The sequence below is a fragment of the Candidatus Bathyarchaeota archaeon genome (assembly GCA_026014735.1).
Lineage (GTDB): Archaea > Thermoproteota > Bathyarchaeia > Bathyarchaeales > Bathycorpusculaceae > Bathycorpusculum.
This window is the reverse complement of sequence record JAOZHT010000002.1, coordinates 687,000-742,584: the sequence shown is the minus strand read 5'-3', so window position 1 is coordinate 742,584 and position 55,585 is coordinate 687,000. Positions and strand designations below refer to the sequence as shown.

Below are 55,585 nucleotides of genomic sequence, written 5' to 3'. Positions count from 1 at the left end.
AACCTTAGCCTGCGGCACCGGAACCTGCGCAGCGGTGGCGGCGGCCCATCGTCTCGGTAAGGTAGGCGATAAGGTTACCGTGCATGTGTTGGGCGGCGATTTGCAGGTTGAAGTCGGCGACACCCTGTATCTGTGCGGAGCAGCCGAAAAAGTCTATCAGGCAACACTATTCGAGGAACACATATGAGCTTTGAGTATGCAGAACGAATCAAGCGGTTACCGCCTTATCTGTTTGCGGAAATCGAAAAAATCCAAAAAGAAAAGAAAGCCCAGGGCATAGACCTCATCTCTTTAAGCATCGGCGACCCCGATTTGCCGCCGCCCGCCTTCGTGGTGGATGCCCTAAAACAGGAAGCCGCTGACCCCAAAAACCACAATTACAGCTTCAGCCAAGGCGAACCTGACTTTCGCACCGCCGTTTCCGGCTGGTATAAAACCCGCTTCGGCGTCGACGTCGCCAACGATCAGGTGGTGGCGCTGTTGGGTTCCAAGGAGGGATTGGCAAACATCGCCCGCGCCTTCGTCGACATCGGCGACCGCGTCTTGGTGCCGGACCCCGCTTACCCCGTCTACGCCAACGGCAGCGCCATCCTCTGCGACGGCGTCTCGGTTCCGTTGCCGCTGCTGGAGCAGAACGGTTTCCGCCCCGACTTCGAATCAGTTGATGCCAGACGCATCAAGATGATGTACCTAAACTACCCTAACAACCCCACCGCCGCCACCGCGGATCATCGCTGCCTCAAAGAAGCCGTTGAGTTTGCTAAAGAAAACAACATTATCCTCTGCTACGACAACGCCTACTCCGAAATTACCTACGACGGCTACCGCGCACCCAGCATATTGGAAATCGAGGGCGCCATGGATGTGGCAATCGAGTTTCATTCGCTTTCCAAAACCTTCAATGTAACCGGCGACCGCATCGGCTTTGCAGTGGGCAATCGGCAGTTGGTGGCGGGTTTAGCGAAGGTGAAGTCGCAGATTGATTCGGGTCCGCCAGTCTACACCCAAAAAGTCGCCGTTAAGGCCCTTGGCAGCTACAGAAGCAGCGAACCCCCCGAGTTCCTCAGACAAAACAACCAGATAATGCAGCAACGCCGCGACTTGCTCGTAGAAACCCTGACCCGGCTAGGCTACCCATGCGAGAAGCCTAAAGCCACCTTCTATGTCTGGGTAAACTGCAAAGGCAACTCCATGGAGTTCACCACCAAACTGCTCGATGCAGGCGTCGCGGTGACTCCGGGCGTGGGCTTTGGGCAGCATGGCGAGGGCTATGTGCGGATAACTTTTACGCAGCCTAAAGAACGCATAGCCGAGGCTTGCCGCAGAATTGAGGCTGCCTTCAAGTAGGCGCATAAAACAGAAGGGTTCTTTCCCTATTCTTTTTTGAGGTAGATGGTGTTTGTTGGGAAGGCCATCTCTATTCCTTCGCGCTCAAAAGCTTCTTTGATGCCCAGGTTCAGTTGCTGCTGTATGTTAAGGTACTCAACGTAGTCTGAGGAGTTCACGTAGTAGACAATGACGAATTTTAAGCTAAAATCCCCGTATTCTGTGAAGTGAACCCGAACAAGCTCGGCGCGGTCAATAGTTTCGATTATGTCTTTGATTAAGAAGGGAATCTGCTTAAGCTTCACAACCTTCGTGGCGTAGGTTACTCCGATGGTGAAAGTTACCCTTCGTTTTTCCAGCTTTCTGAAGTTACGGACTTTCTCGCTGGTAAGTTCCTTGTTTGAAATAACTAATTCTTCTCCCTGCAACAGCTTGACACGGGTGGATTTCACGCCGATATTCGTAACGGTGCCGCTGTAGTCGCCGACGGTTATAAAATCCCCAATTTCGAAGGGGCGGTCAAAGTAGATTGAGAATGCGCTGAAGAAGTCGCTAAGCGTGCTCTGTAGAGCAAACGCGATGGCGATGCCTCCGACGCCTAAGCCGACTATAGCAGCTGAAAGGTCAACATTGAAGACGTAGAGTATGATGAGGATTGCGAAGACGAAAACAACTATCTGCAGGATTTTTTTAAGCAGAAAGAACAGGTGATTGTTGTTTTTTCCATTGGTACTCACGGCTCGGCTGGCGGAATAGTCGATTATAATGTTTGAGACACGTGTAACGGCGAACGCGGTCATCATGATTTGGATGACTAGAAAGACTCCGTTCAGGGTCGCGCTGTATGGATTAAGGAACGAGAGGGGCGTGAGGGCATATTCGATGCCTAAAACCACAATCATGATGATTATGAAGGCTTTGACTGCGGCGAGTATGTCGTCGTCAAGTGTGGTTTCTGTCTTCAACGTTAAGCGGCTTACGTATCTGCTGACAACCAAGTATGCCGCCCAGCCCACAACAGCGACGACTGCAAAAATTACTAGGGAAGCCATGATTTCGCCGTTAGATAGGCTTGTCTGGAATGTCTGCTGGAATATTTGGGGTAAAGTAGCCATTGGAGGTCTTGCGTTTCCTTTATTCAGTAAAGGTATTTAAATTTCTTGGCTGAATCCAAAAAGTTTTGCAGCCTGTAAATTGGAGGAGTAGGAGCTTAAAGGTCTGGCGCGAACTGTCTTGTATAGTTGTTGTGGGACCCCTCTTTACACAACCGTAACATCCCGCGGCTTATGGTAAACAAAGCATTTCAGAAACGGGCGTTAAGGGGCATTGCAGGCGGGTTGTGCAGTCTGCCACAAGCAGAACAACAAAAGTTTAGTCGCAAATACAGATCGTGCGCAAACGTCTGTTGCTCAGCCAGCTCTACCCCCCCTCTATTTATAGGCTCAACAAAAGCAGCTTAGGCAACCAAAAAACCCAGCAGATGTTAAGAACCCCATTGACAGGTTAGGCAGCTGCAGCGTTTTAAGTACAGGAACTGTGCAGTTGCCCCTAAACTAAGACGATGCATAGATTCAGCTGACGCTTCCCCATACCCCAAACGTCTGTTTGTTCAACCACCACCTCCCTCCCCCCTATAAATAGACAAAACGGGCAGGACACATATGACCGGTTTCCGATTCACCTGTTTTTCTGCGGAATCGACCTCACCGCCCCAACAAGCCCCGCGCCCGCTGGGTCGCTGCTTATCTGCTGCAAAATCAAATCCACAAACGGCTGCTGCTTAGTCCGCGAAGGCGTCATATACATCCCGCCCCGCCCCGTCTTGGCAACGTAGAGGAAATCCTCGATGGGCAACCCAAAATGCGCTCCCTTATCCTGAAGCGTCTGGATGTAAATTAACATGGGGCTGCGTTTAGGCGGCTCCAGTCGGTAACGGTGTCCCTGCTTGGGATTAACAAGAACAAGATTCCGCGCAGCAAGAGCCTTCACTGCCTCCCAAAGTGCAAAACAAGGTGCACCGGGGGCGGCGCAGAGGCGGCAATGCTTGCTTTTTCGGTCACCAATCCAGTTGCGGCAGAAATCCGTGTCCATTTCAGGTTTAGGTTTAGAATCCACTAAAACACCCAGGGGTAACGTTTCCGCACGGTTTCCAGCACGCCCTGCGGGGGAATGATGCCTTCTTCACAGATTAACCCGTGGATGTAGCGGTTAGGCGTCACGTCAAACGCGGGGTTCTTGACTTTCAGCTGCGGCGGAGCTTCTGCCCAGACCTCGCTGGGGCTGCGCTGCTCGATTTCTTCGCATCCGCCACCCAACGTTTCCGCATCGAACTTTAGCAACTCGGAAACCACATAAAACGGCGCCCGAGCCTCACTGGCGATAACCGCGATGCCCCCCGTGCCGATTTTGTTCACCACGTTGCCCTCGCTGGTTATCGCGTCCGCGCCCACAAAAACCACGTCGACGTCACTCATGAAGGTTCGTGCGGCGCTATCCACGATGAAGGTGGTGTCTATACCGAGGCCGACGAGTTCTTTGGCGGTTATTCTGCCCTGATATGCTGGGCGTGTTTCGGTGCAGACCACCCGGAAATCCACGCCGTCCTCTTTGGCTTTGGCGAGCAGGCGGGTGACAGTGGAGCTGTGGCAGTGGGTAAAAACGACTGAGCCCTCGCCGATGCGTTTAGCACCGATTTCGGCGGCGCGTTCCCTTGAGGCAGACAGGTCCCGCAGAAAGATGCTGGCGCTCTGGGAAACCACGCCGCGCAGGGTTCCGATGTCTTGGGCGGGTTCGTTTTGGGTTTGGGTGATTATGTAGCGTAGTGCGTTTCTCATCAGTGGCTCGGTGGGGCGGGTGCTGTAGAGTAGAGTCTGTGCCTTTTTGAGTTCAACGAGGAACTCCGGTTTGGTGGCAGCCTGGGTTTGCTTCGCCAATGTTTGCAGGGCCTGTACGGCTGCGATGGCGACGTTTCTGGCGCCCTGAACTTGGAGCTTGATGATTTTTTCGGCGATTACTTCGATGGAGTCCACCATGGCATAACCCTAAATGCTGTGTTATGCTAGTAATTTGTGGAGAAACATATAAGCAGATTCGTAGAATCAAGTCTGTGAGTGCTATGTTGCCGGATCCAGACGCTATAAACAACATTCTTTCGCCGTATGTGCAGCCTTGGTACGATTCCCTCGCGGACCCCCAGAAGGCGCAGATGCAGGTTCTCTCGGATTTGCTGCCTAAGTACGCGCAGACCGACTATGGCGCTAAACTGGGCGCAGAAAAAATCGGCGGCATAGCTGATTACCAGAAACGATTCCCCATTCTCAACTATGAGGCGATGGCGCCTTATCTTACGCAGGTACGCCAAAGCAGCTACAAAGCATTCCTCAGTGAGCCGCCACAGTGCTGGGTGATGACCCGCGGCTCCACAGGCCACAGCAAAGTCATTCCCGCCACCCAAACCCACCTCAAACAGATTTACAGCTGCGGCGCAAGAGCCATCATCAACTATGCCGTACGCAAAAAGCAGTACGAGGTTTTCTTAGGGGTAATTTTGAACCTCAATTTTCCCTCAGCGGTGCATACGATGACGGTGGATGGGAAAGAGCAGACCTACGGTTACAGCAGCGGCACCTACGCGCGGCTAAACCCCATGTTTGACCGCGTCAGCCTGCTGCCCCGCCAAGAAGAAATCGATAAACTCGGCAGCGGCATCGGGCGGCATGATTGGGAACGCCGATTCGACCTCGTCTACGAGATGGCGAAAGACCAGAACGTCACCGCCACCATGGGCGTCACCCCCGTCATTTTGTCCTTTGCCCGATACATCAAGCGCCGATACGGCAAACTGCCATGTGACATCTGGAAGCCGAAGGCGCTGTTCTGCACCAGCGTACGCAAAATCCAGTTCAAATACGGCCCCATCCTCAAAAAATACTTCGGCGACGCCCCCATCGTGGAGATGTACACGGCGACGGAGGGCGTGTTTGGGCAGCAACTCGACGATTACCCCTACATCGGCCCCAACTATGACGCTTACCTCTTTGAGGTCGCCACTGGAAGAGGCGTCAAGCTGCTGCATGAACTGGAGCGGGGCGAATGGGGCAGCCTCATTATTTCCTCATGTATGCTGCCTCGCTACGAAATCGGCGACTTAATTGAAGCTGCAGGAAAAAACCATTTCCGCGTTTTCGGAAGAAAAAACGCGTTGACGCTTCTTGAGCACAGGCTCTATCGGATGTTTATGGGTCGGCTGCTTTAGCGGGGCACAGGATGGCGGCGGCGTGCAATCATCGCCATGTACACTGCGCCGACGATTATGATTACGCCGATGATGAGAAGCATAATTGCCCAGGTCTGCGCTGAATTGTTAAAGTAGCCGCTTAGCTGCAGAACAGAGAATAAGCCGAAGGTTATCAGAACCAAGCCGCCGATGAGGTAACCCACGAATCCCCGTTCGCCCTTCTCCTGTTTCTCGCGGTTTTCCTCTTTTTCTTTCTTTTCGTTTTTCTCTTCTTTCTCGTTGCGTTTCTGTGCAGTGTAGGGTGGTGGCGTCGCCTGAGCAGACGCTTCTGCACCCTTCAGTGATGCTCCACATCGTGGACAAAACGCCATTTGGTCTTCCACTGGATTGCCACATTTCGGACAATAAGACATACGATTTTCCCAACTACTCTTTATTGCTCAGAGTATTTAAAACATGCACCAAGAGGCTTTAAGAGAAAGGTATATCTGACAAATAACGCATTTTCGGATGGAGTAAAAGTGGTTGATTAACGCCAGAAGCGGTCATGCGTTAACCGAAAAAAGGAAAGAAAACCTGTTTTCTGCCATCTACATCGGCGGCATCTTTATCGCGATAGCAGTCATATACATCGTTCATCTGCCAAGCAGCCTGTGGGATCGAATCGTCGATTTCTTTCTGTCCCTCACATTAGCCCCCGTCCCCGGCACAGGCATCACGCTCCCCGCGCCTCTTGACCCCGCCGCCCACATAGAACTCTACACAGCAGGTTTCCAGATAGCAATAGCCATAGGCATTCTGGAGATTTTCGTGTTACTCATGAGGGTCTTTATGCATTCGCCCCTGCAGCGGACAGCGGAAACCATAGAGAACATCGTGTTCTGGCTGGGCGCAAGCTACCTGGTCACTGCATACCTGGTTAACATGTCGATTGCCAGCGAATGGTTCGTCTTCTGGGCCGGCGTCATCTTAATCTTCGGGTTAGCTCTCGTCGCAAGAGCCTTTGTGCTGCTGTCGAAACGATAGCTATTTCTTCTTAACTTTTAGCGTCCACCACAAGTTAACTATCTGCCAGAACATGTTCCAGCTGTCCTTGGCAAGATTCACTTTGGTGCCTTTGCCGCTATGCCACTCAACCGCGATCTCTTTGATGCGGTAGCCATGCGCGTAGCCCCGAACCATCACTTCGGTATCCCAAAACCAATGCGTCGCATCCACTTCGCCAAGCAAAGACAGCAGTTTGTCGCGTCGAAATGACTTAAAACCGCATTGATGGTCACGGAGCTTGGAGCCCAGCATGTGGCGGACAAGGAAGTTGTAGCTTTTGCTGCTCAGTCCCCTGCTGAAGCTGCGTTCAGCGAGGCTCTGAGGCATCATACGTGACCCCGTCGCGAAATCATATCCCTCAACGGAGAGGGCTTCTACCAGCGGCTTCAGAAAACGCAGGTCAGTAGCTAAATCCAAATCCATGTAAACCAGAAATGTGCCCTGGCACTGACGAAAAGCATTGTTAAGCGCTGTGCCTCGTCCCAGCCTGGCTTCGCGGTGGATATGCCGCACGCAGCCGTATTTCTCCGCGAGTTCTTTGGAGCGTTCTGCGGTGCCGTCGGTGCTGCCGTCCTCGGCGATCACTATTTCATAGGAACCTGTGAAGGCATCAAGCGCCGCCATAACCTTCTCTACCGCCGTCTGCAGATAGGTGACTTCGTTGTAGGCAGGCAGCACCACTGAAACTTCGACTGCAGATGGGGCTTGGTGTTTGGGTGTCATGGCGCAAAGAACCAGCTGGGGAACCATTTCAAGTTATGGATGTATTCGGATGTTGTGGGGGCCCCTGAAATCACAGGGTAGAAGAGCACAAACATTGCCACAGTCGCCGCGAAGATGGCTATGGCCGCGGCTTTGCCTTCGGGTTTATGCCAGTACTTGTTGATGAAATACGTTAGGGCTAAGCATAGCAGGGGCACAGAGAGGTAGAAGTGGTAGATGTAGGTGGCTCTGCCGATTAAAACGTAGGGCAGCCAAGAGAACAGAAACACCACCACAATGAAGAGTGCGCTTGCATCCCAGCCCTGCCCCCGAATGCTAACTTGTGCAGCGCCTTTTTTGATGCGGCTCCACAGATTCGACAGCAACGCCTCCACATGGAAGGCTTCAACCGCGAGGAAAACCATGGCGCCAAAGCCCACCCACCAAACCACGGGGTTGCCGAAGGCCGAGATGGTTGAGAGGGTACCGTTGGGTAAATTGTAGGTTATGTCAAACCATTTGGGCACGGTGACGCCGTCGAGGCGGAACATGAAGGGCCAGCTCCACCAGGGCGCCGCGGAGGAATCCACAACGCTGCCCGAGTGGAAGCCAAACATGGCGTTCTGCAGGTTATAGATGGTGACTGGCGAGTTGCCCATAAGCATCTCGGGGATGTAGGTGGCGAAGTATATGGCGGCAAAGACGCCGGCAAACGCGATCATAAGCAGGAAGGGATGGTCAAAGAACGCCACGTACCTTTCGCGGAGGCTGGCTTTGAGTTTAGCCACGTCTTTTAGGCGCAGAGCCAAAAGCAGCGCAATCATACCTACGACTCCGTAGAGCGAAAACCACTTGGTGGAGAACGCCAACGCAGCGCATACAGAGGCCAAAAACAGCGGAATAACCGAGGTTTTCCAGCCGTCCTTGATGACCCGTGCAAAATAGATCAGGAAGAACAGTTGGGTAAGCAGCGAAAAGAACACCACGTAGGTGTCCACGGTGCCTATCCTGGCCATGGTGAAGTGCATGAAGTCAAAGGTGAAGAGGAACGCCGCGGAGAAGCCGCCTATCCAGGTGCCGAAGAGCTTCTTGGCTATGAGAAACATCAGGGGAACCATCAGCGTGCCGAATATGACGCCCATGATGCGCCATCCAAACGGGGTCTCACCTGCCAGAGCAACACCCACGGCCTGGATGAGTTTGCCAAGCGGCGGATGCGTCCGCTCATGGGGTATCATGTGGTTCACATAGTTTTCCGCGGACCGCGCAAAGTACACTTCGTCAAAGTACATTTTGGACATGTAGGTGGGCGGTATCTCAAGCGAGTTCTGCTCATCCGCAAGGGCGGAGAGGGCTGCGTCTGTGCCGTTTATGCCCGTGACGCCCACGATTGGTATCTGCTGGAGGTCGGGGTTGTCTAGGCCGATTTCTGAGAGCTGCGCGTAGGGCGAGGGCTCCTGGTCAGTGGGGTTGGTTACGCCCCAGTTCGCGAACATCGGCTGCGAATCATAGGTAACGGGATTAACGTTGAATTCCAGATACTGCGTTTCCACGTTAAGCGAGAATGAGTTCTGAACCGAGTAATCCGTGCCCCGGTCAGTTAACGAGTAGTTGCCCACAAAACTCCAGTTCCCCGGGGACCCACTGTAGACGCTAACTGAGGCATTGCCGGATTTAACCCAGAAAAACGCGTCATGCACCTGCTGAAGCGAACCTAAATCCACATAGAAACTCTGCGGCGTAGTGCTCTCCCAATTCGATAACGGATACTGAGTCTCGCCTAGATTCCAAACTGCCAAGCCGAAGAAGACCACGGAGAGCAAAACCATGGTTAAGATGTCGGTTTTGGTTATTTTCAATTGAAAGTTCACTTTGGCGGGTCACCTCTCGGTTGGTTTTGGCTGGGCGAATCTGACTCGGGTTTAGAGGGGGATAGCCAGCTTCGTCCTTTCAGCTCATTCCACATGAGCAATGTGCCATAGAAGAATAGAGCTAAATTAATAATGCTTACCGCCACAACCACGGGGTCGCCGGAGAGGCTAGGTGAAGCATTAGGGTAGGAAACGTTAAGCCAGTAGAGTATGTAGGCTTCGTTGACCAGCAGCGTCGCAGTTAACCCGATGTAAAGCGGCCGAGTTTTCTTGTAGAGCATAAACAGCAGCACCAAAACGCTTAGCACCGGGAATAGGTAGCGTTCATGGATGCGGGTGGGTAACATGAAGAAGGCAAAAAACATCATCGCCGCCGAAAACAGGATAATCGAGTCGCCGTCCACCTTAAACCGCTTGTAGGCGACGTACAAGAAGAATGCGGCGAATAAACCGAACAGCACCCAACCGACTATGAAGAGGTTACCGTCAGGCACCCACATGCCAAACATCCCCCAAATGTTAAACGCGTTAATCGAAGTGAACTGGTAGCCGCTGTAAGCGCCAAAGTAGATGTTGCTAAGGAAAGTCACTGGGTTACCTGCCCAGTCAAAGGGCAGAATCAGCAGGAAAAGGGCTGCAGCAAACGCGCCGATGGAGGTTAACAGGCGCTTGGCGCCGTCTTTAAGGAAAATTACCAATGCAACCAGAGGCAGCAGCGCGATGCCCTGTGGCTTAGTGAGCAAAGCAACCGCGAAGATGACTGCAGCGAGTTCTGGTTTCTTTTTTAGGGCAAGCATGAGGCTGAGAAGCATAAAGAAGGTGTAGATGGCATCGAATTGGCCCCACCACGCAACATTGAAGATTATGGCGGGGTTGAATGCGTATAGCGCCGTGGCTATGAGGGTTTGTTTGGCGCCGAGCTGTTTACGCATAAACACGTAGATCAGGATGGCTGTGGCGAGGTCAAAGAGGGTTGGGACAAGCTTAACGATGTTTACGGCGTTTATCCCTGCGTTTGATGCCGCGTTGGCTATGGAGCCGAAGAACCAGAAGATGTAGACGTTGAAGGGCGGGTAATCAGACCAGGTTACCTGATAGAAGGAGTGGATGCCGCTGGTGGCAGCGGTGTTAAACCATGAGGTGAAACAGTTCGTGTCAATCGGGTAACCCTGCTGAGGATACAACAGAACCCTAACTAAGGCGGCGAGGGCAAGCAATACAGCTAAGCCTATGACTTCACGTTGCTTAACTGCTGGGAAACTAACCATCGTCCCCTCTCAGAAAAGAATACTCGCATCCTTAACATAAGAAGGTTTTTCCAAAACCCCACACAGCAGACCTGTTGTTCATCAAACAAGAAGCAGGGTTTGTTCATGAAGAGCCCTCAAAAGCAAACACATTTAATATATTTTAAATCGGAATTTTTAATCTGCAAAGTATTTTACAGATGACTACAACATAATCGGGTAAACGGTAGGTAGATAGGTCGATACTGATGGGTACTTGTCCAACATGCGGCGCAAGCTCCTTCTTTAGCGTTTCCACCAAGCAATGCTCGTGGTGCGGAAGAACAGTCTGCAACAAATGCGTCCCCCAATGGGGTGGCACCTTAACATACAAAACCCAGATGGAGGACCCTACAAAACCAGCAGCATATGACAATGCAGGTTTCTGTTCAATTGTATGCTTTAACAATTTTTGGTTAACCGTGCAAGCCTACCCCACAGATGATGTCGGAACGGATATTTCCGGCTTCACTGGCAAAGTTCTATGGCTATGGAACCAAGCTGTCTCAAATGCAGCATCACGAAGCAGCCCCGCTATCTCTCGAGGGCTAACTCAAAAACTCAACAATTCCATACAAATTCAATCGCCCAAGTATCCTGCTTTTCCATACTGGGACTCCACTGGAAAACCCTACTGGATGTACGAGGGATTCCGGAACAAAGCCAAGTTAACCCTAGCGCAGAACCTTGAAAGATGCGGCAGAACCCAAGATGCCGCTAAAATCTTTGAGGAACTGCGAATGTATGATAAAGCCAGAGAACTACGGGAGAGAGACCGCCATATCTTCATTAAAAAAACCGATGTCTCCATAAACCTAAACGCGTTGCTACAGCAAGTTAAGGATGGCGGGATAGTGGCGATTTTCCGTTGCCCCCACTGCGGAGGTAAACTAAAGATAAGCGACAAAACCACAATGAATTCACTTCGGATATGCGAGCACTGTGGCTCGGAGATTGAAGCGGTGGATTTGGCGGATTTCCTCAAAAGCGCCCTAAGCTAAGCGTCGAGTCCTTCCTGGAAAAGCTCAAGATACTTGCCAATGTGGTATGCGTCGAGTAAACCATGGTTTGCGTTAATCGAAATCGGCAGCAGCTTGCGCCCGTTTGACTCAAAGTATTTTCCGAAGGCAATCTTGGGGATGCTCTCCTGGCAGCGTATGCTTTTCTCATGTTTAAAGCCGCTGAAGCTAAACCATGGAAGCGCAGTGTAATGGACAACATCTACTCGTTTAGCATCTGGGTCAACACGTAAGCCCGGGTACTCTTGAACCTGCGCGATTCTTTGCTCGGCAGTGGCTCTGAACTGCATAAAGTCCTCTGTGTAGTCAAAGAGGGCAAACCCGAATGTTCCGTCTTTGCGCCCAACCGTGCTGCTGGCATGCACCTTATCGAAAAGCCACACTTCACCGTCGATGATGCGGAGGCGGAAATTCTCCACCTGATTAATCGCCCTGATCGAAGCGTATAGGTAGTAGACAAAAAAGGACCAATCCTGTTTTTTGCAGCGTTCGTATGCGCGGGTGCAGTCAACGTTCACTACGACGCCGAAGAAGGGGTCATCGAAGCTGCCGAAGTAGCGGTAATAGTCGCGTCTGGGCCAGCTGTCGAGGTCAATTTTGGTTTTCATATCGGGTACTTCTGGTTTGGCTGTTTAAGAGGGTTTAGGCAGCCGCCATGAAGGCGCAATCGAGGCTGCGCTATATTTTTCTAAAGCCAGCCAGCTCTTTTTCGAGGTCCATCGCTGCGTTGAAGGATAAATCGTCGCTGTTATACTCGATTCTTTTGAGTCCCTGAAGATTAGGCGGCAACTCGACTTTTTTTTCAACCAGCAAAATCACCTGCGTATTATACTTCAGGTAAGCCGCGTTGATTTCGGAGACGACGTTAGAGTTAAGGAGATAGAGTCCACTGTAGCGTCTCTCCTGCTCAGCGGCTGCGATGGTGACTATGGCGCAGTCACATTCCTTCATTATGCTGAATTTGCTCTCGGAAAGCGGCACAGCGGTTTCTTCTTTGTCGCCCATGACGTAGTCGTAGTGGATGAAATCCAGCATCCTCTTCACTTGGTCAGCGACCTTACTGTTGCTGTTAGATATGAAGACCCGTGGTTTAGCCCCCAAGTTCTGAGGCGCAGTGTTGTGGGGCGGCTCAGGCAGCTTTACGAAGGCGCGGGTTTGCGGCTGCGGCTCTAATACCTTTTCATCGGGCGCCTTATACATGGCGGGGGAAGCCGCTGCAAAGGCAACTTGCTCGCTGGCCATGGTTTTTATTCGGGCGTCAAAGCGTTTATTCAACAGTTCACTTATCCGCATCGTCTGAAGCTCAATTCCCTTATCCATAGCCTCCATTCGGCCTTCCAGCGTGTCAGTATCAAAATTGAAGGCAACAATGATGCCTTTTTCAGCTTTGCCACTTGCCAGCGCCCGGGCGAATTCTTGAACTTCAGCTAGGCTGACATTGTCGGACTGTACAATCAAAATTGGCTGGCCGCCCTCCGTGAACCCGTTTATACCCGTCGAGGGGTCGCCTAGTTTCCCGTTGAATTTGCTAATAACCCACTCTTCGAAGGCAGGGGGTGAAAATTTCCTGAGGCTTTTCTCGTCAACCCGCTTCTTTAGGAGATTCATTTTTGCATCCTCGCTGTCGGGAAGTTCAGCTTCCGATTATCTGTAACAGCTTAAAGGTAAATAGAGAGTTATTGTTGCGTCTCCTTAAAAAACTATTGAAAAAAAATCTGGCTCAACCTCGGAATTCAAGTGGCCCACCATGCTTTTCTTACTGTGCGGTGGAGCGAAGCGTTTTGCAGCGCTGCCTGTGATGCTGTGCATAAACCCTTAAGCTTATTTTCTGTCCAATAAACGGCATTTATATCAATTAGTTCAGTGTTTAAATCACATAGCACTCAAACGCGCGGTCTGGTATGTCAGGTAACCAAAACAAGGAGCCGTCACTTGCATTCGGCGGACAAGCATTAATCGAGGGCGTAATGATACGTTCACGAGAGCACGTTGTTTCCTGCGTAAGAAAACCTGACCATGAAATCTTAACGGATATACAGCCGATAACGCCTTTCTCGGAGAAAAACAGAATCTTAGGCTGGCCCATCATCAGAGGCGTAGTCAACATGGTTGAGAGCCTCTACATAGGCTTTAAGGCTTTGATGTTCTCTGCAAGCAACGCCTTTGAAATCGAGGGCGAAGAAGGCAAACCAGAGAAAATAGAGTTCGGCGCCGGAGAAATCGCGATAGTCGTCGCTGGCGTCGCGGGGATGATGGCGGTGTTCTTTTTGGTGCCGTTTCTGCTGTCCACTTGGCTGGGGTTAAAAGCGGGGGTTTTATTTAACATAACCGAAGCCGTTATCCGCTTAGCCATGTTTGTCGCGTATCTCTCGATTATTTCGCTTTGGGGACAGTACAAGCGGGTTCTGATGTACCATGGCGCCGAGCATAAAGCCATACATACCCATGAAGCAGGCGCCCCCATGGATGTGGAGCACGCAAAGAAATTCTCGCGTCTGCACCCCCGATGCGGAACCAGCTTCCTGTTTATCGTGCTGATAATCAGCATTGTCCTCTTCAGCGTTATGCCTAACCTGGGCTTTGCAGTAAACCTGGCTTATCGGCTGCTTCTGATTCCCGTCATCGCCGGCATATCCTATGAGCTGCTCCGGTTAAGCGGCAGATACAAGGATTCGCCGGTTACAAAGGTTCTGGTTGCGCCGGGGCTGGCATTCCAGTATCTAACCACCAAAGAACCCACTGACGACATGCTTGAGGTTTCCCTTAAGGCAGTAACACAAACAGTAAAGCTGCTTTGCCCCACCGCGCAGCCCATCCCACCCGTACCTGCCGCTTTAATCACTACCCCCCTCCCTCATAGATAGCAGCAGGGATTGTTTGATGCTTCTCTCTGACCCGGCCAGGGTCAACCAGCAATGCCCACTCATTCTGCAGCAGACAGGGGTTTCTCTTTCGGCGACTCAGTTTGTTTGTTTCCCACGACGCCTATTAGCCGCGAAATAAAGATGGCGATAAACAGTGTTCCGATGATGGGTTCCAGCATCACAAGCGACTGCGCCTGCAACGTGTTAGGCGTCATAAGTCCCCCTATCGTCGTTAAAGAGTAGTAGCTGAAGTAGATGAAACTGGAAAAATCGTACCTGGGCGGAACCGAGGCGCTCAGAAAAGACCCCGGAGTAGAAATTTCAACTAACCGGTAAACAGAAGCGAAACTCAACCCGATCAAAAGATACGTTGCGACGCCGCCCCATATGAAATCGGTTTCAAGCGCTCTTTTGCGTGCCGTATTGATTATGTTAATGAAAATCAAGGCCCCGATAAGCGAGAAAGAAACCGTGGTGAAAAACCGTGCGAGTTCCTCGCTGCGTAGGCTGCCTTGGATGGTAAATATCCAAACAATAACTAGCGTCGCAGAAACTATCAGCAGGGTGATTGGGCCGATTATTCTCTCTTGTTTGATGGAAACTCCGGCGACTATCAGCACCGCCGACACGATGACGGAGAGCAGAACTTGGCCGAGGTAGCCTTGGCTGTAGGGGATAAAAAGCAGGTAAATAACAATGAATAGTACCAGAACAAAATATTTCGAGCGATAAAGAACACTCTTTAATGCTGCATTAAACCGCGCTGATATTTGGATTCACCTAAAAGTAGAAGGGCTTTACAATAGATTCCAATAAGCGATGACCCATTTAAGCATTAACGCTCAGCACCAAGCAGACGGAGCTAACCGTGATAGGTAGGGTCATCTAGTAGGTTGGCCACAGTATACCTGAGGATTCAAGCCCTTAAGAGGTGTATGTGCCCGTTCCAGTCATGGTCGTTGGAAGAGTTGGGTCTTAAGGCTTAAGTCATGTTAGTGGTGACATATTTCGTAATTGGAAATATGCCTTTTAAGCAAAAACTCACATATCTATTCTTGTAAGAAAGGAGCACCACAATCACACACGGGATAGCCAAGAGTTAAGCGGATCTGGCTGTTAGCGGAAAAGAAGGCGAGCCACACCACTACTTTTACGCCTCTTATCTGCCAACGCAAGGCTAAATCCGCTTATCCAAACCTTCTACCCTTCTGGCACAAGTCTGGTTAGGGAGAGAAGGGGCTGAATTTGTTAAGTCAGGGCTTACTTAACCATTGCCCGTTTGCGAAACAATTGGAGAATCCGCGATTTTTCATTAATCCCTTACCTATCGCTTCGCAGGTATGATTATCGATGAATCTCCAGTATCATTTTAGCGGTAACAGGCAGTTGCTGCTGCCCCACCCACCACACTTACCCCTTGCAGATAGACCATCATGCGAGGTTTTTTCGGAACCCGCAAAAAACCAAACTCAACCACCAGTGATTCTTAGCCTAACTTGGCCCCGAAAGCTCTTTGGAAAGCGCGGCCGCCAAAAGCCGCCATGCCGCATGGTCCTCTTGGCAGAGCTTATCCGCAAGCGCCCCCACGTCGCCTCTGCAATCGTACTCCAGATGCAGCGCCCAAAAATCCAGATAGGAGCCGCCTTTTCCGTCGGGGGATATCTGGTAGAGGAACTGGGAGTACCTGTTTGGACCCGTCAGATGCGTAGACACCCAGCTGTGCAATTCGGGGTAGAGCGACACGAGCTTTTGCTTCTCCACAATGCCCTCCGAAGTATGAAAAGTGTCCCGCAGGACTACGGTGCCCTCAGACAGCTTGGTTACCGCGCGTTCAGAGTCTTTGCAGTCCATTAGCATCTGGTCCTCTGGGCTAAAATCGGTGCACCACTCAAAGGCTGCCTTGGGCGGTGCCTGAAGGTGCTGGCGGAAATGGTACCTAACAGTCGTCGGCATAGAGTCACCGACTGGCAAGTTGTAAGGGTGAGCTATAAAACATTTGGGTACCCGTTGAATGTCAGCGCCCTTTTCGGCGCCTTAGAAACACAGCGGCAAAAAGCACCCCAGTCAACACAAGAATAACTGCTATCCAAGGAGCAGTTGCACTCCAAGTTATCTCTAAAGCTGCCGGGGTAGGTGTGGGCGTCTGCGTCGGCACCGGCGTGGGTAATGGTGCCTGGCTGGGAGCAGGCAGAAAAGCGTTGGTTTTAACTAGGCAGATGGGGCCACGGGGAATAGAAGTGTAAGAAAAACCGATTCCTAATCCTGCGACTGCACCGTCTGAGGTTTCCACCAACGAATCTATTGAGAACGGTAAAACGTCATAGTCAACGGTGGTGGGACCGGTGGGAAAATATTCTTCGAATGTTGTAGTTTCTGACAATATGACTTGGTTGTTGCTATCGGTTACAACGAGTTGGCTTGAGTTAACGTAGGCGTATCCGCCGTTGCTTGTGGAAATCTGCGTAAGGGAAAGCTCAGTAGGGAAATTACCTATCATGGAAGAGTTAACGCTCCATTGGACGTTTCCTTGCGTATCCAGTTTAAGTAATGTATGGTGTTCGGAGTAAGAACCTTGCCCATAAACTTCGTAGCCTTCGTCGCTGGTCTGTATGACCATTGATGCCGTGAAATCATCTAAGTCCTTTGTCCACTCCACCTCGCCTGCAGAATCAAGCTTATACAAGGTCGATGTAAAGGTAAATGGGCTGTGCCAGCCTGAGCCTAAAAAGGCGAATCCTCCATCACTAGTCTGGATAAGATTCGATATGAACATTGTTCCTCCGCCATACTGCTTCTGCCAGGCTATGGCAGGTGTGGAGGTTTTAGCCAAGACATTTGGAAGCAAGCTGACAGATGTTATTAGAATCAATATGGTTATTGCGGCTTTGGTAGTTTTCTGCATATTTTGAGAAGGGCACGGTATCTGTTTAAAAGGTTTTTTGTTCAGGTCTTTGAACTAGCCCTTGTCAAGTTTTCTTGACTAAATTATTTGGGTGTGACCAGCTGCATCTCTTGAAAAGATTTTCTTGGAGGAAATTTCTTGCTCGCAGGTTTTTGCGGGAGAATTCGAATTCATGAACCTCTGCAGAATCAGGTAGCCTCAGTCTATTGTCGTGGCTAAGTTGGGTTTCAGGGTAATTCTTAAATCCATAATTATAGTTATAGTGTATGGTGGTTGGTTTGGCAACAACAGTCCAAGTAGACGAAAAAACCCTTCAAATGCTCAATAAAGCAAAAAAAGAAATGAAAGCAAAAAGCCACAATGAAGTCATCAAAAAATTACTCGCCGAACACGGAAAAACCCCACAATCTATGTTTGGCTCAAACCGCAAACTAACATCCTTCAAAGAAGAAGACCGAGCGGAATTCCATGAGCTTTAACTTCATAATCGATACGTACGCTTGGATTGAATATTTTAAGGCTTCAAAAATGGGAGAAACCGCAAAAGAATACATAGAAAGCGAACATGCAGTGACGCCGACGATTGTGGTGTCAGAAATCAGCCGAAAACTGCTAAAGGACATTGAGCTTGGCAATGAGACACGTGAGGGGCGACTTAGAAGACTTGAGTTCATAAGGGCAACAAGCAGAATAGTTGAGCTTGACTTTGATACCGCAGTTGAAGCTGGAGAATTAAATGAAGAACTTAATGAGAAAGCAAATGGCTGGGGCTTAGCAGATTCCATTATTCTCTGTGTCGCTAAGAGTCTAGGCGGGAAAGTCGTGACGGGAGACGAGCACTTCCGCAAATTAAAAGAGGTAGTTTTCATTAAAACCGAGACGCCGACGCAGTGACCCCTAGCCGATTAAAGAGATGTTGGCAGCGGCGTAGGTAATTGTGCTTGGCTGGGGGCAGGAAGCGGCTGGTTTTATTGGCGGATGGAGCCCGGAGAATGGCTGCTCACCGAGGAGCCGGGAATGTATTAGTTTCTGATGGCTCGGAAATACAGCACCGAGAATAATAAGCCGATAACTGCCAGAACAGCAAACAGGGGCACCACAGCCATAGAAACGACAGTTGAGTTGGGATTGGCTAAGCTTCCGAAGTACTGGTCGCTAGCTATACTTACACATTCGATAGTTAACAAAACCAGAACGCTTCCACCCACCCAATTTCCATGCGGTTTATGCTGCCACATCCACACCGCTGAAAGCGTGACAAGCGGCAGTATGAAAGCTAAATCCAAAACATGCGAGGGATTAGTTAAAAATCCGGTGCCCTCGTAGGTGGCTGGAACCGCGTTGCTGAAGAGAACGGGAAGATACTGGCCTAGCTCCTGGAAATAGAAGAAGACCGCAATTATCAGAAGGTAAACCGAGACTGCGCGGAGAGTCTTCGAGGGCGAGGCAGGGGCAAAGTTGGCTGTTTTAAATTTTGGCAGAAGGGTAAAGATTGCCCAGAACGCTGAAGAAAACATTGCCACGTAGACGAGAAACAGTGAATTGTAAGGTATAGCGAACAGGAACATCACTGAATTGTAGAGTATAAAGATAAGTGACCCCAACCAAAGAACCTTAGCCACGTTTGATTCGCTGTGTTTAGCCAATATCAGCGCCGAAATCAACAATGGAACCGCTATGACTAGGATTACTAAGGCAGTGCCCCTGGCCGAGCCAACCATCACTGCAAGGCCGTTAAGAGCGCGGGGTACAAAAAAGCTTACCCCTGAAGCCACCGCGGATACGATCACAACCACCCAGGATAATGCATAAGCAAGTGAGGAAAACCGTTTAGGAGCAGACTGCTCAGTTAGTTGCCCATCAGCCATTTTGCCACCCAGAAGCTATTGCTTTTTTATGCTTATAAATTTGCGTTAAACGGTAAGAATTTTTACGTTTGTCTCTTTAAAAAAATAGAAATTAACATTTTGACTAGCAAGGCAGTGGCTGGCGGGGAATTTGGATCTCAAATATCCGCAGGCTAGAGCCCAACGTTAGTAGCTGTGGTTTTACAGTCACAAATCGATAAGTGATTATATGCCAGTTATACGAGGTGGTGTTAAATGATGAGCTTTTTATATATAAGAAACGGTAGTTTAACTGAGTGGCTTTGGTGTGCTGTTTTTGCATTAGTATCACGCTCGGGCTGCAAATCAGCTATACAAGCAGTGAATAGACAAACCGGTTTTTGGCGTAATACAAGGGGCGGCTTAGCTGGTTTGCTTTGGTATGCCATCATAATAGTGGTATTAATAATACTTCTAATTCTGGCACTACGATTCCTATTCGGCATAATCTAGGCAAGCACTTTACGCAAAAATTAGAAGCACCAGAGTTGACCGTTGCTCAGGATGCTACATGCAAACAACGAATAATCAAAGAACAGCCTAAACCTAAGCTGGGAATTTGGTAAGCGAGGGTAAAGCAGGGTGAAATGTAACACCGAGAACCTGATGGAAGTCCACCATCCTTCAAAACCGAGTGCAAGTGGTGCGGAGGGTGGGATTTGAACCCACGAACCCCTGCGGGATAAGAGCCTCAGTCTTACGCCTTTGGCCATGCTGGGCGACCTCCGCATACGTGTGCGGAATATAGAAACACCCAGCCCATTTAAAGGCTTTACCGTGCAAACCACGCGGTAACCCCCCAAACAAGAGGCAGCCTAAGGCTTACAGAGCAGAAAATAGCCGAACTCCGCAAACAAGTTGGGCACAAAACGCACCGCATGGTTACCCGATGCAAAGAAGCTGCGTTGGATCCGTATGCCCCTTTTCTGGCAGAAACCCTCAAAGTCCGCTAGGCTCAGAAAATGCAGGTTGGGGCTGTCATACCACTGGTAGGGCAAAGCCGCCGTCACCGGCACCCTGCCCCGGAGAAGGATGGAGGCGCGGGCTTTGTAGTAGGCGAAGTTGGGGATGCCCACCACTGCTTTTTTGCCTACCCGCAGCGCCTCCGCTAAGGCGAAGTCGGGTTTTTTGACTTGCTGGAGCGTCTGGTTTAAGATGACGTAGTCGAAGGTGTTGTCGGCGTATTCGGAGAGCCCCGTGTCTATGTCCTGCTGGTAGACGCTTAGGCCCTCTGCGACGCAGCGGTGAGTGGCTTGCTCGTCGAGTTCTATGCCCTGCGCTCGAACATGATTTTCACGGGTTAGATACGCCAAGAGTTCCCCGTCGCCGCAGCCTAAATCCAGCACCGAAGCGCCCTGCCCAACCCACTTGGCGATGACCTCAAATTCGATTTTACTTGCCGTTGGCACCAACTCCCTTTCCGTTGCCATTGAATACGCCTTTGAGGAAGCCGCTGATTAGCCGCCCCTCCTGCTCGGTCTCCAGCAGAAACGCATCGTGCCCATAGGTACTGTTGACTTCACAGTAGCTGGCATCCACACCTGAGAGTTTGCAGGCTTTAACGATTTCCTGCGACTGGTAGGTTGGGTAAAGCCAGTCGGATTTGAAGGCGATGACTAGCACTTTGGCGCTTAAGCCCCCAAATATGCTGCTGAGGCTGTGTCCGTTGAGGATGTTGAAGTAGTCGATAGCTTTGGTGATGTAGAGGTAACTGTTAGCGTCAAATCGCCGCACAAAGGTGTCGCCTCTATTATGCAGATAGCCTTCGACTTCGAAGTCTGCGCCAAACTTGAACGGCGCCCTATCGGAACGAAATTTGCGCCCAAACTTCTCAGTCATCGAAACGTCACTCATGTAGGTGATGTGCCCAATCATGCGTGCGATTGCTAGCCCCTTGGCAGGGATGGCTTTGCCGTAGTAGTTGCCGCTGTGCCAGTCGGGGTCAGCCATGATTGCTTGGCGTCCAACCTCGTTGAATGCGATCTGTTGGGGGGTGTGCTTGAGTGTGGTTGCGATGGGGATGGCTGAGCGGATGCGATTGGGGTAGGCAACCACCCATTGGAGGACTTGCATGCCGCCCATGGAGCCGCCTACAACCGCCAGTAGCTTGTCGATGCCTAAGTAGTCTATGAGGTGGCATTGGGCGTTTACGATGTCGCCGATGGTGATGAGGGGGAAATCGATGCCGTATGGTTTACCTGTTTTGGGGTTAACTGAAGAGGGACCTGTGGAGCCTCGGCAGCCCCCCAGCACGTTGCTGCAGACCACAAAGTACCGCTCCGTATCTACGGCTTTGCCCGGACCCACAAGGTTACTCCACCAGCCTCCCTCGCCTGCTACATGCGAGTCCCCGCTGAGCGCATGGCAAACCAGAACCGCGTTGGATTTGTCTCCGTTGAGGCTGCCGAAGGTTTCGTAGGCAAGGCTAACTGGACCTAGTTTCTCGCCTGACTCCAGCGGCAACTCCTCGAAGACAAATGTTTGAGGTGGGGGGGTGCTCAATTGGGTTTCCTCCGTGTGGGTTTACTGCTGGGATGCTTTGAGTGCTTGGTCTAAGTCTTCGATGATGTCGTCTGGGTCCTCGATGCCCACGGAGAGGCGGATGAAGTCTGCGGTGACGCCGGTTGCCTGCTGCTCCTCGGGGGTGAGTTGCTGATGGGTTGTGGATGCGGGGTGAATGATGAGGCTTTTTGCGTCTCCAATGTTAGCAAGGTGGGAGAAGAGTTTTACGTTCGCGATGACTTTTTTGCCTGCTTCCAAGCCGCCCACCACGCCGAAGCCGACTAGGCCGCCGTAGTAGCCGCCGAGGTATTTGGCTGCAACTTTATGGTTGGGGTTGCTCTTTAAACCGGGGTAGGTAACCCATTTCACGAGCGGGTGTCTACTGAGGAATTCGGCGACTTTAAGGGCGTTTTCGCTGTGTTTATGTTGACGCAACGTAAGAGTCTCAAGGCCCTGTATGAAGAGCCAAGCGTTAAATGGACTTAGAGCTGGCCCAACATCCCGCAGAAGGGTGACGCGTGCCTTGAAAACCAAAGCCACATTCCCTAACCCGGGGAAATCTCCGAAGGCATCCCAGTATTTCACTCCATGATAAGCCGGGTCAGGCTCAGTGAACTCGGGGAATTTGCCGTTGTTCCATTTAAATTTGCCCCCGTCAACAATGACGCCGCCTAGGCTGCTGCCGTTTCCACTGACATATTTTGTGGCTGAAAGCACAACTATGTCTGCACCGACCTCAAGGGGCGCAACTATGCCTATGCCCACGGTGTTGTCAACCACCAAGGGGATTCCTGCGTCATGGGCGATTTTTGCCAGCGCCTCAAAGTCGGGGACGTCAAGTTTGGGGTTGCCGATGGTTTCAGCGTAGATTGCGCGGGTTTTGGAGGTGATGGCTTTTTTGAATTCTTCGGGTTTCTGTGAATCCACAAATACGACTTTTCTTCCGAATTTGGGGAAGGTGTAGTGGAAGAGCTCGTAGGTGCCGCCGTAGAGGTTGTTGGCGGAAACGATTTCGTCGCCGACGCGTGTGATGGTTAACAGCGCCAGCGAGATGGCTGCTTGGCCTGACGCGGTGGCTAATGCGCCGGTGCCGCCTTCGATGGCTGCGACGCGTTTTTCGAAGACGTCGGTGGTTGGGTTCATTAGCCTTGTGTAGATGTTTCCGAGTTCTTTGAGTCCGAACAGGTTTACGGCGTGTTCGGGGCTTTTGAAGACGTAGGAGGCGGTTTGGTAGATGGGGACCGCTCGTGCGCCGGTTGTGGGGTCAGGTGTTTCCTGGCCTGCGTGGACGGCGATAGTGTCTATTCTTTTTTTTGTCAATTTGATTTGCTCCTTGTTGGAACAACACATTCCATAACGGCGTTATATCCCTTGTTGACAGAAATATTCCAAAACGAATATGCGGCCCCCAAAGGTTATGGTTGCAGAATAATAAGCTGGTGAAGCCAATACGTTTTTTAAGCTACAAAAACAAGAGCACATAACATCGTTATAGATTGAGGGCGGAAAATGAAGGCACTAGGACTACTATCAGGCGGATTAGACAGCACAATCGCAGTAAAACTCATCATCCAACAAGGCATCCAAGTTGAAGCCATAAACTTCTACACACCCTTCTGCCAATGCAGAAAAGGAGGCTGCGGCGCCACCGAAGCAGCAAAAACCTTCAACATCCCCCTCAAAAGAGTAAACGCAGGACTAGACTACCTAAAAATCGTCCGCCACCCAAAATATGGCTACGGGAAAAACCTAAACCCCTGCATCGATTGCCGCATCTTCATGCTTAAAAAAGCAAAAAAATACGCCAAACAAATCGGCGCCAAATTCATTTTTACCGGCGAAGTCCTCGGTCAACGTCCCATGTCTCAGCATAGAGGCGCCCTTGACCTCATCGAGAGAGAAGCCGGGTTGGAAGGAAAAATCCTGCGTCCCTTATCCGCGACTCTTTTGCCTGAAACTGAAGCCCAAAAAGAAGGCTATGTGCCTCAGGAGGCGCTCCGAGACATAAAGGGGCGATCAAGGAAACGCCAGCTTGAGATGGTGAAGGAGTTCAACATCACCAATTATCCTTGTGCTGGCGGCGGCTGCTTGCTAACTGACAAAGCATTCGCAGACAAACTTCGCGATCTTTTCACGCATAAAAAACATGTAACGATAAGAGAAGTTAATCAGCTTAAGGTCGGCCGCCATTTCAGAGTGGGCAAAAACAAAATCGTCGTGGGCAGAAACCAAGCAGAAAACGGTATCCTGCAAAGAACCAAACAGAAAGGCGATTTGGTTTTTGAAGTCCCAATCATCGGCAGCCCAATAACAATTCTGTCGGGACCCAAAACCCAGAGGGCAATTCGGTCGGCTGCTGGTTTGACGGCTTTTTTCTCAGATCAAAAAACGGGAACAGCCCAGGTGCATTTTGGCGCTTTAGGGTTTGATAGGCAAATTGCCGTGGAGGTTCCCTGCAGAGAAACCGTTGAAGCATCAAAAATCTAGGGGCTTATATGTAGTAGTCGGGTTTTGGGGCGCCATCGTTTTCGGCATGTCTACAGAAGGTAGAGCAGAGCCCGCAGAAGTTAACTGTAATGTCCTCGGCGCTGATTTCTTTAGAAACAAGTTTCTGGGCAGTATTCTCCGCCATCGCCTGCAGCTTCGGCATGAACTCTTGAACCTGATCAACACCCTTGTAGGCGCGTTTGGAGCTAAGGTATTGGCTTATGGCGGCTTGGGTGGTTCCGAGTTTTTTGGCGGCGTCGGTTTGGGATAGATGGTATTTTTGCACTAGTTCTTTTGCGAGCATTGAGCGGTAGAGGGGTAAGACGTATTTGCCGATTACTTCGCATTGAGGATCCATATGCATCACCTGCCATAACGGCTTTATAATTATTAATTCTTTTCTGAAAGCACACGCATTGGTGGTTTATTTAGGCCGAAATTAAGCGGATATTCCAAAAGTAATATTACCGCCACCCCGCATTACTGAATTATGTTTCCAACCCTTGAAGACATCGCTAAACGCCGCCGACAACTAGGTCTCAAACAGAGCGAACTCGCCAAAGCCGCAGGCGTCAGCCAATCCCTCATCGCTAAACTCGAAGCAGGCACCATAGATTCCTCTTACAGCAAAGTAAAAACCATCTTTGATGTACTGGAGCGGCTGGAATTTAAAACCAAGATCCAAGCCGAAAAAATCCTCCACCATGAAGTCATCAGCGTACAGAGGACCGCCCCCGTCTCAGAGGTCGTTAAAGTCATGAAGGAGCATGGAATCTCTCAGATGCCGGTGTTTGATGGTAAACAATCCGTGGGCAGCATATCGGAGAAGGCTATTATGCATCAGATTTTGGCGGGGCAGGATTTAGAGGAGATTTCTCGGCAGCCCACGGAGAGAATCATGGAGGAGGCTTTTCCCCAGATTAATGAGGAGGCTCCGCTTTCGCTGATTTCTAGTTTGCTTCAGACGTATTCGGCTGTGTTGGTTTCTCGGAGGGGTGAAATCATGGGTATTATTACGAAGGCGGATTTGCTGCGGATGCTTTGAGCGCTTTTTTTAAGTATTGGTTTGTTGTTCTGGGTTTATGGTGTTTTGGTGGTGTTGTTTGGTTATGGTTGTTGTTGAGGTAAAGCTTTTAAGGTACGCAGCAGAGGATTATAACAGTGTTATAGGAAGATGGGTAAAATGAAAATAAACAATAACATCCTAGAAACCATAGGCAAAACCCCACTAATCCGCCTAAACAAACTCACCAAAGAACTAAACGCCACAATCGTCGCCAAACAGGAATCAAGAAACCCCGGCGGCAGCGTCAAAGACCGCATATGCCAAAGCATGATAGAGGAAGCCGAAAAACAGGGCATCCTAAAACCCGGCGCCACCCTCATCGAACCCACCAGCGGCAACACCGGCATCGGCTTAGCCATGGTCGCCGCCGTCAAAGGCTACAAACTCATCCTAACCATGCCTGAAACCATGAGCCAGGAACGCCGCAGCCTACTGCAAGCCTACGGAGCCCAACTGGTCCTCACCCCCGGCCCTGAAGGCATGGGCGGCGCCATCAAAAAAGCCGAGGAACTCCAAGCGGAAACCCCCGGCAGCTTCATGCCTCAACAATTCAAAAACCTCGCCAACCCCAACGTGCACCAGAAAACCACGGGACCCGAAATCTGGGCGGACACCGACGGCAAAGTCGACATCCTCGTCGCGGGTGTAGGCACAGGCGGAACCATAACGGGCGTAGCCCAATACATCAAACCCCTAAAGCCCCAATTCAAAGCCATAGCAGTGGAGCCGCAGGGTTCACCGGTGCTTAGCGGCGGCAAAAAGGGCCCCCATAAAATCCAAGGGATAGGCGCTGGCTTTAAGCCTGATGTACTGCAGATGGAGCTGGTGGATGAGGTGGTGCAAGTTTCGGATGGCGATGCCTTCGAGACGGCGCGGCAGCTAGCGGAGCAGGAGGGGTTGCTGGTCGGCATCTCGTCGGGTGCAGCAGTCTACGCGGCGCTGCAGGTGGCTAAGCGAGCGGAGAACGCGGGCAAATTAATCGTGGTTGTACTTCCCGATACGGGTGAACGCTACCTTAGCACGTCGCTGTTCCAGAAAGCCTAACTTGAGCGCCCCCCGCGACGCTTCTCTTATATTCCCCCGCCTGTAATATTTGGGGAAAGGGACACAACATGACTGTAAATGCAGACCAGCCTAGCCCAAAAGACTGCAAAGAATGCAGAGAAAGAAACCGCAACATTGACTGCTGGAACCCAGACCACATGATAGAAACGCTCATGCACCACAACTCCGAAGTGGAGCAGGACTGGGTTATCCGAGGGCTACCGGATATAGTGGACGAAATCATGGTTACCTACAAGAAATTCGGCGGCATGGACCACCTGGAAGGACGCGATTTACCCTCCAAACAAGCCGTCGTCGAAGTCCTCGAGGACCTCTTCACCGTGCTTTTCCCCGGCTACCTTGGAGAGCCAGAACTCACCAGAGCCAACATCAAATATCATCTGGGCAGCAAACTCACCAGCGTCTACACGCGCCTCACCGGCGAAGTCGAGAAGAGCCTTAAGTATATTTGCCGAAAAATCAGCGAGTGCCCCCAGGACATCTGCCAGAAACGGGCGCATGTTGTGGTACGTGAATTACTCGAGGAGCTGCCGCGTATCCGCGCGGAACTCAGCGGCGACATCCAAGCTGCCTACAGCGGCGACCCCGCGGCGGTCAGCAACGAGGAAGTGATCCTCAGCTACCCCTGTGTGCTGGCGATAGCTACTTACCGCTTAGCTCATGAGCTTTACCTAAGCGGTGTACCGATGATTCCAAGGATAATGAGTGAGCATATGCATTCCTTAACGGGCATCGACATTCATCCGGGCGCTAAAATCGGCAAGAACTTCTTCATCGACCACGGCACAGGCGTGGTGATTGGTGAAACCGCGGAGATCGGCGACAACGTTAAACTCTATCAGGGCGTCACTTTGGGCGCGCTGAGTTTCCCCAAGGACGAGAAAGGCAACATCATAAAGGGACGCAAACGTCACCCCACGGTAGGAAACAACGTCGTCATTTACTCTGGCGCAACGCTTCTGGGCGCGGAGACGGTGATTGGCGACAACGTGGTTATCGGCGGAAACGTTTGGCTAACAGGACCTGTGGCGTCGGGAACCAAAATCACCATCGCGGAACCCGAGCAGAAGTACAAGATGGAGAACCATCAGGCAACAAAACCGAAAGCTTAAGCGTCAAACCTTTCCTTTTTTGCGCCGCGCTTTAGGGCGTTTTGGGCATATTGAAGAAGCTCTGGTTTAAGGAGCATTGCCAAAAAAAGCAGCAGAGACACACTCACCAACAAACCCAGCAGCCCCCTCACCGCCACCAAAAGCGCAGGGTTGCCCCCGTAGAAGATATCTATTGCTTGAAGGGTTGAGGGCGAGTAGGCTGTCAGCAGGGGCTTTAGGATGTAGAGGTTTTGGTTGGCGACGGTGAAGAGGTAAATTAGCAGTTGGATTGCAACCAGAAAATACAGGTAAACCCGCCGGGGCCTGTAGGCGAAGATAATCAGGAAAAGAAACGGCAGCAAATCAAGGAAGGACTGCTCTGAAACCCAGGGGAAACTCACCATAAACAGCACATAAAAAGACACGATGGCAACTGCAAAGCCTGCCTCATCCCGCAGACCCTTTCTGAACCACCAGACCCCCGCGCCTAGCAGAAGCGGCAGCCAAAGCATCCGGAAAGGCAGCTGCCAAGCCATATCCACCCCGAAGAGCCCAATAAAACTCCACACATTCATGCAGCCCCCGGCAATCACCAGTTGGCTGGCTTCAAGGGACGGCGAAGAATTAAGCACCACACCAACAGCAACCATGGGGTTCCACTGGAAAACTGCAAAAACTGCGCCTATGATGGCGGCGGGCAGCGCCACGGCGAAGGCCAAAAATTTGGCTGCAGCCCGTTGGCTTTTTGTGCCCGCCACGTAGATGAGGAATGCGGGCAACGCCACGAGAGGGTAGATTTTGAGGGCAATTGCCAAACCCAAAAACACTGCGCCCCTGTCGGTGTGCTTCTCGACGGTGGCTTGGAACGCCAGAAAAGTCAGCAATGCGCTAAGAACGTTGATTTGTCCCCACATTGCCCCCACAAAAATAAAGAAGCTCCAAGCTAGGGCGAAGAGGAAGATTTTTCTTCCTACGCTCTGCCCAAAGCGCTTGGCGGCGAAGGCGGCTACGGCGTAGGCGAGGGCTAAATGGGCAATTATCAGGGGCAACTTTATGAGGTAACGCCAAACCTCGATGTTGGCGCCCAAGGAGAGGTAGAGGCTGTAGGAGGCGCCGCACCAGAGCGGCCAGAGCGGGGGGTAGCCGATGTGGTCTTGGGGCAGGTAGATGTTGGCTCCTTGGCTGATGAGTTTTCCCGTGTTAAACCAGATGGACATGTCGTATTCGTGCCCTGTCCAGATTGCCAAAATGGATTCTAAAATGAAGAAGACTGCAAACAGCGCGACAACCAATTTTTTGTCGCATACGAGGGCTTTTGCTTCGGCTGCTTTGTCCCCCAAAAAATACCGCATAGGTCCCAAAGAAACCACAGGCGGGCGAGATTTTAATTGTTATGCTCCAGCAGCATATCCAGCAGAGTTGGCACTAACTAGAAACGAAGTGGCATAAACGGGGAATAGGGCGCCTAGAGTAGGCGGAAGTTCTCTTTAACCGTGTTAAGCACGACGTGGGTGTTGGTGCGTTCGATGTAGGGCAATGCCAGCAGCCGTTTAGTGAAGGCTCCGAGGTCTTCGCGGCTCTTGAACTTGGCGATTATAACGGCATCGGTGAGGCCGGTGACGTCGTAGACTCCGCATACGTTTTGGATTTTCGCTATCTCGTTTTCTGTCTCTACCAATCTGCCTTTGGAAACAGTGATTTCAGTCACTACAGTCAACTGGAAACCAAGTTTCTCATGGTCCAGTATAACGGAGTAGCCTTTGATGAGGCCATCGTCTTCCATCTTTTTTATTCTAGACAGAACCGTGCCTACGGATACGCCGACGTTTTTGGCGATTTGGCGGCTGCTAAACCTTGCGTCTTCTAGCAGGCCCTTGAGGATTTTAACGTCTGTGTCGCTTAATTCCATAGTGATTTTCTCCTGTACGTTTTTTCAGTTTAACCCTGTTTTATGGAACACACTTCTGATTATCTTACAGTTAAGTTTATAAAAGTTTAGTTTTTTCAGGGGCAAAGACAGGCGAAAGTTAGGAGCAAACTGTCAGGGGTGGGTGTGTTTAACATAAACCTGACAGGAATCTTAAATTATCCGCTAAACCCAGATAGTTCTGAGCCTAAAATGCCAACTAAATACGACACCATCCTTGTCTTGGATTTCGGCGGACAATACTGCCACCTTATCGGAAGAAGAATCCGCGAGCACGGCGTATACAGCGAAATCGTGCCCCATGACATCTCCCCCGAGGAAGTCGCGGCGCTGGGCAACCAATTCAACGTGAAGGGCTTAATCCTCTCCGGTGGACCCTCAAGCGTGTATGAACCCAACGCGCCCAAGCTGCATCCCCGCATCCTCGAAGTTAACTTGCCCATGCTGGGCTTATGCTATGGGCACCAGCTGCTCGCGCAGGTAACCAGCGGCAGAGTCGAACCCGCCGCCTGCAAGGAATACGGCATCGCACAGGTCTCCATTGATAAACCCGTCGGCATCCTTGAGGGCCTGGGCCAAAACGAGCAGGTCTGGATGAGCCACGGCGACACCGTTATGGCTCCGCCGCCGGGTTTTGAAGCACTTGCCCACACGGAAAACTGCCCCGTCGCCGCGTTCCGCCACAAAACCCGCCCCATCTACGGCTTACAGTGGCACCCCGAAGTCATCCACACCGAGCACGGCATGAAGATGCTGGAGAACTTTATCTTTCAGGTTTGCAAGGCAGAGGCAAACTGGCAGATGGAGGACCTCATCGGCAAGATGGTTAAGGAAATCCAAACTGAAACCAACGGTGCAAGAGCCATCATTGGGTTAAGCGGCGGCATAGACTCCAGCGTCGCCACGGCATTAGCAGCCAAAGCTTTGGGTGAGAAGTTAACTGCGGTGTATGTTGACCATGGCTTTATGCGGGAAGGCGAAACCGAAGCTATCCGCAAGGCATTTGAGAAATTCGACATAAACTTCGTCGTCGCCGACGCGCAGGAACGCTTCATGAATAAGCTTCGAGGCGTCACTGAACCCGAAACCAAACGCAAAATCATGGGGGAAGAATTCATCCGTGTCTTCGAGGAAATCGCCAACACCTCAGGCGCTGAGTACCTCCTACAGGGCACCATCTACCCTGACCGCATCGAATCGGGCTTCCGCAAAAACAGCGACAAAATCAAATCCCACCACAACGTCGCCGGGTTACCCGAGAAAATCAAGTTCAAAAAAATCCTCGAGCCCCTACGTGACCTCTACAAAGACGAGGTGCGCAAGGTAGCGCGGATGCTGAATTTACCCAAAGAAATCGTTAACCGCCAGCCCTTCCCAGGCCCCGGCCTAGCAGTACGCATTATTGGTCCATTGACTGAGGAGAAGGTGCGTATCGCCAAGCGCAGCGACAAAATTGTGCGGGAAGAAATCGAGAAATGCGATTTCGCCGAGTCACTGTGGCAGTACTTCTCAGTGGTCACCGACACCAAGGCAACGGGCGTGAAGGGTGACGCACGGGCATACGGGTTTGTGGTGGCTGTCCGCGCTATGGAGAGCCGGGAAGCCATGACTGCCAGCTTTGCCAAGCTACCCTACAGCGTGCTGGAGCGGATATCCACAAGGATAACTAACGAGATTCCGCAGGTGACCCGCGTCGTGTATGATGTGACGCATAAGCCGCCGGCAACCATAGAGTGGGAATAAACGCAAATCCTCTGTTGCTCTGCCTGCAACTGGCGGAGAATAGAAGGGAGCGTATTTTTCTTTTTTAGGGATATCTTTCGTTATTGATTCCTACGTCGATGGGTAGTCGGATCCCAAAAAGAAGGTATGAATTCTCCGTTAGGTTGCCCCAAACATATTCGCCATCGCCCACTTGTCTTAAATCCATTTTGACCCTACAGTAAGCGCCACCAAGGTCATTTCCTTCGGTGCCTTTGAAAATAAGACGCGTGGTAACTTCGAGCCTATGTGACCTTTCGAAAAACGCCAAATTTTCTTTAAGACCGTGTAAACCGCCGACGTTACTTAGAGACAGCAATTTAGAGCTATTCGGGGGGAAAATATAGGATTCGCTGTCGATGAAATCGATTCTATAGCCAATTATACCATATGTCTCCGTTATTGTTGCGCGGGTGATAGCCATCTCTTTGTCGGATGTATTGGTGACGTTAACAAACAAGACACAGGCTATTAATTGCTTGTAGCTGATTCCAGAGTCGACAGACGTGTTCCAGACCTTGAAATACCCCTGGTTTACTTCAACGTTAAGGTCATACTCTTGCCTTCTCGGCGACTTCGGTGTTGCAGATGTCAAAAATACGCCTGTTATAATGATGATTATGAGCCCTAACGTGCCTACTAATAGAATCCAAGGCTTCATTTTTCCACATATAATTTTAGGATCTTGAGATAGATTTAAGATTTACTGAACTTATTATGCAATAATTCCTCAAAAATAAACAAAATTATAAAAAGTAACAAAACAGGTTCAAAGCAAAGCTACCGGCTTCAAGAGAGAATCATTACTGACAAGGTCTTAATTGCCTCTGACCGGGCAAACGTGAATATGAAGCGCAGGCCATTTTTAACAGCCCTATCGTAGGCCAAAACTTTCTGCTGTTCAGCTTGTGGCGGATTGCACAACCAGCCTGCAATATGCCAAAGCGCCCATTGCCAAAAAGCGTTGTTTTTACTCTATTCGCTGCTTGTTGTTGAATAAAGAGGGGTCCCCCACAACAACAACTAAAGAAAAAAAAGTTCAGCTGCCCATGCATCAACAAAGAAATCCCCAGCCAGGTCTCATCCGGCCAATAAAACAGGCGGAACCTGACCAATCTGGCGTAGATGCTGTTTTGGGCAATAACAAATTTCAAATACCTGCCCAATAATTAGAAACGCGGTGCATATTAACAATGAGTAACGACTCCTACTTCCAAAAGAAACTGGAACCCATCAAGGTATCCAAGCAGAAACCGATTTCCAAGCTCCTATCCGAAATGGGCAAAACCGCCTATCAGGGACGCAAACTGGGCGAAGCCGTCGATGTCTGGGAAAACATGATCCGCGAAAAAGACCTCGTCATCGCCATGGGCTTCGCTGGCTCCATGTCAACGGCGGGGCAATGGACCATCATTAACTGGCTTATGGAGAATCGCTTCATAGACGTGCTCGTCTCCACGGGCGCCAACGTCTCGGAGGACATCGTGGACGCCATGGGACTGGGTTACTATCAGGGCAGCCACATGGTCGACGACGCAACCCTGCTAGACGCAGATGTGAACCGCTACTACGACGTCTTCGGCAAAGAAACCGACTACCGAGAAATGGAAACCCTCGTCACTGACTACGTGATGACCTGCAAACAGGACTACTACTACACCAGCGCTGAGTTCCTCTACGGATTAGGCAAGTACCTGGGCAAAAAAAACATCCCCGCCATCAGCGCGGTTGCAGCAGCCAACGGCGTCCCCATCTTCAGCCCAGCCATGGTGGACAGCGCATACGGCGAAACGTTTTTGCTCGCTAAAAACCAGGGACACAACGTCCACATCGACAGCGTCAAGGAATTTGACCAGTTCGTGAGTATCGGCACCAAAACCAAGGAAGTCGGCGTCGTCTACATCGGCGGAGGCGTCCCCAAAGATCTCACACAGCTCATCGCCATCTCTGTCTCGCCCATGACTGAGGATAAGGGCGTGGAGGGCAGAAAAGGCGGCTTACGCAAGAGCCTGCAGGAGTACTATTACCCCCACAAGTACGCCATCCAAATCACCACTGACAGCCCACAATGGGGCGGCTTATCGGGCTGCACGTTGGAGGAAGCTATCAGCTGGGGCAAAATCAACAGCCAAACCGGCTCCCGCGCGGTCTGCTACTGCGACGCAACCATCGCTTTGCCGCTGATATGCCATGCCCTCTCTGAGCGTGTCCCAGAGAAACGGAAGGGTCCAGACATGAGCTGGATCTTCAAGGATATGCCAAAAGCCTAATCTTCTCTTATTTCTTTTTTTAGCGTCTTTTACATTTCATGCTTTTCTCCGAAAAAACCTTATGTGAGTATGAAAATTATACTTTGAGCATTATGGGGCAAATAGAAACCGAAGCTGAAATCGCAACAGTTGGAACCAAGGGACAAATCGTGATTCCCCAGCGGTTCAGAAAGGAACTGAAAATCACTTCCAAAACAAAACTTGCAGTCTACCGCAGAGGCGACAAGATAGTGGTAACCAAACTGGAAATTCCCCCCATAAAAGAGGAACTGCAAAGCCTCTTCAGCGAAGTTTACAAGCAAAGAGGCGGCAGAAAGGTACCTGAAAAAGAGATTTTAGAAGAAATCCAGCGGTACCGCATTGAGAAGCGAGCCAAAACAGGCGCTTAGGTATGGTTCGAGTCGTCGTTGACACGAATGTTTTAGTGTCGGCGTTTCTTAATGGGGGCAAATCAAGAGAGTTACTTGCTAAACTGTTAGAGGAGCATACGGTGGTTTTGTCTGCTTCCATGTTGGCCGAATTGGCTGATGTGTTGTCAAGAGAAAAATTCGGCGTTAAAACCGAGACTGTTAACCGATTTGTATCTACCCTTGTCCAGCGGGCAACCGTTGTTCCATTAGATTCCAACATTAGGGTTGTGATGGATGACCCTGATGACGATGTCGTGGTAAATACGGCGGTCAGCGGCAAGGCAGAGTATATTGTCAGCGGCGACGGGCATCTTCTAAAAATTGGCGTCTACAAGAATATTCGCTTAATAACAGTAAATGAATGCAGCCTATTATTGCGCAAAAAAAAGTCAAGAGGAATAATCCGCAATAAAAAATGCTGATCCATCAATGGAGAATTAAGAACGTTTTTTGCCCAACCGGTCAATCAACGCGCTGGTCATTATCGGCAGCACCATAGTGGCGTCGCCTTCAATCATGACGCGTTTGGCTTTCTCGCTGATCTTGCCCCAACTCACTGCTTCCCGTGGCCGGGCTCCGCTGAGACTGCCATCCCATTCATCCGCTGTGCTGATGTAGATGACGTAGTCAAGACCGTCTTTGAATTGGTTCCACCAGATCGTGTGATGCTTGCTGATGCCTCCGCCCACGATAAGCGCACCCGTGGTCTTGGAGTCAAACATCAAATCGCTCAGCATGCCTTCGTCTTTAAGCAGGTTTATGCGGAAGTCGCGGTGGTCTTGGCTAAACATCCAGAGCTGATAGCCCACTGAGCCGTCGGTTATACCGGGGACATGGACGGGGATGTTGTTTTTGGCTGCCCAGTAAAGTATGGAGGTTTCGTCGCATATTCGTAGGCCGATTTCGCGGCTAAGCTCGGTTGTGGACAGCTCCTTTTTGCCTTCGTTGTAGAGGTCAGTCAGCATAGCCTGGATTTTCTTTTCAAGAATTATGCCGTAGCTGTCGTTTGGCACCAAAACGTTGCCTAATCTGTTGACGCCCTCCTGATGCAGTCTGCTGTCGTTCATGACGAAGCTGCCCTTGTAGTAGTCGCGGTGACATCTTGCGACGTCGTGGTCGAGTGTGCCGCAGGTGGTTATTATGATGTCGACGAGGCGGCGTTTGACGAGTTCGCGGATGACCCCTCGGGTGCCGGTGGCTACTATGTCGGCGGTAAATGAGAGGAACTTGACGCAGCCCTTGCTGGCAATCATCGCTTCCATTATGGATACGCCGACGGCGAGTTTACCCGCGGTGAAACCCCATGCCTCATCCATCTGAGCGACAAGCTCATCAACAGTCATTTTTTCTGTGAACTGGTAATCTTTCACTGCAACCTTCTTCAAATCAATCCATCCTGCTTCATCAACCAATCATTCTAGCCCAAGATAAAAATATTCGTCTGCCACTCTCAGGCTATAGTAGTTGACTCAACATGACCGCAGCAGTGCTTATCCGCAATGCAGAGTTAGGCGACATCGAAGCGATAGCCGCTATCGAGCAGCGATGCTTCAGTGGAGCCACCGCCTACCCCAAAAGCCAGCTTACCTACCTCATCTACAAAGCCAACAGCACATGCCTCATCGAAACCAGCGGCGGCGCCATACGGGGCTTTATTGTGGCGCTCTACCGCAAAGGCACCAGCGGCGGCTACCTTGAGACGCTGGATGTTGACCCCACTTTTCAGGGGCAGGGCATAGGGTTTAGGCTAATGTCTGCGGCGGAGCAGGAGATGAGGCGGCGGGGGCTAAGGTTTTCGCAGCTGGAGGTTTCCGAGGGCAACAAAACCGCGATTGCACTCTACCAGAAAGCAGGCTACAAGGTCAAGGAGCGCCTAATCGGCTACTACCGCTTTGAGCACCATGGCACCTGCGACGCCATCCGCATGGTCAAACAGCTTTAGGGCGCCTTTGCTGGAACCCATTTTTCGCCGTCGAGTTTGCTGTAGCCGCTGGTGTACTGCCCGATTATGCCCAGCAGTTTTGCGCGGAACTGGGCGGGGACAAGCTGCAGGTCGCCGGTGGCTTTGTAGAGGTGAATTGAGTCAATGTGGGGGTGCTCTTTCCCTGTCACTGCGACGCCATGTTTGCTGCATAAGTATGCCGCGTGCTCTTTTTCGTCTTCATCTAGCCGCAAGCCGCCTTTGTTGAAGCGTTCCGCAAAGAGCGCAACATCCTGTTTAGTGTAGTTTAGCGCGGTTGGGTCTGCGCCGTTGGCCTGCAGAAACAGCTGTATGCCGAGGCATTTACTGCAGTCGCCGCAGGGCACCACCTCGCCGCCTTCTAATCGGCAGCTATGGCAGCTCCGCTGAACCCTGGCAAGTTGGGGGTAGCGGCGGGTCAGGATGCGCTCCACAATCAAGCCTGAGATGGGCCGCACCGCACTCCACTGCCGCATATTGGGCACGCGTTTTTGGTACCATTCTTCCATGCGCAGGTCGTAGTCTTGGGTTTGGTCGTAGACGCCAAAGTAATGTTTGATGCCGCGGTAAACTGGGGTAAGGCGGGGGTCGTCGAATTCGCTGCCGATGAGCAAGTTGCCAATTCTTTTGGCGGCGAAAACTGGAAGCAAATAGAAGACGTAGACGGGGAAGATGCAGAGGCGGAGGGGGTAGGTGTCAAGCCAGACTTTACGGTGGTCAGGGCGGATGATTTGGAGGTGGTCAAGCATGAAGGTGTAGAAGCGGTCCACGTTAAGCCACACCCGCATCGTGTTAGGCTCCGTTTCTGAGTGGTATCGATGGGCCGCCAGCGCCGTTCGCCAGTGTCCGCCGCTTTCGTTAACGTAGATGGGATAGACATCTGCGCCGGCTTCTTTTAGCATGCCATAGGTGAGGAGGCTTTCTTTGCCGCCGCTGGAGAGCACCCCACAGGCGTTCGCGTCTAATCCGCTGGCTAAGGGGGCGTCGGCGACCAGCGCGTTGGGCACGATTTTTGCGCGGGGCTTGGCGTTTTCCTCAGTAACCTCCGCTTCAGTTGGCAGGTACTGGGGGAGGATGTAGGGGTTTTTTTTGCGCACCAGCTTATTGATGAATATGTCGCGGCTGAAAACATCCAGCAGATCATTAAGAAGCGCCTGGTCCGCGTGGCTGAGGGGGTAGCTTAGGCGGATTTGCTCTGTGAATAAGCCGTAGTTGAGGATGGGCATGGCGCTGGCAAGCCGCAGAAACGGCAGGTCCGCCTCGGAGAGCAAATGGGGATATTTGGCTTGCAGGCTAAAGCTGCTCTGCTTGCCGGCCAGGTCGGTGAGGGTTACCGTGGTGTGTGCGGTGTTGCCTCTGATTTGGGGCTCGGAGAGTTCGATGCTGCGTAGGCACAGAAGATCCGTTTAAGCTTCACCGTCACGCAGCATCTCAATCGCATCCGCAAGCTTTGCAACACCGTCAAAAATGGGGTCTTCGACGGGCACATGGAATTTCTTGTGCATGTCAACTTTGGCGGCTTGCACCTGCTCCTGAGTCATATGCTCATGGTTGATGCTGATGCCCACCAAGGGTTTGCCGGATAGGAGCGTGGCGAGTTTGACGACGCGGCGGGTGTCAGGCATGGGGTAGCCGGGGAACCCGTCGAGGTAGGGTCGCCCAGGCGCATCCTGCATGGTGAAGCCGTGGATTTGCCCAGCCGCCATGATTTCAAAGCCGCCGGGGAAGAATGGATGCAGCAGGCTGCCTTGTCCCTCGATGAGTACGAATTCGGGGGCTTCGTCGCGCCAGGAATCTATGATGGCGCCCTCTATGCCGCCTGACACGAAATCGTTAATCATGGCGTCGATGATGGCGCCGTGCGGCCAACCCTGCATCCAGCCGGTTTGCCCCGTGAATATCATGTCGGCTCTGCGTCCGCGCCTGCGCAGTTCGTTAACCAGCATCACGGCGGTGGTGCGTTTGCCGATGGCGCTGTCTGTGCCTAGCGTGGCGATGCGGGTTGCGCCTACCTTGCTGATTTCGCCTGTGTAGAAGCGTTTGTGGTCACGGAAGATTTTTCGGACATCGGTGATTTGGCAGCTGTTTCTCTGGGCAACCATGGCGAAGCGGGGGTCGTCGGAGATGAATTGATGCAGCCCCGACACCACGTTGAGGTGATGCTCCAGCGCGTAGTCGACTGCTTTATCGTAGCCGAAGGGTAAAACGCCGCCTTCGGAGACTGCGCCGACGATGAAGGTGTCGGGTTTGGTTTTTTCGCAGGCTTCCTCAAGGCTATGATAAAGGGGGATGCCTCTTGCTTTGCCGTCCAAGATTTCCCCTGCGTCGCCAGAAGAGGGCACGGTGGAGTCCACTACCCCTGCGATTTGGTAGCGGGTGGTGTAACGGACCAAGCCGTGGGCTGTTTTTCCGTTCGCGTTTAGGTACTCTCGTTCACAGTACACTATTGCTTTTTGTGCCATGTTGGGTCACGCTTTGCGTCCCGTTAATATGACGACGTAGCGGTCGCTGGGGTAAGCCTCTTTTTTATGCCTGTCCAGCAGCGCAATTAAACCCGCGGTGGAGGCAGGCAGCACGTTGAGGCCTTCCTTGTCGCGTATGAGGCGGGCAGCGTCTAACATGCTTTTGTCGGTGGCGTATGCTGCCCAGCCGTGGCTTTGCCGGATGGCGGTTAAGGCGTAGTCACCGTCGATGCTGCGCCAGTTAATCAGCGGCTCATTTACTGAGGTGTTGTGGATTTTTTCGGGTTTAAGGTCGCAGCAGTTAGGCATGTTCTTAACGAAGGCGTTTATGATGGGGTTCATGCCATAGGAGGAGCCCGCGATGATACGGGGTATACGCGAGGTTTTGCCTCGATTGTAGAGGCTTACAAAGCCACGGTAGATGCCTGCCAACGTTGAACCGTTAGAGGCGGGCACCGCAACGGCGGCTGGGGCATCGCGGAGTTCATCGTAGATTTCATATGCGATTTCTCCATATGACTTAAACTGCAGGTTGGTGTTGGAGCCGCCTGAGTTGGCGTCGTAGTAGCCGTTTTCCTCGGCTTTCTCGCGGGAAACAATCACTGCTTCCTCATAGTCGCCGGGCACCTTGACGAGTTCAGCGCCTAACGCCTTGATTTCCTTGATGCGGTTACCATGATAGGCTTCAGGGATGTAGATTATGCAACGTAGCCCCGCAAGGTAAGCTGCCAACGCAATAGCGGCGCCGTAGTTGCCACAGGAGGCCACGGTTATTTCGCTGTAGCCTCGACGCAACGCGTCTAGGGCTTGGGCGAAGGCTATGCGGTCTTTCTGGGTTCCTGTTGGGTTGCCGCCTTCGAATTTGAGGTAAATCTGCCGCAGCCCAACCTCGCGTTCGATGTTGCGGGCTCGGGTGAGGCTTGTGTCGCCTACTTCTGAATCGAAAATGATTTCGAAGCATTCCAGCCGCTCCTCAAGGGGCTTGCTGTGGTCACGGGAAATTTTGCTTTCAAAAAGCAGTTCAGGGGTTATAGCGGGGACACGGGGTTCCGCGCCATCTAATAATGAGATGGAACCATGGGCTTTTGTTTCTTCATTGCCGTCGGGGGGTTCAGGGTCTTTTTTTTCCATCAATAATTCCTTGCAAGGTATTGTTTAGAATTCACCGTATTGCGCTGCATTCTCTGGTGTACTGCAGGCATTTTGAATGTGGGGTAAACAGAAATAACGGTTACTTTGGGATATTTTCAGTGGGAAAACCAGGTTTTGGTCGGGGGTGGCGTCTTTTTTTGATGATACAGTTATCGCTGAGAAATACAGCTCGGGTAAATCATCATGTCGGACGGTTTGTACGACCAGCACCCATAGGACACCAGTATGTGAAGGCGTATAATTGGAGGCGTATTTAAAATTAGCGATTCTCCAAGAGATATCCGATGCCCATAACCCATAGAAGACACTATAAGGCGTAAAGATGGAGATGTACAACTAATTCATAGTGAGTTACCCTTATAACCCCCAGCAGGGTATCTCAAAAGAGATGAGCTTTGAGATTCAAGTTATAACTGACCTTGCCGTCGTCATGGTAATCGCCTCAGTGGTTGCCTTTATTTTTCACAAACTCCGGCAACCCCTCATCATCGGCTACTTAATCGCGGGCATGCTCATCGGACCCTACACGCCGCCTTTCAACCTGATAACGCACACAGAATTCCTCAACGTATTCGCAGAAATCGGCGTGGTACTGCTCCTCTTCACCATCGGCCTCGAGTTCCCCATCCGCAAACTCCAAACGATGGGGCGAGTCGTCATCGGCGTGTCAGCCATCGAAATCACCCTGATGCTAATTATAAGCTGGGCAGTGGGCAATTTCTTGAACTGGGGCTTCTACAACACCCTGTTTCTGGGAGCAGCGCTGGCAAGCAGCAGCACAACCATCATCGCCAAGGTACTGGGCGACATGGGGAAACTGCAAGAAATATCCTCGACCATTATGCTGGGCATTCTTGTCGTGGAAGACGTGGTTGTAGTTATTTTGCTGGCTATGCTGCAAAACATCGCTGTTGCCCAAACCATCTCCTTAACCTCCTCAGCATGGCTCATCACAAAACTGGTCGTTTTCATAGGCGGCACATTAATTGTCGGCGGCTTCTTTTTGCCAAAACTAATTGACCGATTCGCCAAAGTGGAAAAACAGGAGCTGCTCTACATCCTGATGCTTGGAATCTGCTTTGCCTTCGCCATCATGGCAACCCAAATCGGCTTCTCCGCCGCCATCGGCGCCTTCATCATCGGCGTCGTCGTTGCCCGCTCACGTTGCCGAGAAGAAATTAACCGGGAAATCGGCCCCTTCAAAATCGTTTTCGGAGCCATATTCTTCGTCTCCATGGGCGCCCTTATGGATATTTCGCAGATAGCGGTTTACTGGGTACCCGCCGTAGTCATCACCCTAGCGGTGCTGCTGACCAAGCTTGCAAGCTGCGGCTTTGGCACACGCCTCTTTGGCTATGACAAGAAAACATCGCTGCGGGTGGGGCTGGGTATGGCGCAGATTGGCGAGTTTGCGTTTATAGTTGCAAAATCCGGGCAGGATTTAGGGGTAATCAGCGATTTCGTTTTGCCCATAATCGGCGTTGCAACCATAATCACCGCCTTCGTTACGCCCTACTTGATTAAATTATCCTTTAGGGTACCTAAAAACCGGTGGGATGAAAGAATAAGCCACGTCTAAAAGGCTTATGGGAGATTAAAGGAAACCTGCATCCCGCAGCTTAAGCGCCACGGCGATGTTGCCTTTAAACTGCACTTTCCCCGTAAAAAACGCCTTCTCCGCGCTCAACTTGCCATTCACCATATCCATGAAATCATTTAAACTCATCTTCAACGTCAAATTCGGCGCCTCAGATACGCCCTCAACCACATGCAGTTGCTGGTCCTTGACTGTGACTGCCCAGTTGCCGCCTCCCGGGCCTGAAACGTTAATCTGCGCAATTATGTCGATGCCCACAGCTTTCTCTGGTTTGAATCGGGCAGGTAATGTTTTTTCAAAGAATTCCTTAGGTGTTTGGGGGTGTTCTTCCATTCTTTCAACTCTGCTTTTTGATAGGGATATCGGGGTTTTTGAACCTTCTTGATTTCAGCGGAAAAGATCCTTCCCCTTAGCCCGGGTAAGCACCGCTGCGGAGGCACCATCGTCTGCTATGTAGTCGTAGCCACGCACGATGGCGGCTGGTATGCCCTCACTGGCTTGCCCAATCACTAGCTCGGCAGCAGAGGCTAACTCATCCGCTACAGCTGTCTGCTTTATCCGCAGCGTATACCCAAACAGGTCCTTCTCGCCACGACGGTCCCGAATCGGCTTAAACCCCGAAACACCAACAGCGATGTTGATTTCGCCCATCCGAAACGGCCTGCCATGAGTATCAGAAACAATCACCGCCACGTCTGCACCGGTTAAACGCTTAATTTCACGGCGTATGTTCTGGGCGGAGACATTGGGGTTTTTGGGTAAAGGCACCACATTGCGTTCGCCGCTGACGTTGGATCGGTCGACGCCTGCGTTGGCGCAGACTATGCCGTTGACGGTTTCGGTTATGAGGCTGTTTTGGCCCAAGCGCACGATTTCGCGTGTTTCCCGAAGAATAACCTCGACTAGCGCAGGGTCTTTGCTGGTTTGCTTTGCGATTTCGATGGCTTGCTGTGACGGCTTGACTTCGTCTAGGTTAACGATGTTTCCCTCGGCTTTTGACACCACCACATGGGTAACCACCATGACGTCATGGGGCTGGATGGGCGTGCCCTGTTTCTGCGCTGCCTCCACAATCAGTTTGCCGAGGTTGTCGCCGCTTTGAATCAGGGGTAATCCTTCAACGGGCAGTACTTGAACAGTGTTCGTATGCTGACTCTCCACCCACAAAGCCACAGAGCCCAAACTTAAATTTTATCATTGTAAAATGCCTGCTGAAAGATTATGGAATATGGACATAAGCTTTATTGATGGTTCTGATAGTTAGCCTAGCGTCAATAGAGGAAAAACAGTGAATACACTCAGCAGAATCCGGCACAGCAAACACCTTAAAACCATAATCTCCATCGCCGTTATCGTCGGTATAATCTTGGGCTTCTTTGTCGGTTTCGGCGTGGCACTTCACACGGATGTTCCGTTAAGGGTAGTGGAAAGCAGCAGCATGAGTGTACCCTACAACTTCTGCCCCGGACCACCCTACCCGCCGGATTATGTCATGTTGACTCTGCTGCATCCCTTCGAACGCACCCTCAACGTAGGCGACATCATCGTTATTCAAGGCGTAGACCCCGAGACATTAAACACCGATTACCCCAACAGCGACATCATCATCTACCAGAACCCCACTGACCCAACCGATACCCCTATCGTGCACCGCATCGTATCATGCTACACCGCCAACGGAACACTCTACTTCCAAACAAAAGGAGACGGCAACGGCACCCCCTACCCCGCAGAGGTCGATGAAAGCCAATACGACTCACATCAGATTTGGCATACCGGAGAAGGCGTCCCAGCGGACCTTGTAGCCGGCAAAGTCGTAATGCGGATTCCATATTTAGGCTGGATAACGCTGTTTCTGAGAGGCAACTCATGGGGAATTCCCTTGATAATCACGGTAATTCTGGTGCTGCTCATCGCTGAGCTGGTTTTACCGATAATTAAATCCAAAAAGAAACCGCCTGCCCAGCCCTCAGCAGACAACCCTAATCCAGCCCCATCAGCTACAGGACAAGAACTGAGTTAAAAAGGAAAATGAAATTTTGGGAGGAGACCTCGCGGTCTCGGTTGAACTCGTTTAGCTACGGAACTTCTGAAGTTTCTGCAGCATCAATTTGTCGCCTTCAGCGTCACCAGCGCAGGTTGCGATGATGCCGTCAACTAAGCCGACGAGTCTTGCTGCTTTCTCTTCAACGTTTTCCATTGTGGCGGTTACTGGCCAGCCGATTATCTTCACGATTTCCTTGTTCTTCTCTGTTCCAACTAGGAAGTAAGCGAAGAGTGGCTTGTTGATTTTCTTGCATGCAGCGGAAACTGCTTTTAGTTGCTCGAATGAGTCATCGTTTAGTCTCATGAAGTACACGAAGTCCCATGGTTCGTTAGCGCGTTTGATTGCGTCTTCAACTGATGATCTTGCGCTGAGTAAGCAGCCGAGTTTCAGGTTCTTGGTTTTAACGTCTTTGCGTATGAAGTCACGTGCCGCCTCGGAGGAGGGAAGCATCTTGATGGCTTCACCATAGTGGGGCTTGTCACCCATGGTTACTGCTAAACCGTCTAAGCCGACGACGTCGGATGCTAATGCTAAGCCTCCGACTTCAACGGGGCCTTTGTAGTGGAGAATGAAGATTGGGCAGACATACTTTTCGGGGTACTTGTTTTTAAGTAGGCAGCTTACGACGACACCGCTGGGCGCTGGGAAACCTGCTGCGCTGTCAGTTACGTTCCATCCATCAACTAAATCTTTGAGTTCTTCTGCTAGCTTGAAGAATTTACGTGTGGGCACAAACTCGTTTAGTATTTTCATGGAGATTCATCTCAGGCTAAGAGGGGAGGCGTTTTGGGTTAAAAAATCTTTTGCAACCGCACCGTTTATCCTAACGGTTAGGCGCATAAAAGGGCAACTGATACAAAAACCCGCCGCTCACCGCTTTTTTAAGCCAGAAAAGGATTTTTCAGCCCGCAACCGCTTAAACCTGCATAGCCGCACGATTTCAGCTTTATCAGCCGCTTCCACCATAAACCCGTGGCCCGACAGCAGCCTCGCCCCGACTTCAGAACGCACAATCACCGTCGAGTAACCCTCCCTGCTGCCCACTGAACCCACCGAAACATCCGCCAGCCGAGAAACAAAATCATCACAGAACCCACATGCCCCCTCCCCAGCGCCATGAAGGTCTTTGACGCTGCAGCTAACTTGGCTTCCCCCTAGGTGAGCGATGAATTTTCCGCTGCGCACCTGAGTTTTCCCCACTCTATCCAAGTCCACGTCAAGCTGCGCTTTAACTTGCTCTTTTAGCCGCTGGCGGTTGAAGGCTTCAAAGCAGAACAGCCCAATTATGGTGACTTCGCAGGTTTCGCCGAGGGATTGCTGGATGCGTCTTGCCACGGAGGCTTCGCAGGGAGTGCAGACGATGGCGACGCGTTTTTTGCTCTCTGCGAGGAGCTCTCGGAGCTTGGCGGTCACGTTGACTTTAAAGTAGCAGGTGCCGCTTGCCGCCGCCGCTTGCTGCGCATCCTCAATGATTATGGCCTCCGCATTGTACCCAGAGGTGCGCTTCACAGCTATAGCGACGTCAAAGAGTCCTTCACATAGGCCCTTCTGCAGCAGCGCCGTAACCACGCCTCCATCCTGCCCAGCCACGCCGCTTTTTGCGGAAAACAAATCGCAGAAAACACCCAAATCTGGGTCGCGTGTGCCTTTGAGGTACCGCTCTTCAAGTGCCTCTTGTCGCTGGGCTTTCTCTTTAAGGGGACTGTTTGGGTTAGGTGCCATAGGAACCGCTTCTGCTGGATGGGTTAGTGGGGGTTTGGGGCAAATAAAGCTTTAAGAGAGAAGCCATCTGGTCTGATATTTGACGCGGTGTCTATATGGCAAAAGAAACCACCCCAGACGCAGGCATCAAGTATGTATCCGGTGACCAGACCCTGCTGCCCCAAATCAAGCCCCTCTGGGAAGCCCTCAACCTCTACCACACCAGCCGCTCCACCCACTTCAAGGGGCACTATCGGGGGATGACTTTTGAGAAGCGCGTAGCTGTCTTGCTTAAGAAATCCGTGGGCGGCGAGTTGCATTTGGAGTTAGCCCTAGATCAGGCTGCTGGAAGAGGCGTGGGATATGTCGTGTGCAGCTTTGGCGGCGAGGGAGTAGGCGAGGTGGACTCTGTCTTTGTGGAGGAGGCATATCGGGGCAGAGGCATAGGTGATAAGCTGATGAAGAATACGTTGGCATGGATGGAGCAGCGGGGTGCCTTGAAGAAAACTGTTGAGGTCTCCGTGGGCAACGAGGCGGCGTGGGGATTCTATGGGCGATATGGGTTTTTGCCGCGTAAAACAGTGCTTGAACAAACCTAATAGCTCAAATATGCTGTATTTTCAACTTGAATTAGGGCAGCGGCTGTTTGGATTTGGATAAACTTATATACTATTTTTTTGCCCTATTGCTGTAACTGGCAAGGGGAAGAGGGCTTGGTTAGCGAAGGAAAAGGCAGGCTATTTCGCAGAAAAGACGGCAAATACCTAGTTTATCTTCCAAAGGACCTTGCCGAGGACAGCATGTTCCCTTTCAAAGGCGGAGACACCATCTTTGTCAAAGTCAGCTTCGCGTTGGGCGACAGCAAACTTTTAGTTGAAGAGTGGAAGCAGACCCCTGCTTAGAAATCGAAATAAACAACTAGTTATTCTACTATTTTGGTGGCGAGATTTTGTTTAAACTTGAAGAAGTCATAGAGCAAATTAAAACTGAATTAACATCGAAAAACGAGGTTCGAGAAGAAACCCATGAGAGCATGCGCAAAGCCACCAGCCTCTCAAAGCAGGCTATTCTGCTGCTGCACCAAAAACGCTTCGACGAAGCCGCCAAGATGCTATCTGAGGCAAAAGAGAAAATCCAGAAACTGCAAGCCCAGGGGGAAGAGTGCCCCGAAGTCATCTACGGCGGCATGTTCAGCGCGGCGATGCAGGAGTATTCGGAAGCATGCATTCTTTTAACGATGGTTAAGGAGGATCGCTTTGTGACTCCCAGCGAAATCAACGTGCCCTCAGTCGACTATGTCTTGGGGCTGGCCGATGTCATCGGTGAATACCGGCGGCTGGCGCTGGATTACCTCCGCGAAGGCGAAACCAAGGAAGGCGAAAGATGCCTTGAAATTATGGATCAAATCTTTATCCAGCTGCTTGCACTCGACGAAGCCTACATGCTTGTTCCGGGGCTGAGGCATAAATCGGATATTGCAAGGCGCATAATCGAATCCACCCGCGGCGACATAACCGTGGAGGTGCGGAGAAAATCCCTTGAGGACTACCTCAGAAAGCTCCAGTTGCCTAAAGCTAAAGCCAAAGGCAAGAAAAAGGACAAAAAGTAATGCCTAAGCTCCCCAGCAATTTTTCAGTGAAAAAAGCCCACGACACCCAAAGGCGCCTATCCAAACTGGTTATCCATAACGACCAGTTGCCCCAGCAAATTTGCACGGTAGGCGGAGTAGATGTTTCCTACGTGGGCGAGTTAGGCGTCGGCGCAGTGGCGGTTCTGGATTTTGGCACGCTAGAGATTTTGGAGACATCAATTGCTGTCTGCCCAGCCCGCATCCCATATGTTCCTACGCTTCTGTCTTTTCGGGAACTTCCCCCCGCCATCGCCGCAATACGCAGGCTTAGAGTGCAGCCGGACGTGTTTTTGGTAGATGCACAGGGCTGGGCTCACCCTTACCGCTGCGGCTTTGCCAGCCACCTAGGATTGGCGCTTGACAAACCAACGGTGGGGGCAGCTAAGAGTAGACTCATCGGGCAGCCTACCCAGCGAGGCGGCAGAACCCTGTTGCTGGATCGAGGCGAAGTCATCGGCGAGGAAGTGGTTACCCGCGTCGGCGTCAAACCCGTCTACGTCAGCGTCGGCCACAAGGTCAGCCTCCAAACCGCCGTGGAGCTTGTGCGGCGCTGCAGCAAAACCCGCATCCCCGAGCCGCTGCGGCAAGCCCACAAGCTGGCAACGCAGGCGCGGCTGGCGCTGGCTGAGAAGGCAAAGTAAATATCCCCAAAGGCAGTAACTACGCTTAAGCGTGAAATGGCATGGCAGAAGAAAATAAGCAGCCAGAAGAAATAACGTTTGATTACTTTTCAAAGCTTGACTTGCGAGTCGGCAAAATCGTTGAGGCAGAGGCGGTTCCACAAAGCAAGAAACTGCTAAAAATCCAAGTGGACTTCGGTACAGAAAAACGTCAATGCATTGCAGGTTTGCAGAAATACTACAAACCCGAGGACATGGTGGGCAAAAAATTTGTGTTTCTTTTGAATCTGCAGCGGCGGTTGCTGGCGGGGCTGGAGTCGCAGGCTATGATTCTGGCGGCGGAGGACGCGCAGGGCAACGTGTCGGTGCTGCAGCCGGAGAAGGACATAGTGGAAGGCAGCAAAATCGGTTGAGAAAAAAAACTCAGTGAGGAAATTGGGTGCCCAAAGAAGTTGAAGATTTAAAGGGAAGAGTGCAAGTTAAAGCCTAATTACTTTATTTTTCGTTAATTAATTCCTCAATCACTGGTTTGAGTTCGGGCAAGCGTTTCTTGGCTGTCTTCCATAAAACTTCAATTTTTATGGCTGGATAATCATGTGTTAATATGTTTTTCATTCCGACAATTTTTGACCAGGGAATTTCAGGGTAGCATCTTCTGGTTTCTAGGGGGATATATTTAGTTGCTTCACCGATAACTATGAAGTCCATTGTTACTGCCCTTATGGTTTTGGCATCTGTCAAGAAATCGTCGAATGAAAGATTGCTCATGAAATCCTCCACTTCGTGAATAGCCTTCAAAATATCTTCCAGATAAAGCTTGGTATCTCTTGTCATACATAGATTGTCTCTTGCAGTATTCTTTCCTTAATTCGGGATTTAAGAGCGCCTTTTTGAACTAAGTCAACTTTCACCTTGAGTTTTCGGGTTAAAAACTGTTTGAGGGCAATAAAATCTATTAAGTCAATGTCGTTAGGCTCATGAAAGGTTACTAGGAGGTCTAAATCGCTTTTCTGGTTTTGGCAGTTCTGAGAATACGAGCCGAATATGCCTATAGTTTCCACTTGATAGTCTTTTTCCAGGACTGGCTTGAGGAGCTCAAGCTGCCTTTTAAAGTCGTCAAGTGTTCTCATAGCTGCTCAATTCTATTGACGGATTAATCTAAAAAAAGTTTGCCATTTGGCTGGTCCCAAGCACTGCAACATAGAGCCAACACGACATAAAAGGCAAGTGTCTTTATCTGCAGTAGAGGGCGTAAAGTATACACGGCAGTCCAATGGGCCTGCTGGTTTAACCGATAAGCACTTCTCGGCAACACAGGAAAAGTTAAATTAATTATGTCGGGGTTATTGTACTGATTTATCCTGGAAGGTTCCGTTTATGTCATCATCTGAAGAAGCGCTTATGTGGGTTGAGAAGTACCGCCCCAAAACACTCGACGAAGTCGTCGACTTAAAAGACATCAAAGAAAGCCTTAAAGCATTTATGAAAAACCCCAAAACCATGCCGCACCTCATGCTCGCCGGCATCCCAGGCACAGGCAAAACCACCATTGCCCTCGCCATCGCGCATACCCTCTACGGCGACAACTGGCGCAGCTTCACCTTGGAACTCAACGCCTCCGACGAACGCGGCATCGACACCGTCCGCGACCGCATCAAAGACTTTAGCCGCTACAGCCGCACGGGCTTTGGAGGCAACATCCCCTTCGCACTGATTATCCTCGACGAATGCGACCAGATGACGGGTCCCGCCCAGACTGCGCTGCGCCGCATCATGGAAGTCGGCAGCCGCACCAGCCGCTTTATCTTGATCTGTAACCAATCCAGCAAAATCATCGAGCCCATCCAGAGCCGATGCGCCATCTTCCGCTTCAGCCGCCTCGACCGCCAAGCCATGAAGGAGCATCTCATCTGGCTTGCCAAGCAGGAACATGTGGATTTGCTGCCGGAAGCCGCGGAGCGCATCGTGGATTACTCCGAGGGGGACCTGCGCCACGCTATAAACGCGTTGCAGACCGCCTCTGCCTACAAGGAGGGCGTGGTGGATGAGAAAACCGTGCTGCTGGTAGTGGGTGAAGCCAGCCCTATGCAGGTGCAGAAGATGATTCGCAAGGCACTCTACGGCGACTTCATCGAAGCCCGCAAAACCATGTATGACATCATGGGCAACTTTGGCTTTTCAGGCTCCGAAATCATCCGGCAGGTGCAGCGGGAAATTTTTAAGATGTCTGATTTAACTGCCCAGCAGAAAGCGGACCTGTCAGGCGTAATCGGGGAATATGACTACCGCCTCACGCAGGGCGCCAACAGCGACATCCAGCTTAGCGCGCTTCTGGCGCAGTTCGCTAAATTCGGTAAGGGTATAGAGGAAAGCTATGCAGCGGAGTAACCTGCTCTGGGTCGAGAAGTACCGCCCCAGAAAAATCGATGACGTAGTAGGCAACGACGAAGCTAAGGCGCTGTTTCTGGAGTGGCTTAAAAACAAGCGGCACACCAAAAAAGCCGTGTTGCTCTATGGACCCGCAGGCGTAGGCAAAACCACGCTGGTGCTGGCGGCTGCCCATGAATTTAACTTCAACGTCATCGAAATGAACGCCAGCGACACCCGCAGCGAGAAAGCCATAAACGCCGTCGCTAAACCCGCCACCTCCTACAAGGCGCTGGACAGCTTCTCCGGGGAACCAGACAAGCCCCTTGGCAACGTACTGTTTCTCGACGAGGTTGACGGCATAGCAGGCAACGAGGACCGCGGCGGAGTAAGCGCCATCATAAAAATCATCGAGCAATCCCTGATTCCGGTGGTTATGGCGGCAAACGACCCCGACATCGACAAGCTGCGTCCCCTAAAAAAAGAGTGTTTGCTGGTGCGTTTCCAGCAGGTCCGCATCCCTCTTATCATTGCGTTGCTCCAGAAAATCTGCCTCCTTGAACATGTGCAGGCGGAGTTTGAGGCGCTTGAACGCATCGCACAGAACAGCCGAGGCGACGTGCGCTCAGCCGTCAACGACCTGCAGAGCCTCACCGAAGAAAACCACGCCTTAACCCTGCAGGACACGATGATGCTGAGTAGCCGCAGCAAAGACGTAAGCATGGATGACACGCTTCGAGGCTACTTTGCCTCGCCCTCCATCGCGGAGGCTTCGCGGCTGCTAAGCTACTCAAGCGTTGACTACGATGACTTTTTGTTATCCGTCAGCGACAACCTGCCGCGCCGCTACAGCGACGCCAACGAGCTAGCAAAAGCCTACGATTACGTGTCGCGGGCGGACCTGTTTAGGGGCAGAATCGGAACCGAAAACTGGCATCTGCTCAAGTACTTCTACAACAGCCTCGCCCAAGCCGCAGCCGTTAACCCCGCCAGCTACAAACCCTTCAGCTTCATCACCCCGCCCATCCGCATCATCACCCTATTCTGGACCAAAGGCAAACGCACCACACTCGATGTCATATGCAGCAAAATCGGTGAACAATGCCACGTCTCCGTTGAAACCGCCAAACATGACTTTGTCCCCTACATCAGGGCGATTCTGCAGAAGAAACGCAGCAGCCCCCTTGCAGCGTGGTTCAAGTTTACACCCGAAGAAGTGGATTTCCTAGTTAAGCTGGGGAGGTACTAGGCTTGGTTATTGTTTTAAACGGCAAGGGCTTTAAGCTTCCACGTCTGGACCGAGAGAAATTTGTGGAGCTTATGCATCTGGGGCTTGAGTACAGCCGCGACAAGATGCTTTTCTCGATTGGGAGCTTCAATAACATCGAAAAAATCATCGATGCCGTCAGCGGGATCCTTGGCGACGAGGTGGTTTTTCTGCAGGCGTGTGTGCGCTGCGGTAAGGCTTTTCCCTGTAAGGGCTGCAGCTATATTGAGTTGTGTCCGACGAAGAATCTGCCGTTTAGCTGTGTGTGTCCACAGTGTCTGCGCGATAGGAAACAGTTTGAGCAGTATCTGACTAAGTTTTAGACAAATATCCAGTTTCTTTGAGGCTTTTTTTGTTTGTTATGTCATGTCTAGGTTTATACGTTTGTCCATTTATTTCGTATATGAAGCGTTTTTTTCGTATATATACTGTTGAATAACCATAAATAGTAAACAAACGCACTGAAACCTTATCCAGTGAATTGACACCGTGGAGAATTGAACAAATGAGCGAAAGAGTGCAAAAAAACAGCTCCTACCTCAACGGAAAATCAACCGTTGGAACTAACACCCGAGTAAAAGACACAAGCACAATCAGCGGCATGTGCCCCATCTGCATCCGCGACTGCCCCGTGCTCTGTGAAATCAGCCTCTCAGCCTTCCGAGGAAGAGAAGCCCTCTACCCCGAACCCAGCCAATTCGGAACCAGCACCGCTGGCGCCCTCAAAAACTTCGGCTTAGACTGGTCCCACCTCAGCATCCAAGCCGGTCTCTTCGAAGCGCAGGGCATAGAGGAAACCTCCGAAGCCGCGATTTTCCCCAACGCCAACACCGAAGTCGTCGTCGGCGGCATGCCCCTTAAGCTGCCCATACTTACCGGCGCCTTCGGCTCCACCGAGGTGGCGCGTGCCAACTGGGATGCCTTAGCCATCGGCGCAGCGCTCTCCGGCGTCTCAGTAACCATCGGCGAAAACATCGCGGGCATGGATGTGCAGTCTGAGTTGACAGGCGGCAAAGTCACCCATTCCCCCGAGCTTAAACGCAGGGTTGAGTCCTTCCGAAGGTTCTGGGATGGCAAATACGGCGATGTTATCATCCAGACTAACGTGGAGGACCAGCGACTCGGCATCGACGCATATGCACTCTCCAAGCTTGAAGTTAACATCATCGAGCGTAAGTGGGGACAGGGCGCCAAAGCCATCGGCGGCGAAGTACGCCTCAAAAACATCGAAAAAGCCATCTTGCTCAAGAAACGCGGCTACATCGTTATCCCCGACCCCGAGGACCCCGTGGTGCAGCAGGCCTTCAAAGACGGCGTCTTTAACACTTTTGAACGCCACAGCCGAGTCGGCATCCCCAAAGAGGCAGGTTTCCTCGAGGACATCGACTGGCTACGCAGCAGTGGCGCCAAGAAGGTGTTCCTTAAAACAGGCGCATATAGACCCAGCGCAGTCGCCTACACAATGAAGTGGGCTTCCGAAGCAAAAATCGATGCGCTCAGCTTCGACGGTGCAGGCGGCGGAACCGGCATGAGCCCCGTGCCCATGATGGATGAAATGAGCATCCCCACCCTCTACCTGCAGGCACTCGTAATGCAGTGCGCCCAGATCCTAAAGAAGAAGGGCAAGTACGTTCCTGACTTGGTGATGGCAGGCGGCTTCATCGAGGAAACCAGCATATTCAAAACCATAGCGCTAAGCAACTTCGGTCAGGGCCCACTGGTCAAAGCAGTCCTTATGGGGCGCTCCCCGATCACCGCAGCCATGAAAGCCAGCTACTACAAGCAACTCGCAGCTGAAGGCAAACTGCCCAAGAGCTTCACTGACAAATTCGGCGCCTCCCCAGACAAATTCTTCATTGCGCTGCCAGAACTCAAAGCCAAATATGGCAAACGGACCGAGGAGATTCCGCTGGAAAGCGTGGGCGTCTACACTTACCTTACTGATCGTGTCGGTGTGGGGCTTAAGCAGTTGTTGGCGGGTAACCGTAAATGGAACCTTGGTTTGCTGGGCCGCGGGGACTTGATGAGCCTGAGTACGTTGGCGACTCAGGTAACTGGGATTCCGCTGGCGCATGAAGTTGAAAACGACGCAGTCAAGAAAATCCTTGACTTCTAAACTTCCCTCTTCCTTCTTTTCTTTTTTAGTCTTTTTTTAGCTGAACCCTCGAGTATTGATCTATTTTAGTGATCATATGATCTACTATAGAGGTCAATAGCTCTGCTTATGGTCAAGTAAATAATGCAGCAGACTAGCTGTATACAAAAGCATCCCCCAAACACAGAAAACAAGCCAAGCGAAGTCTTATTTAACCAACCCCAATTATGACTAATACAGAAGGCTCATTATGTCACAACCCAGCACCCCCCTACAAGTCGCGCTCTCCCAGCTTCAACTTGCATCCGAAAAACTCAACTTAGACACGGGGCTGCATAGCATGCTTAGCCACCCCAAACGCGCCATAACCGTCAGCATGGACATCCACCTCGACGACGGCTCAGTAGGCGTCTTCAAAGGCATTCGGGTGCAACACTGGGACGCAAGGGGGCCCTTCAAAGGCGGCATACGCTACGCCCCCAACATCACCCTAAACGACGTAACCGCGTTGGCGATGCTTATGACTTGGAAATGCGCCATAGCCGACATCCCCTTCGGCGGCGCCAAAGGCGGCGTATGCGTGGACACCAAACAACTCAGCCAACCCGAACTGGAAAGGCTAACCCGCCGCTACATCAGTCTCATCTACGAGTACATTGGGCCCCAGCGGGACATCCCAGCGCCTGACATGTACACTGACGCGCAGACGATGGCGTGGATAATGGATACCTACAGCCAACTTAAAGGCTACCGCATCCCCGAATCCGTCACGGGCAAACCCGTCGAGGTCGGGGGCTCCTGGGGCAGAAATGAAGCCACCGGACGCGGCGTCATCCACTGCGTCAAGCAAGCCACCGCCAACAACGGCTTAAAACTCAAAGACGCCGCCGTGGCGATTCAGGGCTTTGGCAACGTGGGCTACCATGCAGCGGAGGCGGCGCGGGAAATCGGCTGCAGGGTGGTGGCGGTCAGCGACAGCACAGGCGGAATTTATTGCCCCCAGGGACTGGCGCCGGCCGATGTTTTGGCGCATAAAGAGAAAACCGGCAGCGTGCAGGGCTACGGCGGCTGCAGGGGCATCTCCAACGAGGAACTTTTGGAACTGGACTGCGACATCCTCATACCCGCGGCGCTGGAGAATCAGATTACCGCCAAAAACGCCGACAGAATCCGCGCCAAAATGGTTGCGGAAGCCGCCAACGGACCCACCACGCCCGAAGCCGACAGAATCCTGCATGAAAAAGAAGTCTGCCTCATCCCCGACATCCTTGCCAACAGCGGAGGCGTCACCGTCAGCTACTTTGAGTGGGTGCAGAACCTGACGCGGGAGCAGTGGCCGCTGGAGCTGGTTAACCAGAAGCTTGAAGCCAAAATGACCAAGGCCTTCAATGACGTGGAGGCGGTGGTGGCACGGGAGGAAAGCGATATGCGCACGGGCGCGTTGATGCTTGGCGTGGGCAGGGTAGCGAACGCGATAAAAACGCTGGGGCTGTGGCCATAGATCAGGGCCTTCAATCAAAATATGAGGTCTGTCTCTTCGGAAGTGACATACTCTACGGCGATTTGGTTGTAGACCCCTTGGTGCTTTGCTTTTAGCCTCTTAACGAGCTTTTTAAGGTCGCTGTCATGGTCAACTACGGCGCTGTTTAGGGCGGCGACCCATTGGTTGTCGTATCGTTTCTTTAGTTGTTCATAGTTTTCGCTTATCCATCTGTTGTTTTCCCGGAAATTGCTGAGAATATCAGTTACAGATTCCACTGCACAGCACCTTACCTGAGTATATTCACAGTGAAAACTAAATGTTTTCCTAAAATTGATTTTTTCTCCCAAGGCGTTGATGCTGGACGTGGAGAGTTGCAAATGCAATAAGACACTCGGATTATGGCCGTGATTAATGCCTCTGGTTAAAAGCTCTTAAGCAAAACCCAAGTATACTACTAATCCAGTAAGATGGTTTGCTTGAATCTTAGAGCTGGTAACAAGAAACAAATCAGCTTATCCCTTCATGCTAAAGAAAAGCTAAAACGGTTGAGAGAATTACAGCTCACGGAAGAAAAAGCTATTCAAACCGTGAGAAAGCCAGACAGCATAGCCGAGGGGTATTTTGGGCGAAAAATAGCTCAATCAGCTCTTACAGACGAGCTTTTACTTCGAGTTATTTATGAAGAAACTGATAATAACATCTTGGTTGTTACGTTATATCCAGCTAAGAGGCAGCGATATGAATAAAGTAACTTATGATGGCGTGGGCGATACGCTCAGTATCCTGTTGAGCAATAAGCAGATTGCATACGCGGAGGAGCATGGCGAGGTCATCGTTAACTTTGATTCGAAGGATAAGCCTGTGGAGATAGAATTTTTGAACGCCAGCAAATTCATGGGTGAACTTCTCGCCGCCATAATGAAGGCGAAATCTGGCGAAAAACAACTGCAAATCCCCGCTTAGCAGAACCCAACAGATTCCCAGCACCATGCCGGCCCAGCTAACAAGCACCTAGCCCCGCATTTCTGCTCTCCACAGGTGCTGAGACTATAAATAAGGGGGATAGAGAAAAAAAATGCACGTGAGCTCAACAGTTTTTTCCCTGAGGCATTGACCAGTAAGCCTTAACAATCACTTATGCTATACTGTGAACCCCAAAAATACGGGGAAATTGAGAGGGACAGCATCTGGCGGCAAACAAAATCCATACACTGGACTTCTGCTACGAGAACTCCATGGTTAAAATCGTAGCTAACCGCAACGTCCCCGAAATCAAACTTGCAGGCCTCACCGTGGGTCCCTTCGACGAAGGCAACGACTACGAAATCTACTTCTGGGTAGCCAAAGAACTCGCCTCTGTTGGATTGGTGCATTTCCGCGAGGAAGACATGCTTGACGGCACCAAACTCAACCGTGCCCAATGGAAGGAACTAAGCAGCATCCCTGGGCAAATCAGCGAGTTACCCAGTGAATTCTACCCCAAAG

At 51.3% G+C, this 55,585-nt stretch carries 65 protein-coding genes and 1 tRNA gene (2 of these 66 only partly in view); 33 read left to right on the top strand and 33 right to left on the bottom strand.

Annotation, left to right across the window (positions count from 1 at the left end; genetic code table 11):
• Both dapF and NWE93_09665 read left to right on the top strand, forming a co-directional pair.
• Positions 1-187, top strand: the final stretch of a protein-coding gene (dapF, locus tag NWE93_09670; protein MCW4000496.1) for a diaminopimelate epimerase. The gene continues 650 nt to the left of window position 1, outside the view; only the last 187 of its 837 coding nucleotides appear in the window; the start codon falls outside the window, past its left edge; it ends in the stop codon at positions 185-187.
• Positions 184-1,347, top strand: coding sequence for an aminotransferase class I/II-fold pyridoxal phosphate-dependent enzyme (locus NWE93_09665; GenBank protein MCW4000495.1), 1,164 nt, complete (start codon positions 184-186; stop codon positions 1,345-1,347). The genes dapF and NWE93_09665 overlap by 4 nt, the downstream gene beginning before the upstream one ends.
• Before the next feature lie 26 nt (positions 1,348-1,373).
• On the opposite strand, the gene NWE93_09660 is transcribed toward NWE93_09665, so the two are convergent.
• The 3 genes from NWE93_09660 to NWE93_09650 form a co-directional block, all read right to left on the bottom strand.
• A complete protein-coding gene (locus NWE93_09660) occupies positions 1,374-2,441 on the bottom strand; it encodes a mechanosensitive ion channel family protein (protein MCW4000494.1) in 1,068 nt (355 codons plus the stop codon).
• Between the two features lie 562 nt (positions 2,442-3,003).
• Complete coding sequence (locus tag NWE93_09655; protein MCW4000493.1) at positions 3,004-3,441, bottom strand: hypothetical protein; 438 nt, start codon at positions 3,439-3,441, stop codon at positions 3,004-3,006.
• Positions 3,441-4,358, bottom strand: a complete 918-nt coding sequence (locus NWE93_09650; GenBank protein MCW4000492.1) for an S-methyl-5-thioribose-1-phosphate isomerase — start codon at positions 4,356-4,358, stop codon at positions 3,441-3,443. Before NWE93_09650 ends, NWE93_09655 begins: the two co-directional genes overlap by 1 nt.
• An 83-nt stretch (positions 4,359-4,441) precedes the next feature.
• Between NWE93_09650 and NWE93_09645 the strand changes: the two genes are divergently transcribed.
• Positions 4,442-5,581: a GH3 auxin-responsive promoter family protein gene (locus tag NWE93_09645; protein ID MCW4000491.1), complete on the top strand. Its 1,140-nt coding sequence runs from the start codon at positions 4,442-4,444 to the stop codon at positions 5,579-5,581.
• On the opposite strand, the gene NWE93_09640 is transcribed toward NWE93_09645, so the two are convergent.
• Positions 5,578-5,976 carry a zinc ribbon domain-containing protein gene (locus tag NWE93_09640; protein MCW4000490.1) on the bottom strand — a complete coding sequence of 133 codons (399 nt, stop codon included), beginning with the start codon at positions 5,974-5,976 and terminating at the stop codon, positions 5,578-5,580. The two genes, NWE93_09645 and NWE93_09640, sit on opposite strands and share 4 nt — an antisense overlap.
• A 112-nt stretch (positions 5,977-6,088) precedes the next feature.
• Between NWE93_09640 and NWE93_09635 the strand changes: the two genes are divergently transcribed.
• Positions 6,089-6,589, top strand: coding sequence for a hypothetical protein (locus NWE93_09635; GenBank protein MCW4000489.1), 501 nt, complete (start codon positions 6,089-6,091; stop codon positions 6,587-6,589).
• On the opposite strand, the gene NWE93_09630 is transcribed toward NWE93_09635, so the two are convergent.
• Genes NWE93_09630 through NWE93_09620 form a run of 3 tightly spaced genes read right to left on the bottom strand, consistent with a single transcriptional unit; the run spans position 6,590 to position 10,451 of the window.
• On the bottom strand, positions 6,590-7,333 hold the full coding sequence (locus NWE93_09630; protein ID MCW4000488.1) for a glycosyltransferase family 2 protein: 744 nt from the start codon (positions 7,331-7,333) through the stop codon (positions 6,590-6,592). It abuts the gene before it with no gap.
• On the bottom strand, positions 7,330-9,171 hold the full coding sequence (locus NWE93_09625; GenBank protein ID MCW4000487.1) for a phospholipid carrier-dependent glycosyltransferase: 1,842 nt from the start codon (positions 9,169-9,171) through the stop codon (positions 7,330-7,332). Before NWE93_09625 ends, NWE93_09630 begins: the two co-directional genes overlap by 4 nt.
• Positions 9,172-9,179: 8 nt before the next feature.
• A complete protein-coding gene (locus NWE93_09620) occupies positions 9,180-10,451 on the bottom strand; it encodes a glycosyltransferase family 39 protein (GenBank protein MCW4000486.1) in 1,272 nt (423 codons plus the stop codon).
• A gap of 227 nt (positions 10,452-10,678) precedes the next feature.
• On the opposite strand from NWE93_09620, the gene NWE93_09615 reads away from it, so the two are divergent.
• On the top strand, positions 10,679-11,470 hold the full coding sequence (locus NWE93_09615) for a hypothetical protein (GenBank protein ID MCW4000485.1): 792 nt from the start codon (positions 10,679-10,681) through the stop codon (positions 11,468-11,470).
• On the opposite strand, the gene NWE93_09610 is transcribed toward NWE93_09615, so the two are convergent.
• The gene (locus tag NWE93_09610; protein ID MCW4000484.1) at positions 11,467-12,096 is read right to left on the bottom strand and encodes a chloramphenicol acetyltransferase; all 630 of its coding nucleotides are present in this window, start codon (positions 12,094-12,096) and stop codon (positions 11,467-11,469) included. The genes NWE93_09615 and NWE93_09610 overlap by 4 nt on opposite strands.
• A 70-nt stretch (positions 12,097-12,166) precedes the next feature.
• Positions 12,167-13,096 carry a restriction endonuclease gene (locus NWE93_09605; protein MCW4000483.1) on the bottom strand — a complete coding sequence of 310 codons (930 nt, stop codon included), beginning with the start codon at positions 13,094-13,096 and terminating at the stop codon, positions 12,167-12,169.
• A 293-nt stretch (positions 13,097-13,389) separates the two neighbouring features.
• On the opposite strand from NWE93_09605, the gene NWE93_09600 reads away from it, so the two are divergent.
• Positions 13,390-14,352, top strand: a complete 963-nt coding sequence (locus NWE93_09600) for a DUF1385 domain-containing protein (protein MCW4000482.1) — start codon at positions 13,390-13,392, stop codon at positions 14,350-14,352.
• A gap of 59 nt (positions 14,353-14,411) precedes the next feature.
• On the opposite strand, the gene NWE93_09595 is transcribed toward NWE93_09600, so the two are convergent.
• The 3 genes from NWE93_09595 to NWE93_09585 form a co-directional block, all read right to left on the bottom strand.
• Positions 14,412-14,981 carry an ion channel gene (locus tag NWE93_09595; GenBank protein MCW4000481.1) on the bottom strand — a complete coding sequence of 190 codons (570 nt, stop codon included), beginning with the start codon at positions 14,979-14,981 and terminating at the stop codon, positions 14,412-14,414.
• Between the two features lie 862 nt (positions 14,982-15,843).
• On the bottom strand, positions 15,844-16,305 hold the full coding sequence (locus NWE93_09590) for a hypothetical protein (protein ID MCW4000480.1): 462 nt from the start codon (positions 16,303-16,305) through the stop codon (positions 15,844-15,846).
• A gap of 61 nt (positions 16,306-16,366) precedes the next feature.
• On the bottom strand, positions 16,367-17,254 hold the full coding sequence (locus NWE93_09585; protein ID MCW4000479.1) for a hypothetical protein: 888 nt from the start codon (positions 17,252-17,254) through the stop codon (positions 16,367-16,369).
• Positions 17,255-17,532: 278 nt separating this feature from the next.
• On the opposite strand from NWE93_09585, the gene NWE93_09580 reads away from it, so the two are divergent.
• Together NWE93_09580 and NWE93_09575 are read left to right on the top strand one after the other, a co-directional pair.
• Positions 17,533-17,733: a hypothetical protein gene (locus NWE93_09580; protein ID MCW4000478.1), complete on the top strand. Its 201-nt coding sequence runs from the start codon at positions 17,533-17,535 to the stop codon at positions 17,731-17,733.
• The gene (locus NWE93_09575; protein ID MCW4000477.1) at positions 17,723-18,148 is read left to right on the top strand and encodes a type II toxin-antitoxin system VapC family toxin; all 426 of its coding nucleotides are present in this window, start codon (positions 17,723-17,725) and stop codon (positions 18,146-18,148) included. The genes NWE93_09580 and NWE93_09575 overlap by 11 nt, the downstream gene beginning before the upstream one ends.
• A gap of 128 nt (positions 18,149-18,276) precedes the next feature.
• Here NWE93_09575 and NWE93_09570 read toward each other — a convergent pair whose 3' ends face one another.
• From NWE93_09570 to NWE93_09550, 5 genes are all read right to left on the bottom strand, one after another.
• Positions 18,277-19,122, bottom strand: coding sequence for a hypothetical protein (locus NWE93_09570; protein ID MCW4000476.1), 846 nt, complete (start codon positions 19,120-19,122; stop codon positions 18,277-18,279).
• Between the two features lie 659 nt (positions 19,123-19,781).
• Positions 19,782-19,869: transfer RNA gene (locus NWE93_09565), tRNA-Leu, on the bottom strand.
• Positions 19,870-19,955: 86 nt separating this feature from the next.
• Positions 19,956-20,570, bottom strand: a complete 615-nt coding sequence (gene metW, locus NWE93_09560) for a methionine biosynthesis protein MetW (GenBank protein ID MCW4000475.1) — start codon at positions 20,568-20,570, stop codon at positions 19,956-19,958.
• Positions 20,533-21,642, bottom strand: coding sequence for a homoserine O-acetyltransferase (locus NWE93_09555; protein MCW4000474.1), 1,110 nt, complete (start codon positions 21,640-21,642; stop codon positions 20,533-20,535). Before NWE93_09555 ends, metW begins: the two co-directional genes overlap by 38 nt.
• A 21-nt stretch (positions 21,643-21,663) precedes the next feature.
• On the bottom strand, positions 21,664-22,992 hold the full coding sequence (locus tag NWE93_09550; GenBank protein ID MCW4000473.1) for an O-acetylhomoserine aminocarboxypropyltransferase/cysteine synthase: 1,329 nt from the start codon (positions 22,990-22,992) through the stop codon (positions 21,664-21,666).
• Between the two features lie 159 nt (positions 22,993-23,151).
• Here NWE93_09550 and NWE93_09545 point away from each other — a divergent pair, with 159 nt between their 5' ends.
• Positions 23,152-24,129, top strand: a complete 978-nt coding sequence (locus tag NWE93_09545; protein MCW4000472.1) for a hypothetical protein — start codon at positions 23,152-23,154, stop codon at positions 24,127-24,129.
• Positions 24,130-24,133: 4 nt separating this feature from the next.
• On the opposite strand, the gene NWE93_09540 is transcribed toward NWE93_09545, so the two are convergent.
• Positions 24,134-24,487, bottom strand: coding sequence for a helix-turn-helix domain-containing protein (locus NWE93_09540; protein ID MCW4000471.1), 354 nt, complete (start codon positions 24,485-24,487; stop codon positions 24,134-24,136).
• A gap of 132 nt (positions 24,488-24,619) precedes the next feature.
• On the opposite strand from NWE93_09540, the gene NWE93_09535 reads away from it, so the two are divergent.
• The 3 genes from NWE93_09535 (at position 24,620) to NWE93_09525 (ending at position 27,372) form a co-directional block, all read left to right on the top strand.
• On the top strand, positions 24,620-25,174 hold the full coding sequence (locus tag NWE93_09535) for a CBS domain-containing protein (GenBank protein MCW4000470.1): 555 nt from the start codon (positions 24,620-24,622) through the stop codon (positions 25,172-25,174).
• A 138-nt stretch (positions 25,175-25,312) separates the two neighbouring features.
• Entirely contained in the window at positions 25,313-26,239 is a 927-nt protein-coding gene (cysK, locus tag NWE93_09530) for a cysteine synthase A (protein ID MCW4000469.1), read from the top strand.
• 68 nt (positions 26,240-26,307) lie between these two features.
• On the top strand, positions 26,308-27,372 hold the full coding sequence (locus NWE93_09525; GenBank protein ID MCW4000468.1) for a serine acetyltransferase: 1,065 nt from the start codon (positions 26,308-26,310) through the stop codon (positions 27,370-27,372).
• Here the strand turns inward: NWE93_09525 and NWE93_09520 are convergent.
• Together NWE93_09520 and NWE93_09515 are read right to left on the bottom strand one after the other, a co-directional pair.
• The gene (locus NWE93_09520; protein ID MCW4000467.1) at positions 27,369-28,691 is read right to left on the bottom strand and encodes a DUF2029 domain-containing protein; all 1,323 of its coding nucleotides are present in this window, start codon (positions 28,689-28,691) and stop codon (positions 27,369-27,371) included. The two genes, NWE93_09525 and NWE93_09520, sit on opposite strands and share 4 nt — an antisense overlap.
• Positions 28,692-28,816: 125 nt before the next feature.
• Positions 28,817-29,260 carry an Lrp/AsnC family transcriptional regulator gene (locus NWE93_09515; protein ID MCW4000466.1) on the bottom strand — a complete coding sequence of 148 codons (444 nt, stop codon included), beginning with the start codon at positions 29,258-29,260 and terminating at the stop codon, positions 28,817-28,819.
• 210 nt (positions 29,261-29,470) lie between these two features.
• On the opposite strand from NWE93_09515, the gene guaA reads away from it, so the two are divergent.
• Positions 29,471-31,021 carry a glutamine-hydrolyzing GMP synthase gene (gene guaA / locus NWE93_09510; GenBank protein MCW4000465.1) on the top strand — a complete coding sequence of 517 codons (1,551 nt, stop codon included), beginning with the start codon at positions 29,471-29,473 and terminating at the stop codon, positions 31,019-31,021.
• Positions 31,022-31,085: 64 nt separating this feature from the next.
• On the opposite strand, the gene NWE93_09505 is transcribed toward guaA, so the two are convergent.
• Positions 31,086-31,634, bottom strand: a complete 549-nt coding sequence (locus NWE93_09505; protein ID MCW4000464.1) for a hypothetical protein — start codon at positions 31,632-31,634, stop codon at positions 31,086-31,088.
• A gap of 313 nt (positions 31,635-31,947) precedes the next feature.
• Between NWE93_09505 and NWE93_09500 the strand changes: the two genes are divergently transcribed.
• The 4 genes from NWE93_09500 to NWE93_09485 all read left to right on the top strand — a co-directional run bounded on the left by NWE93_09500 (position 31,948) and on the right by NWE93_09485 (position 34,141).
• The gene (locus NWE93_09500) at positions 31,948-32,208 is read left to right on the top strand and encodes a hypothetical protein (protein ID MCW4000463.1); all 261 of its coding nucleotides are present in this window, start codon (positions 31,948-31,950) and stop codon (positions 32,206-32,208) included.
• 24 nt (positions 32,209-32,232) lie between these two features.
• The gene (locus tag NWE93_09495) at positions 32,233-33,309 is read left to right on the top strand and encodes a deoxyhypusine synthase family protein (GenBank protein MCW4000462.1); all 1,077 of its coding nucleotides are present in this window, start codon (positions 32,233-32,235) and stop codon (positions 33,307-33,309) included.
• 92 nt (positions 33,310-33,401) lie between these two features.
• Positions 33,402-33,698: an AbrB/MazE/SpoVT family DNA-binding domain-containing protein gene (locus NWE93_09490; protein ID MCW4000461.1), complete on the top strand. Its 297-nt coding sequence runs from the start codon at positions 33,402-33,404 to the stop codon at positions 33,696-33,698.
• A gap of 2 nt (positions 33,699-33,700) precedes the next feature.
• Positions 33,701-34,141 (top strand): putative toxin-antitoxin system toxin component, PIN family, encoded by a 441-nt coding sequence (locus NWE93_09485; protein MCW4000460.1) that lies wholly within the window; start codon positions 33,701-33,703, stop codon positions 34,139-34,141.
• A gap of 15 nt (positions 34,142-34,156) precedes the next feature.
• On the opposite strand, the gene NWE93_09480 is transcribed toward NWE93_09485, so the two are convergent.
• The gene (locus NWE93_09480; protein ID MCW4000459.1) at positions 34,157-35,110 is read right to left on the bottom strand and encodes a deoxyhypusine synthase; all 954 of its coding nucleotides are present in this window, start codon (positions 35,108-35,110) and stop codon (positions 34,157-34,159) included.
• 83 nt (positions 35,111-35,193) lie between these two features.
• Between NWE93_09480 and NWE93_09475 the strand changes: the two genes are divergently transcribed.
• A complete protein-coding gene (locus NWE93_09475) occupies positions 35,194-35,661 on the top strand; it encodes a GNAT family N-acetyltransferase (protein MCW4000458.1) in 468 nt (155 codons plus the stop codon).
• On the opposite strand, the gene NWE93_09470 is transcribed toward NWE93_09475, so the two are convergent.
• The 4 genes from NWE93_09470 to NWE93_09455 form a co-directional block, all read right to left on the bottom strand.
• The gene (locus NWE93_09470) at positions 35,658-36,950 is read right to left on the bottom strand and encodes a hypothetical protein (protein ID MCW4000457.1); all 1,293 of its coding nucleotides are present in this window, start codon (positions 36,948-36,950) and stop codon (positions 35,658-35,660) included. The genes NWE93_09475 and NWE93_09470 overlap by 4 nt on opposite strands.
• Positions 36,951-37,085: 135 nt before the next feature.
• Positions 37,086-38,141: a DUF1611 domain-containing protein gene (locus NWE93_09465; protein MCW4000456.1), complete on the bottom strand. Its 1,056-nt coding sequence runs from the start codon at positions 38,139-38,141 to the stop codon at positions 37,086-37,088.
• Positions 38,142-38,147: 6 nt separating this feature from the next.
• Positions 38,148-39,272 (bottom strand): pyridoxal-phosphate dependent enzyme, encoded by a 1,125-nt coding sequence (locus tag NWE93_09460; GenBank protein MCW4000455.1) that lies wholly within the window; start codon positions 39,270-39,272, stop codon positions 38,148-38,150.
• 24 nt (positions 39,273-39,296) lie between these two features.
• Entirely contained in the window at positions 39,297-39,629 is a 333-nt protein-coding gene (locus NWE93_09455; protein ID MCW4000454.1) for a hypothetical protein, read from the bottom strand.
• A gap of 10 nt (positions 39,630-39,639) precedes the next feature.
• Between NWE93_09455 and NWE93_09450 the strand changes: the two genes are divergently transcribed.
• Complete coding sequence (locus tag NWE93_09450) at positions 39,640-40,872, top strand: cation:proton antiporter (protein ID MCW4000453.1); 1,233 nt, start codon at positions 39,640-39,642, stop codon at positions 40,870-40,872.
• Between the two features lie 15 nt (positions 40,873-40,887).
• Here the strand turns inward: NWE93_09450 and NWE93_09445 are convergent, their stop codons facing one another.
• Together NWE93_09445 and cofE are read right to left on the bottom strand one after the other, a co-directional pair.
• A complete protein-coding gene (locus NWE93_09445) occupies positions 40,888-41,223 on the bottom strand; it encodes an SCP2 sterol-binding domain-containing protein (GenBank protein MCW4000452.1) in 336 nt (111 codons plus the stop codon).
• 54 nt (positions 41,224-41,277) lie between these two features.
• Positions 41,278-42,051 (bottom strand): coenzyme F420-0:L-glutamate ligase, encoded by a 774-nt coding sequence (gene cofE, locus NWE93_09440; protein MCW4000451.1) that lies wholly within the window; start codon positions 42,049-42,051, stop codon positions 41,278-41,280.
• Between the two features lie 127 nt (positions 42,052-42,178).
• Here cofE and NWE93_09435 point away from each other — a divergent pair, with 127 nt between their 5' ends.
• Entirely contained in the window at positions 42,179-42,913 is a 735-nt protein-coding gene (locus NWE93_09435; GenBank protein ID MCW4000450.1) for a hypothetical protein, read from the top strand.
• Positions 42,914-42,964: 51 nt separating this feature from the next.
• Here the strand turns inward: NWE93_09435 and NWE93_09430 are convergent, their stop codons facing one another.
• Positions 42,965-43,690 carry a hypothetical protein gene (locus NWE93_09430; protein ID MCW4000449.1) on the bottom strand — a complete coding sequence of 242 codons (726 nt, stop codon included), beginning with the start codon at positions 43,688-43,690 and terminating at the stop codon, positions 42,965-42,967.
• A gap of 117 nt (positions 43,691-43,807) precedes the next feature.
• On the bottom strand, positions 43,808-44,659 hold the full coding sequence (locus tag NWE93_09425) for a Coenzyme F420 hydrogenase/dehydrogenase, beta subunit C-terminal domain (protein ID MCW4000448.1): 852 nt from the start codon (positions 44,657-44,659) through the stop codon (positions 43,808-43,810).
• 95 nt (positions 44,660-44,754) lie between these two features.
• Here NWE93_09425 and NWE93_09420 point away from each other — a divergent pair, with 95 nt between their 5' ends.
• The 5 genes from NWE93_09420 (at position 44,755) to metG (ending at position 47,301) form a co-directional block, all read left to right on the top strand.
• Positions 44,755-45,237, top strand: coding sequence for a GNAT family N-acetyltransferase (locus tag NWE93_09420; GenBank protein MCW4000447.1), 483 nt, complete (start codon positions 44,755-44,757; stop codon positions 45,235-45,237).
• A gap of 114 nt (positions 45,238-45,351) precedes the next feature.
• The gene (locus tag NWE93_09415; GenBank protein ID MCW4000446.1) at positions 45,352-45,540 is read left to right on the top strand and encodes a hypothetical protein; all 189 of its coding nucleotides are present in this window, start codon (positions 45,352-45,354) and stop codon (positions 45,538-45,540) included.
• 47 nt (positions 45,541-45,587) lie between these two features.
• The gene (locus NWE93_09410; GenBank protein ID MCW4000445.1) at positions 45,588-46,247 is read left to right on the top strand and encodes a hypothetical protein; all 660 of its coding nucleotides are present in this window, start codon (positions 45,588-45,590) and stop codon (positions 46,245-46,247) included.
• A complete protein-coding gene (locus NWE93_09405) occupies positions 46,247-46,909 on the top strand; it encodes an endonuclease V (GenBank protein ID MCW4000444.1) in 663 nt (220 codons plus the stop codon). Before NWE93_09410 ends, NWE93_09405 begins: the two co-directional genes overlap by 1 nt.
• A 41-nt stretch (positions 46,910-46,950) precedes the next feature.
• Entirely contained in the window at positions 46,951-47,301 is a 351-nt protein-coding gene (gene metG, locus NWE93_09400) for a methionine--tRNA ligase subunit beta (GenBank protein MCW4000443.1), read from the top strand.
• An 82-nt stretch (positions 47,302-47,383) separates the two neighbouring features.
• Here the strand turns inward: metG and NWE93_09395 are convergent, their stop codons facing one another.
• Positions 47,384-47,686, bottom strand: a complete 303-nt coding sequence (locus NWE93_09395; protein MCW4000442.1) for a DUF86 domain-containing protein — start codon at positions 47,684-47,686, stop codon at positions 47,384-47,386.
• Positions 47,687-47,718: 32 nt separating this feature from the next.
• A complete protein-coding gene (locus tag NWE93_09390) occupies positions 47,719-48,018 on the bottom strand; it encodes a nucleotidyltransferase family protein (protein MCW4000441.1) in 300 nt (99 codons plus the stop codon).
• 247 nt (positions 48,019-48,265) lie between these two features.
• Between NWE93_09390 and NWE93_09385 the strand changes: the two genes are divergently transcribed.
• The 5 genes from NWE93_09385 (at position 48,266) to NWE93_09365 (ending at position 54,118) form a co-directional block, all read left to right on the top strand.
• A complete protein-coding gene (locus tag NWE93_09385) occupies positions 48,266-49,276 on the top strand; it encodes a replication factor C small subunit (GenBank protein ID MCW4000440.1) in 1,011 nt (336 codons plus the stop codon).
• Positions 49,263-50,504 (top strand): replication factor C large subunit, encoded by a 1,242-nt coding sequence (locus NWE93_09380; protein MCW4000439.1) that lies wholly within the window; start codon positions 49,263-49,265, stop codon positions 50,502-50,504. The genes NWE93_09385 and NWE93_09380 overlap by 14 nt, the downstream gene beginning before the upstream one ends.
• Before the next feature lie 2 nt (positions 50,505-50,506).
• Entirely contained in the window at positions 50,507-50,845 is a 339-nt protein-coding gene (locus tag NWE93_09375) for a hypothetical protein (GenBank protein ID MCW4000438.1), read from the top strand.
• Between the two features lie 182 nt (positions 50,846-51,027).
• Positions 51,028-52,638: a glutamate synthase-related protein gene (locus NWE93_09370; GenBank protein MCW4000437.1), complete on the top strand. Its 1,611-nt coding sequence runs from the start codon at positions 51,028-51,030 to the stop codon at positions 52,636-52,638.
• A 229-nt stretch (positions 52,639-52,867) separates the two neighbouring features.
• Positions 52,868-54,118 (top strand): Glu/Leu/Phe/Val dehydrogenase, encoded by a 1,251-nt coding sequence (locus tag NWE93_09365; GenBank protein ID MCW4000436.1) that lies wholly within the window; start codon positions 52,868-52,870, stop codon positions 54,116-54,118.
• A 14-nt stretch (positions 54,119-54,132) separates the two neighbouring features.
• Here the strand turns inward: NWE93_09365 and NWE93_09360 are convergent, their stop codons facing one another.
• On the bottom strand, positions 54,133-54,375 hold the full coding sequence (locus NWE93_09360; protein MCW4000435.1) for a DUF5678 domain-containing protein: 243 nt from the start codon (positions 54,373-54,375) through the stop codon (positions 54,133-54,135).
• A 201-nt stretch (positions 54,376-54,576) separates the two neighbouring features.
• On the opposite strand from NWE93_09360, the gene NWE93_09355 reads away from it, so the two are divergent.
• The 3 genes from NWE93_09355 to NWE93_09345 form a co-directional block, all read left to right on the top strand.
• The gene (locus NWE93_09355; protein ID MCW4000434.1) at positions 54,577-54,846 is read left to right on the top strand and encodes a DUF4258 domain-containing protein; all 270 of its coding nucleotides are present in this window, start codon (positions 54,577-54,579) and stop codon (positions 54,844-54,846) included.
• Positions 54,839-55,063 carry a DUF2283 domain-containing protein gene (locus NWE93_09350; protein MCW4000433.1) on the top strand — a complete coding sequence of 75 codons (225 nt, stop codon included), beginning with the start codon at positions 54,839-54,841 and terminating at the stop codon, positions 55,061-55,063. Before NWE93_09355 ends, NWE93_09350 begins: the two co-directional genes overlap by 8 nt.
• Positions 55,064-55,335: 272 nt before the next feature.
• Positions 55,336-55,585 carry the start of a hypothetical protein gene (locus NWE93_09345; GenBank protein MCW4000432.1) on the top strand. Its footprint extends 269 nt past the window's final position, so 250 of the gene's 519 nt are visible here — the first part of the coding sequence; it begins with the start codon at positions 55,336-55,338; its stop codon lies off the right edge, out of view.

Bases quoted from the DNA above. Each gene is read 5' to 3' on its own strand.
- NWE93_09465 (MCW4000456.1), bottom strand. From the start codon at position 38,141: ATGGCACAAAAAGCAATAGTGTACTGTGAACGAGAGTACCTAAACGCG.
- NWE93_09615 (MCW4000485.1), top strand. From the start codon at position 10,679: ATGGGTACTTGTCCAACATGCGGCGCAAGCTCCTTCTTTAGCGTTTCC.
- NWE93_09430 (MCW4000449.1), bottom strand. From the start codon at position 43,690: ATGAAAATACTAAACGAGTTTGTGCCCACACGTAAATTCTTCAAGCTA.
- NWE93_09545 (MCW4000472.1), top strand. From the start codon at position 23,152: ATGAAGGCACTAGGACTACTATCAGGCGGATTAGACAGCACAATCGCA.
- metG (MCW4000443.1), top strand. From the start codon at position 46,951: ATGGCAGAAGAAAATAAGCAGCCAGAAGAAATAACGTTTGATTACTTT.
- NWE93_09385 (MCW4000440.1), top strand. From the start codon at position 48,266: ATGTCATCATCTGAAGAAGCGCTTATGTGGGTTGAGAAGTACCGCCCC.
- NWE93_09405 (MCW4000444.1), top strand. From the start codon at position 46,247: ATGCCTAAGCTCCCCAGCAATTTTTCAGTGAAAAAAGCCCACGACACC.
- NWE93_09645 (MCW4000491.1), top strand. From the start codon at position 4,442: ATGTTGCCGGATCCAGACGCTATAAACAACATTCTTTCGCCGTATGTG.
- NWE93_09665 (MCW4000495.1), top strand. From the start codon at position 184: ATGAGCTTTGAGTATGCAGAACGAATCAAGCGGTTACCGCCTTATCTG.
- NWE93_09610 (MCW4000484.1), bottom strand. From the start codon at position 12,096: ATGAAAACCAAAATTGACCTCGACAGCTGGCCCAGACGCGACTATTAC.
- NWE93_09370 (MCW4000437.1), top strand. From the start codon at position 51,028: ATGAGCGAAAGAGTGCAAAAAAACAGCTCCTACCTCAACGGAAAATCA.
- NWE93_09350 (MCW4000433.1), top strand. From the start codon at position 54,839: ATGAATAAAGTAACTTATGATGGCGTGGGCGATACGCTCAGTATCCTG.
- NWE93_09570 (MCW4000476.1), bottom strand. From the start codon at position 19,122: ATGGCTGATGGGCAACTAACTGAGCAGTCTGCTCCTAAACGGTTTTCC.
- NWE93_09420 (MCW4000447.1), top strand. From the start codon at position 44,755: ATGGCAAAAGAAACCACCCCAGACGCAGGCATCAAGTATGTATCCGGT.
- NWE93_09460 (MCW4000455.1), bottom strand. From the start codon at position 39,272: ATGGAAAAAAAAGACCCTGAACCCCCCGACGGCAATGAAGAAACAAAA.
- NWE93_09605 (MCW4000483.1), bottom strand. From the start codon at position 13,096: ATGAATCTCCTAAAGAAGCGGGTTGACGAGAAAAGCCTCAGGAAATTT.
- NWE93_09475 (MCW4000458.1), top strand. From the start codon at position 35,194: ATGACCGCAGCAGTGCTTATCCGCAATGCAGAGTTAGGCGACATCGAA.
- NWE93_09485 (MCW4000460.1), top strand. From the start codon at position 33,701: ATGGTTCGAGTCGTCGTTGACACGAATGTTTTAGTGTCGGCGTTTCTT.
- NWE93_09540 (MCW4000471.1), bottom strand. From the start codon at position 24,487: ATGGATCCTCAATGCGAAGTAATCGGCAAATACGTCTTACCCCTCTAC.
- NWE93_09600 (MCW4000482.1), top strand. From the start codon at position 13,390: ATGTCAGGTAACCAAAACAAGGAGCCGTCACTTGCATTCGGCGGACAA.
- NWE93_09445 (MCW4000452.1), bottom strand. From the start codon at position 41,223: ATGGAAGAACACCCCCAAACACCTAAGGAATTCTTTGAAAAAACATTA.
- NWE93_09515 (MCW4000466.1), bottom strand. From the start codon at position 29,260: ATGGAATTAAGCGACACAGACGTTAAAATCCTCAAGGGCCTGCTAGAA.
- NWE93_09380 (MCW4000439.1), top strand. From the start codon at position 49,263: ATGCAGCGGAGTAACCTGCTCTGGGTCGAGAAGTACCGCCCCAGAAAA.
- cysK (MCW4000469.1), top strand. From the start codon at position 25,313: ATGAAAATAAACAATAACATCCTAGAAACCATAGGCAAAACCCCACTA.
- NWE93_09490 (MCW4000461.1), top strand. From the start codon at position 33,402: ATGGGGCAAATAGAAACCGAAGCTGAAATCGCAACAGTTGGAACCAAG.
- NWE93_09590 (MCW4000480.1), bottom strand. From the start codon at position 16,305: ATGCCGACGACTGTTAGGTACCATTTCCGCCAGCACCTTCAGGCACCG.
- NWE93_09525 (MCW4000468.1), top strand. From the start codon at position 26,308: ATGACTGTAAATGCAGACCAGCCTAGCCCAAAAGACTGCAAAGAATGC.
- NWE93_09585 (MCW4000479.1), bottom strand. From the start codon at position 17,254: ATGCAGAAAACTACCAAAGCCGCAATAACCATATTGATTCTAATAACA.
- NWE93_09495 (MCW4000462.1), top strand. From the start codon at position 32,233: ATGAGTAACGACTCCTACTTCCAAAAGAAACTGGAACCCATCAAGGTA.
- NWE93_09575 (MCW4000477.1), top strand. From the start codon at position 17,723: ATGAGCTTTAACTTCATAATCGATACGTACGCTTGGATTGAATATTTT.
- NWE93_09390 (MCW4000441.1), bottom strand. From the start codon at position 48,018: ATGAGAACACTTGACGACTTTAAAAGGCAGCTTGAGCTCCTCAAGCCA.
- NWE93_09630 (MCW4000488.1), bottom strand. From the start codon at position 7,333: ATGACACCCAAACACCAAGCCCCATCTGCAGTCGAAGTTTCAGTGGTG.
- NWE93_09660 (MCW4000494.1), bottom strand. From the start codon at position 2,441: ATGGCTACTTTACCCCAAATATTCCAGCAGACATTCCAGACAAGCCTA.
- metW (MCW4000475.1), bottom strand. From the start codon at position 20,570: ATGGCAACGGAAAGGGAGTTGGTGCCAACGGCAAGTAAAATCGAATTT.
- NWE93_09640 (MCW4000490.1), bottom strand. From the start codon at position 5,976: ATGTCTTATTGTCCGAAATGTGGCAATCCAGTGGAAGACCAAATGGCG.
- NWE93_09650 (MCW4000492.1), bottom strand. From the start codon at position 4,358: ATGGTGGACTCCATCGAAGTAATCGCCGAAAAAATCATCAAGCTCCAA.
- guaA (MCW4000465.1), top strand. From the start codon at position 29,471: ATGCCAACTAAATACGACACCATCCTTGTCTTGGATTTCGGCGGACAA.
- NWE93_09425 (MCW4000448.1), bottom strand. From the start codon at position 44,659: ATGGCACCTAACCCAAACAGTCCCCTTAAAGAGAAAGCCCAGCGACAA.
- NWE93_09620 (MCW4000486.1), bottom strand. From the start codon at position 10,451: ATGGTTAGTTTCCCAGCAGTTAAGCAACGTGAAGTCATAGGCTTAGCT.
- NWE93_09550 (MCW4000473.1), bottom strand. From the start codon at position 22,992: ATGTGTTGTTCCAACAAGGAGCAAATCAAATTGACAAAAAAAAGAATA.
- NWE93_09365 (MCW4000436.1), top strand. From the start codon at position 52,868: ATGTCACAACCCAGCACCCCCCTACAAGTCGCGCTCTCCCAGCTTCAA.
- NWE93_09535 (MCW4000470.1), top strand. From the start codon at position 24,620: ATGTTTCCAACCCTTGAAGACATCGCTAAACGCCGCCGACAACTAGGT.